At 39.6% G+C, this 57671-nt stretch carries 59 protein-coding genes and 5 pseudogenes (1 of these 64 cut by a window edge); 59 read left to right on the top strand and 5 right to left on the bottom strand.

Annotated features, from left to right (window positions below; translation table 11 throughout):
- From ACESZG_RS00790 to ACESZG_RS00765, 6 genes are all read left to right on the top strand, one after another.
- Window positions 1-640, top strand: the 3' portion of a protein-coding gene (locus tag ACESZG_RS00790) for a pseudouridine synthase (RefSeq protein WP_118575549.1). It extends 128 nt beyond the left edge of the window; only the last 640 of its 768 coding nucleotides appear in the window; the start codon falls outside the window, past its left edge; its stop codon occupies window positions 638-640.
- A 215-nt stretch (window positions 641-855) separates the two neighbouring features.
- Window positions 856-1599 carry a 30S ribosomal protein S2 gene (rpsB, locus tag ACESZG_RS00785; protein WP_055153048.1) on the top strand — a complete coding sequence of 248 codons (744 nt, stop codon included), beginning with the start codon at window positions 856-858 and terminating at the stop codon, window positions 1597-1599.
- A gap of 100 nt (window positions 1600-1699) precedes the next feature.
- Window positions 1700-2638: a translation elongation factor Ts gene (gene tsf / locus ACESZG_RS00780; RefSeq protein WP_008703687.1), complete on the top strand. Its 939-nt coding sequence runs from the start codon at window positions 1700-1702 to the stop codon at window positions 2636-2638.
- A 472-nt stretch (window positions 2639-3110) separates the two neighbouring features.
- A complete protein-coding gene (locus ACESZG_RS00775) occupies window positions 3111-3638 on the top strand; it encodes an O-acetyl-ADP-ribose deacetylase (RefSeq protein ID WP_055054004.1) in 528 nt (175 codons plus the stop codon).
- A 182-nt stretch (window positions 3639-3820) separates the two neighbouring features.
- Window positions 3821-4195, top strand: coding sequence for an SGNH/GDSL hydrolase family protein (locus tag ACESZG_RS00770; RefSeq protein ID WP_243872894.1), 375 nt, complete (start codon window positions 3821-3823; stop codon window positions 4193-4195).
- A 24-nt stretch (window positions 4196-4219) separates the two neighbouring features.
- Window positions 4220-4483: a hypothetical protein gene (locus ACESZG_RS00765; RefSeq protein ID WP_008703683.1), complete on the top strand. Its 264-nt coding sequence runs from the start codon at window positions 4220-4222 to the stop codon at window positions 4481-4483.
- A 273-nt stretch (window positions 4484-4756) separates the two neighbouring features.
- On the opposite strand, the gene ACESZG_RS00760 is transcribed toward ACESZG_RS00765, so the two are convergent.
- The gene (locus ACESZG_RS00760; protein ID WP_373217367.1) at window positions 4757-5605 is read right to left on the bottom strand and encodes a hypothetical protein; all 849 of its coding nucleotides are present in this window, start codon (window positions 5603-5605) and stop codon (window positions 4757-4759) included.
- A 199-nt stretch (window positions 5606-5804) separates the two neighbouring features.
- Between ACESZG_RS00760 and ACESZG_RS00755 the strand changes: the two genes are divergently transcribed.
- The 24 genes and pseudogenes from ACESZG_RS00755 to ACESZG_RS00640 all read left to right on the top strand — a co-directional run bounded on the left by ACESZG_RS00755 (window position 5805) and on the right by ACESZG_RS00640 (window position 27289).
- Window positions 5805-6347, top strand: coding sequence for an RNA polymerase sigma factor (locus ACESZG_RS00755; protein ID WP_173704885.1), 543 nt, complete (start codon window positions 5805-5807; stop codon window positions 6345-6347).
- On the top strand, window positions 6341-7447 hold the full coding sequence (locus tag ACESZG_RS00750) for a DUF4179 domain-containing protein (RefSeq protein ID WP_373217365.1): 1107 nt from the start codon (window positions 6341-6343) through the stop codon (window positions 7445-7447). The genes ACESZG_RS00755 and ACESZG_RS00750 overlap by 7 nt, the downstream gene beginning before the upstream one ends.
- Window positions 7448-7828: 381 nt before the next feature.
- A complete protein-coding gene (locus ACESZG_RS00745) occupies window positions 7829-8212 on the top strand; it encodes a glycoside hydrolase family 95-like protein (RefSeq protein WP_195278046.1) in 384 nt (127 codons plus the stop codon).
- A gap of 275 nt (window positions 8213-8487) precedes the next feature.
- Entirely contained in the window at window positions 8488-9006 is a 519-nt protein-coding gene (locus ACESZG_RS00740; RefSeq protein WP_368211143.1) for an RNA polymerase sigma factor, read from the top strand.
- Window positions 9006-10433, top strand: coding sequence for a DUF4179 domain-containing protein (locus ACESZG_RS00735; RefSeq protein ID WP_368211144.1), 1428 nt, complete (start codon window positions 9006-9008; stop codon window positions 10431-10433). The genes ACESZG_RS00740 and ACESZG_RS00735 overlap by 1 nt, the downstream gene beginning before the upstream one ends.
- Before the next feature lie 27 nt (window positions 10434-10460).
- Window positions 10461-11999, top strand: a complete 1539-nt coding sequence (locus ACESZG_RS00730; protein ID WP_368211145.1) for a L,D-transpeptidase family protein — start codon at window positions 10461-10463, stop codon at window positions 11997-11999.
- Between the two features lie 295 nt (window positions 12000-12294).
- A complete protein-coding gene (locus tag ACESZG_RS00725; RefSeq protein ID WP_118409239.1) occupies window positions 12295-12735 on the top strand; it encodes a hypothetical protein in 441 nt (146 codons plus the stop codon).
- Between the two features lie 284 nt (window positions 12736-13019).
- A complete protein-coding gene (locus tag ACESZG_RS00720) occupies window positions 13020-13511 on the top strand; it encodes a sigma-70 family RNA polymerase sigma factor (protein WP_019162103.1) in 492 nt (163 codons plus the stop codon).
- 6 nt (window positions 13512-13517) lie between these two features.
- A complete protein-coding gene (locus tag ACESZG_RS00715) occupies window positions 13518-15353 on the top strand; it encodes a hypothetical protein (RefSeq protein WP_368211146.1) in 1836 nt (611 codons plus the stop codon).
- 370 nt (window positions 15354-15723) lie between these two features.
- Complete coding sequence (locus tag ACESZG_RS00710) at window positions 15724-16422, top strand: type II CAAX prenyl endopeptidase Rce1 family protein (RefSeq protein ID WP_182448897.1); 699 nt, start codon at window positions 15724-15726, stop codon at window positions 16420-16422.
- The gene (locus ACESZG_RS00705) at window positions 16406-17182 is read left to right on the top strand and encodes a C39 family peptidase (protein WP_368211147.1); all 777 of its coding nucleotides are present in this window, start codon (window positions 16406-16408) and stop codon (window positions 17180-17182) included. The genes ACESZG_RS00710 and ACESZG_RS00705 overlap by 17 nt, the downstream gene beginning before the upstream one ends.
- An 11-nt stretch (window positions 17183-17193) precedes the next feature.
- Entirely contained in the window at window positions 17194-17898 is a 705-nt protein-coding gene (locus ACESZG_RS00700; protein WP_008703658.1) for a response regulator transcription factor, read from the top strand.
- A gap of 70 nt (window positions 17899-17968) precedes the next feature.
- A complete protein-coding gene (locus tag ACESZG_RS00695; protein ID WP_226852753.1) occupies window positions 17969-19219 on the top strand; it encodes a HAMP domain-containing sensor histidine kinase in 1251 nt (416 codons plus the stop codon).
- 307 nt (window positions 19220-19526) lie between these two features.
- Window positions 19527-19841 (top strand): transporter substrate-binding domain-containing protein, encoded by a 315-nt coding sequence (locus ACESZG_RS00690; protein ID WP_271728333.1) that lies wholly within the window; start codon window positions 19527-19529, stop codon window positions 19839-19841.
- Window positions 19828-20229, top strand: coding sequence for a hypothetical protein (locus ACESZG_RS00685; RefSeq protein ID WP_271728332.1), 402 nt, complete (start codon window positions 19828-19830; stop codon window positions 20227-20229). Before ACESZG_RS00690 ends, ACESZG_RS00685 begins: the two co-directional genes overlap by 14 nt.
- 78 nt (window positions 20230-20307) lie before the next feature.
- Complete coding sequence (locus ACESZG_RS00680) at window positions 20308-20640, top strand: hypothetical protein (RefSeq protein ID WP_271728331.1); 333 nt, start codon at window positions 20308-20310, stop codon at window positions 20638-20640.
- Complete coding sequence (locus ACESZG_RS00675; protein ID WP_271728330.1) at window positions 20627-20932, top strand: histidine kinase dimerization/phospho-acceptor domain-containing protein; 306 nt, start codon at window positions 20627-20629, stop codon at window positions 20930-20932. The genes ACESZG_RS00680 and ACESZG_RS00675 overlap by 14 nt, the downstream gene beginning before the upstream one ends.
- Window positions 20933-21036: 104 nt before the next feature.
- Complete coding sequence (locus tag ACESZG_RS00670; protein ID WP_271728329.1) at window positions 21037-21474, top strand: HAMP domain-containing sensor histidine kinase; 438 nt, start codon at window positions 21037-21039, stop codon at window positions 21472-21474.
- Between the two features lie 136 nt (window positions 21475-21610).
- Window positions 21611-22027 (top strand): annotated as a pseudogene (tnpA, locus tag ACESZG_RS00665) (IS200/IS605 family transposase).
- 41 nt (window positions 22028-22068) lie between these two features.
- Complete coding sequence (locus ACESZG_RS00660; RefSeq protein WP_055153433.1) at window positions 22069-23397, top strand: IS200/IS605 family element transposase accessory protein TnpB; 1329 nt, start codon at window positions 22069-22071, stop codon at window positions 23395-23397.
- 170 nt (window positions 23398-23567) lie between these two features.
- The gene (locus tag ACESZG_RS00655; RefSeq protein WP_242860542.1) at window positions 23568-23909 is read left to right on the top strand and encodes a response regulator; all 342 of its coding nucleotides are present in this window, start codon (window positions 23568-23570) and stop codon (window positions 23907-23909) included.
- A 209-nt stretch (window positions 23910-24118) separates the two neighbouring features.
- Window positions 24119-25012: a hypothetical protein gene (locus tag ACESZG_RS00650; protein WP_288837097.1), complete on the top strand. Its 894-nt coding sequence runs from the start codon at window positions 24119-24121 to the stop codon at window positions 25010-25012.
- A 132-nt stretch (window positions 25013-25144) separates the two neighbouring features.
- Window positions 25145-25534 (top strand): BlaI/MecI/CopY family transcriptional regulator, encoded by a 390-nt coding sequence (locus tag ACESZG_RS00645; RefSeq protein ID WP_055153430.1) that lies wholly within the window; start codon window positions 25145-25147, stop codon window positions 25532-25534.
- Window positions 25535-25540: 6 nt separating this feature from the next.
- A complete protein-coding gene (locus ACESZG_RS00640) occupies window positions 25541-27289 on the top strand; it encodes a M56 family metallopeptidase (protein WP_173702405.1) in 1749 nt (582 codons plus the stop codon).
- Between the two features lie 88 nt (window positions 27290-27377).
- On the opposite strand, the gene ACESZG_RS00635 is transcribed toward ACESZG_RS00640, so the two are convergent.
- Both ACESZG_RS00635 and ACESZG_RS00630 read right to left on the bottom strand, forming a co-directional pair.
- The gene (locus tag ACESZG_RS00635; RefSeq protein ID WP_161234050.1) at window positions 27378-28820 is read right to left on the bottom strand and encodes a DUF4367 domain-containing protein; all 1443 of its coding nucleotides are present in this window, start codon (window positions 28818-28820) and stop codon (window positions 27378-27380) included.
- Window positions 28817-29296, bottom strand: coding sequence for a sigma-70 family RNA polymerase sigma factor (locus tag ACESZG_RS00630; protein WP_161234049.1), 480 nt, complete (start codon window positions 29294-29296; stop codon window positions 28817-28819). Before ACESZG_RS00630 ends, ACESZG_RS00635 begins: the two co-directional genes overlap by 4 nt.
- Window positions 29297-29600: 304 nt before the next feature.
- Here ACESZG_RS00630 and ACESZG_RS00625 point away from each other — a divergent pair.
- The 6 genes and pseudogenes from ACESZG_RS00625 to ACESZG_RS00600 form a co-directional block, all read left to right on the top strand.
- Window positions 29601-29819, top strand: a pseudogene (locus ACESZG_RS00625) (abortive phage infection protein); the annotation flags it as partial.
- A 757-nt stretch (window positions 29820-30576) separates the two neighbouring features.
- A complete protein-coding gene (locus ACESZG_RS00620; RefSeq protein ID WP_334296937.1) occupies window positions 30577-30807 on the top strand; it encodes a CPBP family intramembrane glutamic endopeptidase in 231 nt (76 codons plus the stop codon).
- 179 nt (window positions 30808-30986) lie between these two features.
- Window positions 30987-31646, top strand: a complete 660-nt coding sequence (locus ACESZG_RS00615) for a response regulator transcription factor (RefSeq protein WP_161234048.1) — start codon at window positions 30987-30989, stop codon at window positions 31644-31646.
- A 2-nt stretch (window positions 31647-31648) separates the two neighbouring features.
- Window positions 31649-32908, top strand: a complete 1260-nt coding sequence (locus ACESZG_RS00610; protein ID WP_118571116.1) for a cell wall metabolism sensor histidine kinase WalK — start codon at window positions 31649-31651, stop codon at window positions 32906-32908.
- Window positions 32909-33018: 110 nt separating this feature from the next.
- The gene (locus ACESZG_RS00605; RefSeq protein ID WP_161234047.1) at window positions 33019-34401 is read left to right on the top strand and encodes a DUF6034 family protein; all 1383 of its coding nucleotides are present in this window, start codon (window positions 33019-33021) and stop codon (window positions 34399-34401) included.
- Window positions 34402-34524: 123 nt separating this feature from the next.
- On the top strand, window positions 34525-36318 hold the full coding sequence (locus ACESZG_RS00600) for a DUF4209 domain-containing protein (RefSeq protein WP_373217357.1): 1794 nt from the start codon (window positions 34525-34527) through the stop codon (window positions 36316-36318).
- A 246-nt stretch (window positions 36319-36564) separates the two neighbouring features.
- On the opposite strand, the pseudogene ACESZG_RS00595 reads toward ACESZG_RS00600, so the two are convergent.
- Window positions 36565-36969: pseudogene (locus tag ACESZG_RS00595) on the bottom strand (SMI1/KNR4 family protein); the annotation flags it as partial.
- 317 nt (window positions 36970-37286) lie between these two features.
- Between ACESZG_RS00595 and ACESZG_RS00590 the strand changes: the two are divergent.
- The 21 genes and pseudogenes from ACESZG_RS00590 (at window position 37287) to ACESZG_RS00490 (ending at window position 50991) form a co-directional block, all read left to right on the top strand.
- Window positions 37287-38426: a hypothetical protein gene (locus ACESZG_RS00590; RefSeq protein WP_059085802.1), complete on the top strand. Its 1140-nt coding sequence runs from the start codon at window positions 37287-37289 to the stop codon at window positions 38424-38426.
- 248 nt (window positions 38427-38674) lie between these two features.
- Window positions 38675-39091 carry a YjdF family protein gene (locus tag ACESZG_RS00585; RefSeq protein WP_015525019.1) on the top strand — a complete coding sequence of 139 codons (417 nt, stop codon included), beginning with the start codon at window positions 38675-38677 and terminating at the stop codon, window positions 39089-39091.
- Window positions 39092-39215: 124 nt separating this feature from the next.
- On the top strand, window positions 39216-39548 hold the full coding sequence (locus ACESZG_RS00580) for a DUF3784 domain-containing protein (RefSeq protein WP_161275914.1): 333 nt from the start codon (window positions 39216-39218) through the stop codon (window positions 39546-39548).
- A 53-nt stretch (window positions 39549-39601) separates the two neighbouring features.
- Window positions 39602-39982, top strand: a complete 381-nt coding sequence (locus tag ACESZG_RS00575; protein WP_118571112.1) for a mannose-1-phosphate guanylyltransferase — start codon at window positions 39602-39604, stop codon at window positions 39980-39982.
- Window positions 39983-40187: 205 nt separating this feature from the next.
- A complete protein-coding gene (locus ACESZG_RS00570; protein WP_055053976.1) occupies window positions 40188-40865 on the top strand; it encodes a response regulator transcription factor in 678 nt (225 codons plus the stop codon).
- Window positions 40858-41757 carry a sensor histidine kinase KdpD gene (locus tag ACESZG_RS00565; protein ID WP_161275915.1) on the top strand — a complete coding sequence of 300 codons (900 nt, stop codon included), beginning with the start codon at window positions 40858-40860 and terminating at the stop codon, window positions 41755-41757. Before ACESZG_RS00570 ends, ACESZG_RS00565 begins: the two co-directional genes overlap by 8 nt.
- Window positions 41758-41892: 135 nt before the next feature.
- Window positions 41893-42564, top strand: a complete 672-nt coding sequence (locus tag ACESZG_RS00560) for an ABC transporter ATP-binding protein (RefSeq protein ID WP_055053974.1) — start codon at window positions 41893-41895, stop codon at window positions 42562-42564.
- 15 nt (window positions 42565-42579) lie between these two features.
- Entirely contained in the window at window positions 42580-45225 is a 2646-nt protein-coding gene (locus ACESZG_RS00555; protein ID WP_118331581.1) for an ABC transporter permease, read from the top strand.
- 173 nt (window positions 45226-45398) lie between these two features.
- Window positions 45399-45518, top strand: a pseudogene (locus tag ACESZG_RS00550) (hypothetical protein); the annotation flags it as partial.
- Between the two features lie 11 nt (window positions 45519-45529).
- Window positions 45530-45871, top strand: a pseudogene (tnpA, locus tag ACESZG_RS00545) (IS200/IS605 family transposase); the annotation flags it as partial.
- Window positions 45868-46011 (top strand): helix-turn-helix domain-containing protein, encoded by a 144-nt coding sequence (locus tag ACESZG_RS00540; RefSeq protein ID WP_207664659.1) that lies wholly within the window; start codon window positions 45868-45870, stop codon window positions 46009-46011. The pseudogene tnpA (ACESZG_RS00545) and the gene ACESZG_RS00540, both read left to right, overlap by 4 nt.
- A 14-nt stretch (window positions 46012-46025) precedes the next feature.
- A complete protein-coding gene (locus ACESZG_RS00535; RefSeq protein WP_008707455.1) occupies window positions 46026-46970 on the top strand; it encodes an RNA-guided endonuclease TnpB family protein in 945 nt (314 codons plus the stop codon).
- A 186-nt stretch (window positions 46971-47156) separates the two neighbouring features.
- Window positions 47157-47489, top strand: coding sequence for a DUF6054 family protein (locus tag ACESZG_RS00530; protein WP_373217353.1), 333 nt, complete (start codon window positions 47157-47159; stop codon window positions 47487-47489).
- A gap of 415 nt (window positions 47490-47904) precedes the next feature.
- The gene (locus ACESZG_RS00525) at window positions 47905-48156 is read left to right on the top strand and encodes a hypothetical protein (protein WP_306505404.1); all 252 of its coding nucleotides are present in this window, start codon (window positions 47905-47907) and stop codon (window positions 48154-48156) included.
- Between the two features lie 120 nt (window positions 48157-48276).
- On the top strand, window positions 48277-48525 hold the full coding sequence (locus ACESZG_RS00520) for a hypothetical protein (RefSeq protein WP_373217351.1): 249 nt from the start codon (window positions 48277-48279) through the stop codon (window positions 48523-48525).
- Window positions 48526-48581: 56 nt separating this feature from the next.
- Window positions 48582-48869 (top strand): hypothetical protein, encoded by a 288-nt coding sequence (locus ACESZG_RS00515; RefSeq protein WP_128865949.1) that lies wholly within the window; start codon window positions 48582-48584, stop codon window positions 48867-48869.
- Window positions 48870-48965: 96 nt separating this feature from the next.
- Window positions 48966-49511 carry a Uma2 family endonuclease gene (locus tag ACESZG_RS00510; protein ID WP_119253968.1) on the top strand — a complete coding sequence of 182 codons (546 nt, stop codon included), beginning with the start codon at window positions 48966-48968 and terminating at the stop codon, window positions 49509-49511.
- A complete protein-coding gene (locus tag ACESZG_RS00505) occupies window positions 49508-49681 on the top strand; it encodes a hypothetical protein (protein ID WP_173697178.1) in 174 nt (57 codons plus the stop codon). Before ACESZG_RS00510 ends, ACESZG_RS00505 begins: the two co-directional genes overlap by 4 nt.
- Complete coding sequence (locus ACESZG_RS00500) at window positions 49678-49851, top strand: hypothetical protein (protein WP_008703579.1); 174 nt, start codon at window positions 49678-49680, stop codon at window positions 49849-49851. The genes ACESZG_RS00505 and ACESZG_RS00500 overlap by 4 nt, the downstream gene beginning before the upstream one ends.
- A gap of 33 nt (window positions 49852-49884) precedes the next feature.
- The gene (locus ACESZG_RS00495; protein WP_373217348.1) at window positions 49885-50400 is read left to right on the top strand and encodes a Uma2 family endonuclease; all 516 of its coding nucleotides are present in this window, start codon (window positions 49885-49887) and stop codon (window positions 50398-50400) included.
- 33 nt (window positions 50401-50433) lie between these two features.
- Window positions 50434-50991 carry a Uma2 family endonuclease gene (locus ACESZG_RS00490; RefSeq protein WP_118571103.1) on the top strand — a complete coding sequence of 186 codons (558 nt, stop codon included), beginning with the start codon at window positions 50434-50436 and terminating at the stop codon, window positions 50989-50991.
- Between the two features lie 782 nt (window positions 50992-51773).
- On the opposite strand, the gene ACESZG_RS00485 is transcribed toward ACESZG_RS00490, so the two are convergent.
- A complete protein-coding gene (locus tag ACESZG_RS00485) occupies window positions 51774-52637 on the bottom strand; it encodes an AraC family transcriptional regulator (RefSeq protein ID WP_373217346.1) in 864 nt (287 codons plus the stop codon).
- A gap of 200 nt (window positions 52638-52837) precedes the next feature.
- On the opposite strand from ACESZG_RS00485, the gene ACESZG_RS00480 reads away from it, so the two are divergent.
- Both ACESZG_RS00480 and ACESZG_RS00475 read left to right on the top strand, forming a co-directional pair.
- Complete coding sequence (locus ACESZG_RS00480) at window positions 52838-55876, top strand: glycoside hydrolase family 2 TIM barrel-domain containing protein (protein WP_373217344.1); 3039 nt, start codon at window positions 52838-52840, stop codon at window positions 55874-55876.
- A 167-nt stretch (window positions 55877-56043) separates the two neighbouring features.
- Window positions 56044-57441 (top strand): MFS transporter, encoded by a 1398-nt coding sequence (locus ACESZG_RS00475; protein WP_025577106.1) that lies wholly within the window; start codon window positions 56044-56046, stop codon window positions 57439-57441.
- Window positions 57442-57671: the final 230 nt, after the last annotated feature.

Below are 57671 nucleotides of genomic sequence, written 5' to 3'. Positions count from 1 at the left end.
CAAGGTCAGTGAAGAGGATGAAGTAATTCTGGATGGAAACAGAGTTTCCAGGGCACCGGAATTCGTCTATTATCTTCTGCACAAACCTGCAGGTTATGTCAGTGCAACAGAGGATAAGCGTGACAGAACAGTGATGGAACTGGTGCCGTCAGACAGGAAAGATATGTTTCCTGTAGGAAGACTGGATAAAGATACAGAGGGCCTGCTTCTGATCACAGATGACGGAGCACTGGCACATGAACTTCTTTCTCCGAAGAAGCATGTAGACAAAACTTACTATGCTGTCACAGATGGCTGCGTGACAAAAGAGGATGTACAGAGATTTGCTGAGGGTCTGGAGATTGGAGAAAAAAATCCGACTATGCCTGCGAAACTGGAAATCCTCAGAACCAGAAAAGTGGAAGAGGCAGAACTGGAACAGTATCCGTCAGGATGGTCTTCGGAAATTCAGCTTACGATCAAAGAAGGCAAATTCCATCAGGTCAAGCGAATGACAGAAGCAGTAGGAAAGAAAGTGGTCTATCTGAAACGAATTTCCATGGGAGTATTAACATTGCCGGATGACCTGAAAAAAGGAGAATGCCGTCAGTTGACTGCTGAAGAAGAGAAAAAACTGAAAGACAGCATTGGCAGATCCTGAAAAACCTGTAAAAATAATAAAAAATTTGCAAAAAACCCTCTTTACATGGAGGGTTTTTGTATGCTATACTACAGAAGTTGCGAGTCATGCGCATCTATTGTGCATGCAAAAATATACACGTTCGGAGATTCCCGCGGATGGTGCCCTGCGGTGTGAGGCTGGGTCCCCAGGAAAAAGAACCGGGCGGAAGAAATTAACCAAAAAGGAGAACAAACATGAGCGTTATTTCAATGAAACAGCTTTTAGAAGCAGGCGTACATTTCGGACATCAGACAAGAAGATGGAACCCTAAAATGGCTCCATACATCTACACAGAGAGAAACGGTATCTACATCATCGACTTACAGCAGTCTGTAGGTATGGTTGACGATGCTTACAATGCAATCGCTGATATCGTAGCAGACGGTGGAAGCATCTTATTCGTAGGAACAAAGAAACAGGCTCAGGATGCTATCAAAACAGAAGCAGAGCGTTGCGGACAGTTCTATGTAAACGAGAGATGGTTAGGTGGTATGCTTACAAACTTCAAAACTATCCAGAGCCGTATTGCAAGACTGAAAGAAATCGAAGCTATGGAAGCTGATGGAACATTTGACGTTCTTCCTAAGAAAGAAGTTATTGAGCTGAAAAAAGAACTTGCAAAATTACAGAAAAACATCGGCGGTATCAAAGAAATGAAGAGACTTCCGGATGCAATCTTCATCGTAGATCCTAAGAAAGAAAGAATCTGCGTACAGGAAGCTCATACATTAGGAATCCCGCTTATCGGTATCTGCGATACAAACTGCGATCCGGAAGAACTGGATTATGTAATTCCGGGTAACGATGATGCAATCCGTGCAGTAAAATTAATCGTTTCCAAAATGGCAGACGCTGTTATCGAAGCAAAACAGGGTACTGCAGATGTAGACGGTGAAATCGAAGCTGAATCTGAAGAGTTCGCAGCTACAGAAGAATAATTTTTTGAACCAGTACAGGAAAGCCGACAGGCTTTCCTGTCATTGAAAAAGGAAAAGCCCCTCCGGGCGATTTACGAATATTATTCAGGAGGAAAATGAAATGGCTATCACAGCAGCACAGGTAAAAGAATTAAGAGAAATGACCGGCGCCGGAATGATGGATTGTAAGAAAGCTCTTACAGCTACAGAAGGTGATATGGATAAAGCAGTAGAATTCCTTCGCGAAAAAGGTCTTGCTACAGCACAGAAGAAAGCAAGCCGTGTAGCAGCAGAAGGTCTTTGCAAAACTTTAGTTTCCGAAGACGGAAAGAAAGCAGTTGTTGTAGAAGTTAACGCTGAGACAGACTTCGTAGCTAAGAATGAAAAATTCCAGAACTACGTTGCAGATGTAGCAGCTCAGGCTATGAACACAACAGCAGCAGATATCGATGCTTTCCTTGCAGAAGCATGGGCACTTGATACAACTAAGACTGTTAAAGAAGCTCTTGCAGCTCAGATCGCAGTTATCGGCGAGAACATGAACATCAGAAGATTTGCTCAGGTTACAGAAGAGAACGGTTTCGTTGCTTCCTACACACATATGGGCGGTAAGATCGGTGTTCTTGTAGACGTTGAAACAGACGTAGTTAACGATGCTGTTAAAGAAATGGCTAAGAACGTAGCAATGCAGATTGCAGCTCTGAAACCACAGTACACAAGCGACAGCGAAGTAAGTGCAGAATACATTGAGCATGAGAAAGAAATCCTTATGGCTCAGATCCAGAACGATCCGAAAGAATCCCAGAAACCGGCTAAGGTTATCGAAGGAATGATCACAGGACGTATCAAAAAAGAGCTTAAAGAAATCTGCCTTCTTGACCAGACATACGTTAAAGCTGAAGACGGAAAACAGTCTGTAGCTAAATACGTAGAGCAGGTTGCTAAAGAAAACGGTGCTAAGATCACTGTTAAAGGTTTCGTACGTTACGAGACAGGTGATGGTATCGAAAAGAAAGAAGAGAACTTTGCAGAAGAAGTTGCAAAACAGATGGCACAGTAATCTGGTTTTTGCAGAACTTTAAAAAGAGTCTTAAAACCCTTGAAAATCCAGTATTTTCAAGGGTTTTTCTTATATACACCACTTCATATATTGCATTATAAATTCATGTAACTTTTTAAACGGATTTTCGTAAAATGTTCGTCATGGTTTTCGTAAAACCTGCGTACGAACTTCTTAACGAAAACTTCGCATGATTTTTAAGAAAAATGTGGCGATTTCGGTAGCTAACTATAAAGCAATTTATAATACTTGCAGGAATAGAGGTTCAAATTGCAAAAGGATTTGGGCAGTAGTAGGAAGGTTGGAAATGTGGTATGATTGAGAACAGGACATAAGAGAAAACAGGAACTGAATAGAGTGTGAGTAAAGAAGAAATCTTTGAATATGTGCAACAGCAATATGGAACACTCCCAGAATATCTATGGAGCAAATGACATTTTGGAAGAATACAGAAAGTGTGAGTAAAGAAATTATGGAATTGTTGAAAACAATCAGAGGAGACATTACAAAAATTACAGATGTTCAGGCAATCGTAAATGCTGCGAATAATTCACTTCTTGGTGGCGGAGGTGTGGATGGAGCAATTCACAGAGCAGCAGGACCAGAACTTTTGGAAGAATGCAGAACATTACATGGATGTGAGACAGGGAAGGCAAAAATTACAAAAGCATATAAGCTCCCTTGTGAGTATGTTATCCATACAGTAGGACCAATATGGAATGGTGGGAATCAAAATGAAAAAGAATTACTTGCAAGCTGTTATTTATCTTCTATGCAGCTGGCACTGGAACACAAAATCAGAAAAATCGCATTTCCGTCAATTTCTACAGGAGTGTATTCATTTCCGGTTGGACTTGCAGCAAAAATTGCAGTAAATACAGTTGCTGGATTTTTGAAGGAACATCCAGATGATTTTGATCTGGTGGAGTGGGTTTTGTTTGATGAACATACGGAATTGGTTTATGCGATAGAAGTAAATGCGCATAATAAAGGAATATAGAAGATGAGAATATTGATGTTAGGAAACAGTTTTACAACGGCAAATCATATGCCGGACATGTTGGCTGAGTTGACCGGTGCAGAGATTGTGCAACATACCCGTGGAGGGGAACGATTGGCAGATCAGTTAAATCCGAAAACAAAGATGGGAAAGCGTACACAGGAAGCTTTGCAAAATGAAAAATGGGATTTTGTCATTTTACAGGAAATGAGCATGGTCCAATTACATCAAAAGCCAGTTTCCTTGAAAATGCAGAAAAACTCTGTGAGAAGATCAGGGAGAATGGAGCAAAGCCAGTTTTTTATGCGACCTGGGCATATCAACGTGGAGGAAAGAAGTTGGAAACTTTTGGAATGGATTATGATGAGATGTATCAGAAACTGTATGAAACTTATCACCTAGTAGCAGATAGAAACCATACTTTGATTGCAGATGTTGGAAAGAAATTTTATGAACTTTCAGATAAAGTAAATCTTTATGCGGATGATGGGTGCCATCCAAATGAAAAAGGTTCCCAGATAGCAGCAGAGATAATTGCAGAAGTCTTGATGAATTGAATAACGTGATATGAAAAAAGCAGCTTGATTATCGAGTTAGTTACTCTCGGTTCAAACTGCTTTTCTTTTGGGCTTTATCTCTCATACAGGAGTATTGTCATCATCAAGTTGGAAAATATCGGCTATCTGGGATTCTATTTTTATGAAATCGTGGTGCCACAGGCAAAAGAAACTGCTTTGTCCATGGCTGCGGATGGAATGAAAGCTGAAAAAATAGCCCACTATCTTAAAGTAAGTGCTGCGATGGTTCAGAACTGGATCGATGAAAGTATGAGTGTTGTACAATAATTTAATGATATAATGAAGAGAAGTTGCCAGGAGATAAGAAAAATCTCTTGGTGGTTTTTGGGAATTAAACCTATGATTTTTTTGTAAAATAGTTCTATAGAACTACTACTTGATTTGCAGATTCTGTATCTTTCAATTATCCATAGGTATACTAATTTTAGGGATTTTTTTAAAGTTTAAACTATCTTCATTTTGCGGCAAAAAATAAATTTCATCTTTCAATTACTACTGGGGATGTCGAAATGTGGTATTAACCGACATCCTCTTATGATATCATCCTGCATATCTAACTTCCATAAATTGTCTTTCGTTATCAGAAATCGGTGGATTTTCCAGCGCTTTAATCCAGTAGATTTCTCCATCGCATTCTAACTGAATATACATCTTTTCGTTTATGAGTGCGCATTTAATGATTTTTGTTAATGATCCGGTTTTCAGTGTTGTGTTCACCGCAGTAGCGCCTGGTCTGGCATATGCCGGAAGATCACTGTTTACTGTGAAATGTCGGCTGCTTCCATCTGCGGAATATATTTCTTTGTAAGATCCATATCTGCTTGTCGGAACAAATTTTCCATTGACATATTCGTAGGTGAAATTAATTGCATTGATACCAAGAGAATAAGAAACGATGCTCTCTGTAATTACAATCTTATTTCCATTTAAGTTGGTAACTTCACCTATGCGATGGTTTCCGTATCCTGCCATAATTTCAGTGAAATCAAGGGCCTTTCTGAACTTTCCGTTTGTGTATTTTAATAATGCACATACAGGTCCGTCACCATTCTCGGCTGGTGCATAGAGATATAAAAACGGCTGTCCGTTTTTCAATGTATAAATATTTGCTATAACATTATAAAAACGTGTATTTTTTAATCTGTAAGCTGTTTTTCCATTAACCGATACAGTAAGTGACGAATATGCTTCATCGTCGGTTTGATTGGCTGCTCTGATTCTGATTTTATCTTTCGTTCCATCACCGGTAACATCATATGCTGTGTATGTCCGATTTGCTTTTAATTGGACCCCATTTGCCGTTGCTTTTACGGGTATGGAGAAGATAATTGCAAAACCAATTGCCAGAAACATGGTAAGCACAGAAATAAAACTAATTCTTTTTCTCATAAAACATGACCCCTTTCGTGTAGGAATTGCTATAATTTTTATATTTTTATTGTATCATTGTATATGTGCAAATTGTATTTTTTAAGTTACAAAATCCTGAGATAATTTTATGAGAACCAATCCTCTTCCCGATGCATCTAATTAGTGTAAAAGTAAACACGTGTAGTAATCCGGCTGGACAAAAGGAGAAGACAAAGTTATGACAAAAGATGTATTTATTAAGGAGGTTCGGGATGCAGAAGCCATGCTGTATCATATATCAAAGTCCATTCTGAAGAATGATTCTGATTGTGGGGATGCTGTGCAGGAAACAATTCTTAAGGCATATGAGAAACTTCCCACCTTAAAGAAAGAAAAGTATTTTCGAACATGGATCACAAAGATATTGATCAATGAATGCAATGGGATTCTTCGGAAAAGAAAAAATGTTATTCCATATGAAGAATATATGGACAATATGAGGCTGACTGAGGAGGACAGATACAGTCATCTGTATATGGCGATTATGGAACTTCCGGAGGATCTGAGGATTTTGGTAACATTGTATTATTTAGAAGGATTCTCACAGAAAGAGATCAGTGAGGCTCTGGATATTCCGGAAGGAACGATTAAAAGCAGACTTTCCCGTGCAAGAGATTTTTTGAAAGCACAGTTATCCGATGAAGAAGAGAAAAGACCGATGCCTAGGAAAAACAGCAAACTATCAAAGAGAATAACAGGAAAGGGGAAAATGTCATGTTAGAGAACAAATGGAATAATATAGCACCGGAAGTACCACAGGATTTTCATGATAAATTTGAAGAGACACTGAGACATATTGAGCAGGCAGATGCAGTTGATAAAAAATACAAAAGAAAAAGATTCAGTGGCCGATTACTGATTGCAGCAGCAGTGATCTGTACAGGCATGGGAGTAACAGTGGCGGCAAAAGAGTTCTTTAAATGGAATGACCATCTGTTAAAAAGACTGGAACCCTCTGAGGAACAGCAGGAAACGATGCAGGAATCAAACTATATTCAGAATATAGACCAGTCTGTAACACAAAATGGTGTGACGGTTACCCTGACAGATTCTATTCAGGATCAGGGATTCCTGTATGCTTTTTTTGAAGTGAAAACAGAGGACAGTATTTCTATGACTGATCATACTTCTTTTGAGGAGATGACACATTTTAAAATTGATGGAAAAGAAGTATATGCAGAAGATGATGACAGATTTGGAAGCCTGAGTACAGGTGTGAGCCAGGATAATCTGCTGAACTATGATCAGGATTCGGCACATTCTAAATATTTCACAGCAGGGATTTCTTATGACAGTGATTATAATCTGAGTAATAAAACTGTAGAAATCACATTGAAGAATCTTACGGAGGAAGGGGATTATGATAAGACTGTTATTACAGATGGAACATGGGATTTTAAATGGACTCTGGGTGCAGTAAAGCCTCCGACAACTCTGGAAGTGAACCGGAAATGTGATTTTGGAGGTTATGAAATCACAGTGAAAAAAATGGAAGTAACGCCCCTTTTATGGTCATTATATCTTGATTATGATGAAGCTATGAAGGTGTATGAAGATGAGAAAAACAAGTTTGAGTACACAGGTACAGATTATGGCATGGATCTTTATGGCAGAGCTAATATTGACCAGGTGCGTTATAAAGATGGGACAGTTTTAACACTTGACTTAACCATGGGAGGCATCGCTGGCGGTGGAGAAAAACAGGATAAGGAAAATGGTGTCCTGATCATCAGAAACAGCTTCCCGCAACTGGTTGATGTAGATAACCTGCAGGCGGTACATTTTGGGAACATTGACCAGTGGCTTGAAGTGCGGGAATAATAGTTTTTTCGGTGATATAGAAAAATCCTCCCATAATTAGATAATGAGAAAATACAAAAAGAACCGATACAAGGTCTTTGCAAGACTGATATTGGTTCTTTTTGGCTAAGTCTGCCAACTGTAAAATTTTGTTTATATATTAACGCATCCTGTTCATGTACAGGAAACGGATTCTAGCGTATACTGAAATTATTGATTACAAGGTCTACATGAACTGCAAATACAGATTCCGGGTTATATCCGGAAGCCATATTTTGCACTTACCGGTAAAATCTGTAATAGTTGGCATAAAAGTTCATTACATATTCGATATAAGCTTTAAATTTTTTCATTGTCTGTTCCTCCTCTTCTTTACGGGACGGGGAACATGCACTGGGGCTTTTGAAAAACCAGCTCCGTTATACCAGGGAGGAAAATATCTCCTGTGTGGGAGGCGGCATTTATCCCAACATGCTGTGTGCACACCCTCCGTTCCAGATTGATGGGAATTTTGGCTTTGCAGCTGCAGTTGCAGAGATGCTTATCCAGAGCAGGAAAGGGTATATCCTGTTACTTCCGGCACTTCCGGATGAATGGAAGGATGGAAAAGTCCGGGGAATGAAGGCACAGGGTGACATCACAGTTGATTTTGAATGGAGAGAGGGCAGGATACACAGGGTTCGCCTCTGTTCTTCCCATGAGCAGAAAGTAACGCTGGAATGTAATGGAATTTCGAAAACAGTATTTTTAAAACCTGATGGGACAGAGAATATGATTTTTGATTGATCTGTCCTGAGGGGCTGGAATCATTGGAAGCCGTATCATGTAAAAATACATGGTACGGCTGTTTTTAGTACCTGGAATATTTTATAACACCTTGACTGATAATCATGAAAAGCATGAAAGTGTTCAAACTAATCTTTTGGGGATTTTCTGAGATTGTTAAAAAAAAGTGCAACTTTTTTGGGAGTTTGCACGTCTAATAAGTAGAAGCACATAAAGAAAAGCTTTTATACAATATTTCCTGATGACCGGTCTGATATAGGAGAAAGGAGACGACAATGAATGAGATTTTGATACGAAAAGCAAAGAAAGGCGATAAAGATGCTTTTTGTCGGCTTATAGATGAGAATGTACAGAGTATGTACAAGGTTGCAGCGGCATATCTGAAAAGTGATGAAGATGTTGCGGATGCAATACAGGATACGATTCTTTCCTGCTATGAAAATTTGAAAAGTCTGAAACAGAACAGATATTTCAAGACATGGATGATCCGAATTCTGATCAATAAGTGCAAGGACATGATACAGAAGAAAAAGCTGGTTACTTATACGGATCAGATGCCGGAAACGCCTTTTCACGAAGAAAAATATGCAGCAATGGAATGGATCCAGGCCTTAGAGCCATTGGACAGTAAATACCGCTTGGTTGTTCTTCTATACTATATGGAAGGATTTGGTATCCGGGAAATCAGTGACATTCTGGATATGAAGGAAAGCACTGTAAAATCTCGTCTTTATCGTGGCAGAAAACAGATTGCAGAGATGTATGGATATAAGGTTAAGGAGGGACGTGCCTAATGATGACTTTAAATTATAATGAGAAAGACTTCCAGAAAAAACTTCAAAAGGACATAGAAATGCCGGAAATCGTGCATGAACATATTAATCAGGCATATCGTTTGATTGAAAATAACGCTGTTTTACAGAAAAAAGCATCAAAGGATCCATATCATTGGATGAAAAGTGGAGGCAGGATAGCAGGAGGGATGGCAGCGGTACTGGCAGTAGGATTTGTATTCTGTGCAATCAATCCGGTAATGGCAAAAAATATCCCGGTTGTAGGAGGACTCTTTGAAATTTTACAGGATAATGTGAGTTTCTTTGGTGACTTTTCAGATCATGCAACAACTTTGGAAGCTGTTGATGGAACGAAGACAGACAGCAGTGAAACAGATGGAGCCAAGAACGGCAACACCAATAGTGGTGCTGCTTACACTAAAACTGCAGATGGGCTGACAATTACATGCTCTGAGGTGTATGCTAACAGTCAGGCGATTTATGTGACCATGCAGTTTAAAAGTGATACACAATTCCCGGAGACAGAAACTTTGGCGGAAAATGGAACACCGGTCATTGATCTGGATATGACTGGCGGTGTGGACTTTAATTCAGAAGCTAGTCCGGTGATCGACGGCCAGGTGGAAGGACAGTTTCTGGATGACAACACCTATGCATGCATTTTCCGTTATGATCTTGCTCAGGCGGCAAAAGACTATACGGAATATAATGAGAAATACGATGAAATGACACAGCAGGTAATGGATGAGATGGGAATAACTCAGGCGGACTTAGATGATCAGACGGATGAAGGTTATGCGCTGTTGGAAGAGTTTATCAATAAAGTATCTGAGCGTGGTGGAGCATATCAGAAGTACATTAAAGAAATTGATATTCCAGATACCTTTAACCTGCATCTGGATATTACCAAGGTAAGAGGACTGGAAGCAAACTATCAGTGGTCAGAAGAGGATGAGAAAAAATATGGAACGGATGCTGGCTACTACAAATATGAAGGTGACTGGAGCTTCGATATCCCGGTTACGGTAGATGATTCCCAGACAGAAGTATTGGAACTCAATGATACAAACGATGCAGGTATTGGACTTAAATCGGTGATTCGTACTCCATATGAATTGACGGTAAATGAACTTTATAAGGAAGGTTCCAACAGTGATTGCTTTATGGTAGCTCTTGATGCCAATGGAAACACACTTCCGTACAATGAGTCTACTGGAAATTGTAATAACTTCGCAATTCAGGACAGAGATATTTCTACGGTAGATATTTATTTTCTGGATTATGTCCAGTATATGGATGAGCTGAAAGGCCAGCAGAATTTTGATAATCCTACGAAAGAGGATGGACAAAAATGGAAAAAACTTCTGGAGGAGAATGCGAAGTACCATAAGACATTGCATTTTGACAATGACAATGTAAAAAACTAGTTGATGTAAAAGAAAGATGAATAAGATATGAGACAAAAAGAAGTGATGGGGCAATCAATAAGAACTTCAAAATCGGCAAGACCCGGAACAATTACTTATGTGCCGATAGACAAGTCTGAATTCAGATCTACTGTATCTTCAGACAAAAAGAAAAACAAAATTATGAAAATAGTTGTAATGCTTATAGTGACGATTTTGGTTATGAGCTGTTGTGTGTATGCAGGTATATCTTATTATTACTCATATCACTTCTTTTTTGGTACGACCATCAATGGAATTGACAGTTCAAATAAGACAGCTTATGAAGTTGAGCAGGAGATTGCAGGGAAAAAGGATAACTATGTTATTCAGGTAAGTGCAAGGATGCAGGAACCTCAGACTATTACAGGTAAAGACATTGATTATCAATATGTATCCAGCGGGGAAATCCTTCAGCTGCTGAAGACTCAGAAACCATGGGAATGGATCAGAGGTTTTTTTGAAACGAAAAATTATATGGTTCAAGAAGAGACTGTTTTCAGTCGGGAAAAGCTGGAGGAACAGGTAAGTTCATTAAATTGTGCCCAAAAAGAGAATCAGATAGCACCGGAAAATGCATATGTAAGTTTTTCTAATTCAGAATTTACTATTGTTCCAGAGACAGAAGGCAGTGAATTAAATGCCAGGGAAGCTTATCAGATGATAAGCGGAGCAATTGATAATGAGGCGGCAGATGTAGATCTGGGAAGCAATCCAAAGGCTTATAAGGAAGCAGATGTGACGAGAGATAGTTCAGAACTTCAGAATATGGTAAATACGTATAAGAGCCTGGCAAAAGCAAATATCACATATACATTTGGAGATGAAATGGTAACACTTGACGGGAATACCATCAAAAACTGGCTGCAGTTTGACGAGAAAGGGCAGCTGCTTCCGGATGATGGAGCCTTCAGGCAGCATGTAGTGGATTATGTGGCACAGCTTGCAGCAGATCATGATACAGTTGGCACTGAAAGACAATTTGAGACCACAAGCGGAAGGACTGTGTATGTATATGGCTCAGCCTATGGATGGAAGATTGATCAGGACAAGGAAGCAGCACAGCTCATGCAGGAAATTCAATCAGGAACCCAGACAACCAGGGAACCGGTATATTCTATGAGAGCAAATGCACATGGGATTAATGATCTCGGAGATACATATATAGAGGTAGATCTTACAGAGCAGTATATGTGGTATTATCAGAATGGAAATATTATTTTTCAATCAGAAATCGTATCCGGACTGCCAGGTGATCCGGATAGAAAAACACCTCCTGGAATATTCACACTGAATTCAAAGAGCAGTCCGTCTGTGCTGCGAGGTGAAATGACAGCAAATGGAACCTATTCTTATGAACAGCCGGTAACGTACTGGATGCCATTCAATGGAGGAATTGGCTTTCATGATGCAGACTGGCAGCCGTATTTTGGTGGTGACAGATATCTTACAGGTGGTTCTCATGGATGCATCAATCTTCCCCCGGAAAATGCCGGGCAGCTTTACAGCCTTATTCAGTATGATGTCCCGATAATTTGTTTTTACTAATTCTATATTATTCTGCCAGACGGCTTTAATTAATATGTTTTCAATCTGCCGGAGATTTGTTTTGGAAAAGAAGACCTCATTTTTAAAGAATAAAAAAATACCTGTGATGTGGGCAAAACTTTTTCAGGATCTTTTAAAAGATTGTGACCGGGAGATATATTCAAATCCGCAATTTTATACATGGAAGAAAACAAAGTAATAGCAAGTCGAATGGCTGTGTATTAAAATTAGGTAATGTAATTGAAGAAAAGATATGATATCATATGGGTAACAAATTGAACTGTGTGTGGAGGTGATGGCTGTGAAGAAAAAAGTGACAATAGTGTTGGTCATTATTAGTATTGTTGCTATAAGTACAATGATTATGTTTTCAACATATAAGTCTTCAGAAGCCTGTCGAAAAGCAAATGCCGCGATACAGTGGGATTGTTCTGTAACCTGTGCGGAAGAGTCAACGCCTGATTCTTATGTAATTACATATTCTGATGCAAAAATTTTATCCAAAACAGGCGTGTTGACGGTTCAGAACAGAAACGATTTTGATATTATTGTGTATTTGCTCTGCGAAGGAAAACAGGAACTCGTGTCTGGCAGGATTCCTGCAGGTGGCTGCTATTCTTTTCTGAACGTTACAGATGAAGAATACACGGTAGGCATCCATGCTGATGTTGATGAAAATACGGATATAAAAGTATTTGTATATGACGGAAAAGACACCGAACCATATACAAGATAATTGATAAGACAAAGGAATATTGAAAAAAATATTCGCAGATATTTTGGGATATGAAGTTCAGGAATGGATAATGGATTTAGAAGCATTAGGAATTCACTCATATGACTTGGATGATCTGGCACAAACACAGAAAACATTCCACTGCCGATAAAAAAGGCAGCTTTTCCCTATATCTACACGCCATAGGTATCGAAAACCTATGGCGTTTTTTATAAAATTTTTTTCTTGAAAGCAAATGGCTGTTTTTCAAGTCTAATAATTATAAGAAGAAAAGGAGGTACTTTATGGATGCTTTAATAACAGAGGCTAAAAATGGAGATAAAGAAGCATTTGTCAGATTAATCCGGATGAATAAGCAGAGCCTATATAAGACTGCCTGGATTTATCTTCGGGATGAGCAGGACATTGCAGATGCCCTGCAAAATACAATCTTATCCTGCTATGAAAATATACAGAGACTGAGAGAATCGAAGTATTTTAAAACCTGGCTGATGCGGATCCTTATAAATGAGTGCAAGGACATTCTCCGCCAAAAGAACCATGCAGCAGAACTGGATGATTTTGCAGAAGGTGTACATTGTGAAGAACTGAATCTCTGTGAATGGAAACAATTGCTTTTATGCCTGGATGAAGAAAGTAGGAAAATCGTGGAACTCTATTATTTTGATGAGTTTTCAGTTAAGGAAATCAGTGCCCTTCTTGAAATGAACAGCAATACCGTATCAACCAAACTTTCCCGGGCAAGAGCAAAATTAAAAAAGGTGATCAGGAGGTGAGACTATATGAAAGAAATCAGAAGGATTTTAAAAGAAGAAACTGCAATACCGGAAAATATTGATAAAGCCATGGAAGATGTTCTGAGCGGAATTTTAAATTCCCCAGACGAGAAAACAACGGGGGCTTTAAGTAAAAAAACAAATGGAGAAAGAACGAAAAATTCAGGAAATAAGAAAAAAATAATTCGGATTCTTCTTCCGGTAGCTGCTATATTAGGAGTTAGTACTGGCGTACTTGCAACAAACATCGGACGACTGTATAAAGAACTTGAACAACAGGGGGTCGCTGAACAGGAGGCAGCTCAAATGGTTGTCACAGAACCTGAGTCAACTGCAGAAAATGTGGAAAATATTACTTCTTATCCAATAACTCCCGAGACGGTCGATTGGAATCAGTCCATGCTGACTGTTAAAGAAGCGTATTTTGATGGCGGCGGTTTAAGTTTTCTCGGAGAACCTTCCAATGAGGCAAAGAATTATATGATCACTTGCCGTGATCATGCAACGGTGAATGGAAAAGATGCACTGGCTTCTTTAAATAAAATAGAAGGAGAAGATCTTTATTATGGGCATATTACTTTGTATGATGACGCTTTGATTGAGAAAATATTAAAAGAAGATTCTGAAGTAGAACTTTCCATGACTATTCAGGCATATCCTGTTTATGACGGTAAGATTTATTATACCTGGAAAGACACTGAAGCTTACGAAAAGATTTTTAAAATTGGTTCTTTTACAGATTCAGAAGGAAAGGTTTCTTATGCACTTCCTGCGGAGGACGTTTACAGAGGATATACGCCTCAGACTCTTACGTTAACCCTTCCATTAAAGGATGAAGTAAAGGATATCATTGAAAAATATAGAAAAGAAGGGAAATTGCAGGCTGCTGACACCGGAATAGAACCATCTTCGGGCGAGAGTACGCAGAACACAACAGATTTGGAAAGTTCGTCAAATACTACGAGTGTAAATGAAAAATATGATCCGGAGAAAACAATATTGCAGGTAAAGGAAAACCATGTAACAGCTTCTCTGCCGGGAAAATCAGGAACCCTTACGATAGAAGCTGATATTACCGGAAATACTGATGACGTTTCAAAGGGAGTTCTGAAAAAATGCAATATATCAGGGAAAGACATCTGCTCCTGGTTTGGCGGGAAAGATGGATGGGAAAAATCTGTAACAGATGAAACGGTCTGGGAAAATAAAGAAAAAGGACTGCAGTTATTTATTTCGGATGGGATGATAGAGTGTGACGGATTAAGTGAAAAAGATCTGGGATTTTTAGGTGAGAATACGGAAGATGAGAAATTAAATATTATAAATCAACTGTTTTCCAAAGCTGATTTAACTGGAACTTCTGTAAGAAAATCAATTAGCGACATGACGGAAGGATATGATTATTACGACACAGAAATTCTGTTGAATGGAATACCGGCAGGTGGACTTTCCCAGTATCATTACCAGGGAAGCGCAGGATTTGGTCTCAAGCCTGAAGACTGCTATTTCAAAATACCGATCCCGCTTCAGGTGAAAGAGAAAGAAACAGTCACTATGCTTCCCATGGAAGAAATAATGAAATCGGTGGAACAATATGTAAAAGAAGGAAAAATCGGATTTTTTACGGAAGAGGACACGACGGAGAAAACAGAACCAATCACGATTCCAGTTACGAAAATCCGTCTGAAATATTATATTGATGAAACCACAGATGGAATTGCTTACAGGCCTGTATGGAGTTTTTGCTGTCCCTACCAATGGAAGGATTCACCAGAAGAACAGGAATTGTTTTATATAGACGGAGAAACCGGAGCTTTGATCCGGGACGCATTCGGATGGTAGACATGAAAAACAAATTTTATGGGAAACATGACCATGGATGATGCTATAGCTTCTAAGGCAAAGCTTTCGTCATAGGCTTTGCATCTGCTTGAAGATAGTTAAGAATAGTTAAGGTACAGTTAAATGAACAGGTAAGAATTAAATGTTATTGTATAAGTACATTCTAAGAGATAACTCTTAGAAAATAATACATGAGGAGAAAAGTAAAGGAGCATTTATGAAAATAAAATGTACGTTCCATATTGCAATAGCATTCATTCTTATTCAGCTTACGGATGAATTTAGTATAGCATTTGCATATGGGATATGTGAGAAGAATCCATATGTGAGAATTCTATATGTGACATTTGCGATTTTGAGCCTGCTGACCATGATATATTTATATACGAAGTATATTATAAGAATTCAAATGCAGGATTTGTTTTTAGGAATGCCGCTTCCGAAAAAAAAGTGGTGTATAACAGCGGTATTAATGCCGGTATTAATATGCCTTTTTTATATATTTTTTACAAAGGGAACATTTGAAAAAGGAAACCTTACATATAAAGAAATCATAGATGTAGTTACAATTTCTATTTTATCATCAGGTATTAAAGCGGCAGTAACAGAAGAAATTGTCTTTCGTGGTATGATTTTAAGACTGCTTCAGAATACTTTTGGAAAGAAATGTGCAGTGTTTGTTTCAAGTTTTTTATTCGCTGTTTATCATTTTGATGGGATTGATACTTCTGATATAAAAAAAGTAATTATGATGATTATTTCTGTTGAAATTGCAGGAATTGCATTGGCACTTGTTACAGAGCAGACAGGTTCTATATGGTCTTCGGTTATGATTCATTGTCTGTATAATATTCTATCAGGAGAAAGCCAGATTTTTCATATTGATGTGGCACAGAACTTTCCTGCAATATGGATGTATACTGTAAACAGTAAAAATATGTTGCTTACAGGAATTAATGGTTCGGTAGGGTTTACAGCTTCAATTCCAACAATGGCAGGATTTACCGGGATCATATTAATGGTGATTTATGATGAAAAAAAGAAAAAAACATATGGGAAAAAGTTGTAGTAAAATTATTCTTCTGATTTTAATTCTGGCAGCATGGATAGTTGTGACAGTAAGAGCAAAAAAAACTGAAGAGGGTATTATATTGACAGACGCTTACAAAAAACAGATAATGGAAAGTGCAGAGTGGAAGAAGATATTTTTACATACAGAAAATTATCCGGATATTCTTTTAGAGGATTTAAAAAGAAATCCGGAAATGCTGGAATTTGTCGAAGGATACAATGATGTACATAAGAAGTCTTCTAAAGGATTTACATTTGAGGAACGGAAGAAAAAAGTTCCTTTATTTATTCAATGGGATAAAAGATGGGGATATGAACCTTATGGAACAAGTGATATAGGAATTTCCGGATGTGGTCCGACGTGCATGGCAATGGTAATATACAGTTTAACCAGAAATACAGAGGCAACACCACCTGTGCTTGCGCAAAAATCCATGAACGAGGGATATTATGTAGATGGTATTGGAACATCCTGGAAATTCATGAGAGAAGCTGCTTTGGATTACGGTGTAATTGCTTCGCAATTTGATATGCTGGGAGAACAGGAAATGGCCGACAGACTTAAAGATGGAAATCTGATAATCTGTGCTATGGGTCCCGGAGATTTTACAAATTCAGGGCATTTTATTGTTATTTATGATTATTCCAGAAAGAAATTTTCTGTAAACGATCCATTCAGCTATACAAACAGTTCAAAAAAATGGGAATATACGACCCTGATTTCTCAATGTCAGCAAATATGGGTATATGCAGTTTAGAAGACGAAAGGATGAAAATGGATAATCATATTTTGGTTGTAGAAGATGATGCAGCAATTAGAGAAGGAGTGAGGATACTTCTTGAAGGTGAGGGATATATTGTTCAGGAAGCAGAGGATGGATATCAGTGTTTGAAAAAAGTATCAGATGATATTGACCTTGTTATTCTTGATATTATGATGCCGGGAATATCCGGGATAAAAACTTGTGAAGAAATTCGAAAAATCTCACATGTTCCAGTGTTGTTTCTGACAGCCAAAAGTCAGGAATCTGATAAATTACTCGGACTTATGGCAGGAGGTGATGACTATCTCGTGAAACCATTTTCGTATGCGGAACTTCTTGCCCGGGTTAAAGCGTTACTACGAAGATATCATGTATATAGTCAGACATTACAAGGTGAGAAGACAAAAGAACATTGGATTGAATATGGAAAAGTAAAAGTGAATACTCAATGTAATGAGGTATTCCGCAATGAAAAGGAAATCAGTCTCAGAGAAATGGAATACAGAATCTTATTGCTTATGATGGAAAACCCGAAAAAGGTATTCTCGGTAAAAAACCTTTATGAGAGTTTGTGGGAGGAGCCGTTCTTATATTCATCTGGAAATACTGTTATGGTACATATCCGAAGATTACGAATGAAAATCGAAGATGATCCACAAAAGCCAAAGATGATTCAAACCGTATGGGGAAAGGGATATCGCCTTGGATAAAATTTGCGGAAATAGTTTGACAGGCAAGATAATTTGCTATCTTATGCAGGGGTTATTAGCAGGTTTATTAGTGTTAAGCGTGACATATTTCGGGGGAAAGGGGTTACTGCAACGCTTTTTCTTTCGTACAGGATATGTTTATGCTGAAGAGACAGAACGTGCAGAAGAACTTCAGGAATATGTCACACAAAATAAGTTGAGTGCATCTGATTATAAAATGTTGAAAAAATGGGGTACAGAACGAAATATTGATGACTTCACGATTTCAAGGGGAAAATGGCTGTTGTTTGATATTTCCTACAACGGTAAAATTATGTATGGCAGCAGAGAAATACCAAATCTGACATGGAGAATGTACCACAGAATTTCATTTAAGGATGGAACGGCAGATGTATATATATATGAAGGAACAGCGGATAAATATTTTAACATATTGATGGTCTTTTCTGTTGTACTTGGAGTCGCGGCGTGTATTGGAATTGTTGTATCCGGAATGTATGAGAATGTAAAATATATACAATGCCTTATGAAAGAGGTAAATATAATCAGCAGAGGAAATTTGCAGGGGAATGTAACTGTTCAGGGAACAGATGAAATTGCACAGTTAGCCAGTGGACTGGAACATATGAGACAAACATTGGTGAAAAAAGAGCAGATAGAGTATGACCTGAAGAGCGCACAGGAGAAGCTGGTGTTAGGAATGTCACATGATCTGCGTACTCCTCTGACTGGTTTGATGGCATATCTTGAGATTCTAAAAAAGCAGCAAAAAGAAGGTGCGGTTACTCAGGAATATATAAATAAAGCCTTTGATCGTGTACTTCAGATCAGAGATTTGTCGGAGCAGATGTTTGAATATTTTTTTGTAAATTCACGACACCATATAGAACTGGAACCTGCAGAAGATATTATGTGTGCTTTTGGAGATTATCTTTCTGAACTGTGTGCTTTACTGGAATATGAAGGCTTTAAAGTAAATACAGATCGGTTGGAGTGGAGACAGATATCTGTATGTATAAATACAGATTTTATCGGCAGAATTATGAATAATATTATTTCTAATATTGAAAAATATGGAAAACATGAAAATGAGGTATGTATACAGCTTTGTTATGGGAATGAAGAAGTAGGAATCAGTATTCAAAATAGTATTACCAGGTTTGATTCTGAGCATCAAAAAACAGGGATTGGGTTGCAGAATATTTCTATTATGATGGAGCAGATGGATGGGCGAATGGAAGTTAACGCAGACGATTTAACTTATTGTATAGTTTTGTATTTTCCAGAGAAAAAAGAGTATCATAAAATTTCAAAAGTATAGAGAAATCTGTTGGCATAGATGCCTGTTCAGGCAGACAATCATAAACAAGGTATCCGCAGAGTAGAAAATTATTTACACGCCATAGGCATTGGAAAAAACCTATGGCGCTTTTTATGTCCATTTCTGAAGGAATACCGGAAATAAAACTGGCAAAGGTAAAAATGAAGATGGAGTTTCAGAGTGAAAGTGATGGAGCACCACTCTGAGTGAAATTTACATAACATGACCCACTTGAAAAATCACCTGTTCTTTGTAAAAAATATAAAATTTTGTGCATGTTTTGTATTATATCTTTTATGTAAAAGATGTGTATAGCTTAGAAAACCGAAAACTGCTTTTTACCTCTCTTGGAAAAGGTTATGTTGATGCCATAGCAGCTCATGAAACTTCCATACAACAGTATATAAAAGATTACGGGGCAAAGATAAGAATCCTGGACGAAGCTATCCTGACTACAGGAATCGGGGTAGCTTTTCCTGAAAACACGGATAGTGAACTTCCGGAAAAACTCACAAAAGTCTTTGAAGAAATGAGAAAAGATGGAAGTGAAGAGAAAATTCTAAAAAAATATCTTCCCGAAACCAGTGGATATCTGGAGGTGGACAAAATTGAAAATAACTAAACTGTCCAGACGGCAGACTCAAATCATCATTATTACTACAGGACTGATTCTGTTTCTGATAACTATAGTTTATTCTGTAAAAACTGACATAAAAGCAGTTGCCAGGCAAATGGACGAGACTCTGAAATATGTGAAAGAACAATGTTATATTTATAACAGATATAATGAAGCATCCCAAACAAAAGGTTTAATGCGTGCAATTGAAAGTGCCCAGCAGGTTAATCGTAATCTGACGTATACAAAGGATGAAGTTACGAAGGATAAGCTGAAAACATATGCAGAGGAGCAGAAACTTACCGGAATTATTATACTTGATGTAAACGGAAAGGTAAAATGTGAATACAGTACAGACGATCTTAATTCCAGGGCTTTACAGGATAAGATTTAAAAGAAAACAGTACTTGATGTAGCAGCACATCCCCGGAAAACATACGCTGCAAGTATCGTTCTTGAGGATGGGTCACAGGTGGATCTGGCTGCATATGGACGCTCTGACGAAAAAGGCATAATTATCACTTTTTATCATACATCGGCTGAGTATGCCAGAAACTATAATCTTACGATCCAGAGCCTTCTTAGTGGCTATGATACATATTCCAGCGGAATGATCGTTGTAACAGATGGAAAAAATGTGGTTGCTTCAAATGACGAAGATCTGATCGGACAGAGCTCTGGAGGTATTAATATTATCCAACAGGTAAAACAGAAACCAGCTAACAAACTGGTCCGTGTTTCAGACAGAAAATGCAGATATATTGGCAGAATGACTAAGGGACGCGATTACTATGTTTATAGATGAGCAGATGGCGTTTGCTTCTGTTTTCAAAAACCTGTTGGTCGTGTTGCTGTTGTATATATTTGTGGCTGCTTCCGTATTTGCCTTCCGCAGGAGATCAAAAGCACAATTGTTGAAGATTCAGATGATGCAGGAAGAAGCCTATAAGCAGAAACTTTTGCAAGAAGCTCAAAGAGCTGATATGGCAAATAATGCAAAAACAGAATTTCTGCAGCGAATGAGTCATGATATCCGAACTCCTATTAACGGAATCCGTGGCATGATCGAAGTGGCTGATTATTATAAAGATGATTAAAAAAAGCAAGATGAGTGCCGCAGGAAAATATGGGATGCTTCAGGATACCTCTTGGAGCTTATTAATGAAATGCTTGATATGAGCAAATTAGAGTAGAGGAAATCGTGCTGGAAAATAAGGATTTTGATATTAACAGGCTATTGCATGAAATAAGAGAAGTGATAGAAAAACAGGTATATGAACGTGGAATCAGCTTATCTGAAAAAGAATACAATCTGAAATACAGATATTTGAATGGGAGTCCGGTTCATTTAAAAAGAATCCTTATGAATATCATAAGTAATGCTGTCAAGTATAATAAAGAAAAAGGAGAAATACTGCTCAGCTATTATGAAACACAGGTGGATGACAGGCATATACTGTTTGAGTTTCAATGCAAGGATACCGGAGTTGGAATGAGTAAAGAATTTCAGAATCACATTTTTGAACCATTTACTCAGGAAACAGGCGGTGCAAGATCTGTTTATGGAGGAACAGGACTTGGTATGCCAATTACAAAAAAACTAATAGAGAAAATGGGCGGTACGATTAAATTTGAATAACTGTGTGTCGCATTCTCGTTACTTCATAAATATATTGTAGTAGTGATGAGTTAGACGCACTATTTTTTTGAAAAAAGGCAGAACAAATGTTTGCAAAATGCTCTTGCATATGGTATAATAAAAACATGGAGAAAATATGTTTAATATCAATAATAATAAACTTTTATATGGTAGAGGATATGTGTATTCCTGCAGTATCATCTGGTATGGTGTACAAAATACCGGAAAAAGGTTTTAAAAGATGGTATTGATACAGAATGCAAAGAAATGCTCTGTGACCTTGCAGAAGAATATAAATTTCAGATCCTGGCAATGGAGGTTATGCCGGATCATATCCATCTGCTTGTAGACTGCAGACCACAGTTTTATATCTCTGATATGATCAAGATCATGAAGGGGAACAGCCCGGCAGATGTTTCTTGCGCATCCAGAACTGAAGAAGGAGCTTTGGGGAGGGCATCTGTGGAATCCATCTTATTGTGCCGTAACAGTGAGTGACAGGAGCAGAGAACAGGTATGTTCTTATATCGAAGGGCAAAAAGAAAGACAGTAACCTGAAAGAACCCGTATTTATATTTGTAAGAAGGAAAAAAGATGAGGATAGTATCCAGTTATGGCGTAGAATTGCGAAAACAGAATATACCGATCTGCCAGACACTGGATATTTATCGTTCTGCGGTCAGTTGTCTGATTGGGATCTATGCTCAGACATGGGATGAACTGGCAGTAATCACGGAACCTAAAAAACGTTTCAACACGGCAGAACATCTGGTGCATACCACCAAAAAGAACCAGGCAAGGTTTGATTTTGACCTGCGATTTCCAAAGATGCCTTCTTATCTGCGAAGGGCAGCTATCCAGCATGCACTGGGAAGTGTATCCTCATATAAGACAAGGCTGGGACTGTGGAAAAAAACGGATCAGAAAGGCGGCAGGCCGAAGCTGGTGTGTGATAATCATGCCATGCCGGTATTCTACCGTGATGTGATGTACCGTGAGGATACAGAAGAAAAAGATAGAGTGTGCCTGAAACTTTATGACGGCCATGACTGGAAATGGTTCCGGGTCAGCCTCAGCCATACAGATATGGAATATCTCAGAAAGAACTGGGCAGGAAAAAAAGCTGCAGCTCCCGTGCTGGAAAAAAGGCATCGTAAATACTTCCTGCGTTTTTCTTATACGGAAGAAGTGCCGCTTACAAAGACACCTGCAAAAGAACAGATTATCTGCAGTGTGGATTTAGGACTCAATACGGATGCAGTCTGTACCATTATGCGGTCAGATGGAACTGTCCTGGGAAGAAGGTTTATTGATTTTTCCAGTGAAAAAGACCGGATGTACCGTGTACTGGGACGGATAAGCAGATTCCAGCGCGAGCATGGCTCTGCACAGGTGAAAAGCAGGTGGGCTTATGCGAAGCGCCTTAACACAGAACTCGGAAGAAAGATTGCAGGAGCAGTCACAGGATATGCAGAAGAAAACCATGCGGATGTGATCGTGTTTGAGTATCTGGAAACAAAAGGAAAGATATCCGGAAGAAAGAAACAGAAGCTGCACCTGTGGCGAAAAAGGGATATCCAGAAAAGATGTGAACACCAGGCACATAGGAGAGGGATACGGATATCCAGGATCTGTGCATGGAATACCAGCAGGCTTGCCTATGATGGGTCAGGAACAGTTGTCCGTGATCCGGGCAATCACAGCCTCTGTACATTCCAGAATGGAAAAAGATATAACTGTGATCTTTCTGCGTCCTATAATATTGGAGCAAGATATTTTATACGGGAACTTTTAAAACCCCTTCCGGTAACGGAAAGGTCCTTGCTGGAGGCAAAAGTCCCTTCAGTAAAGCGTAGGATCTCATGTGTATATGCGGACTTAAGAGAACTGTTTTCAGAAATGGAAATCTTAAGAGTAGCATAAACACAGGCAGATATACAGCGGACTACCTGTGGTGTGGGGACCTGCCATATCTGGCATGGAAAAAAGCGCATGACTGCGCATATCCTAAGTTACAGGCGTATCCGCCGATATTTAGCCTTGTCGCTTAAAGCGACTGAGGGGCATATGACTTTAGTCATGTGAGATCCACCATGGAAATTGCGGAATTCCTTCTGACAAATGCAGGAGCAGAAATTATAAGGGCTTCAAACGGCAAGGAGGCTGTTGAAGCATTTGCAAAATCAGATGTTGGTGAGGTCAATGTAATTCTGATGGATATTATGATGCCAGTTATGGATGGCATGGAAGCTACCAGAGAAATACGTACAATGAACAGAAGTGATGCATCTGCTGTTGTGATTATAGCTATGACCGCCAATGCTTTTACAGAAGATAAGACTAAAGCACTGAAGTCTGGAATGGACGATTATCTTACCAAACCACTGGAGTCAGAAAAACTGATTCGTGCCTTAAGTAGATATAAACACAATTAACAGTAACATAACAGTAACATTCTTATTAGTCTGATTCAGCCATAGAAACAGGGTGTGGTGCGGAATGATTATACGCAAATTTATTAAAATAAAAGATGATAAAAGAAATAAAAGGATATATAAAAAAAGAATTGACAATTGTATTCTACAGTTGTAGAATACAATTAACTTCTACAGATGTAGAAAATAAAATTCTAGGAGAATCCACGATGAAGACAAAATTTATGACACTTATGACGGTAGCAACACTTGGGATTTTTTCAGCTGCAACAGTTATGGCAGCAGGAAATAACGATTTCTATACACAGCCGCCGGCTGGATCTGAATGGGAAAAAGCAGATACGGAAGGTACCTATGCAAGCTATACGAACGGAAATGATTATGTAAATATCTATAAATACTCACTGGAGGATGTCAAAACAGGGATTGCCAAATGCAATGACACATACGATGCCTGCTATCAGACAATTTATTCAGAGGGAAACAGCCTGTATATGGCAGTGGGATATGCAAAAGATGCAGATGACATCAGTGACGTCAGAAAATTCGTAGAATATATTTCTTATCCTGGGAATCCTTCACTTACCAGACAGGAGAACGAAAACCAGACCGATGATTCTTCTGATAAGGCAACTACAGATACTGACAGTCAGAAGTCAGGAGGAGATTCAGATTCCTCCGATACAGAAGAAAATGCTTCTACAAAATCCTCGGACAGCAATGATGATTCCGATATCCTTACTACTTCACCAATGACATTAGTTGACAGTGATGGAAATACCATTGAGATTAATTACATTCTTCACAAAGATTATTCTTGTGAATATCGTGGAGATGATGGAATGAACTATACCGATAATGGGGATGAAACTTATACCGACGAAAATGGAAATACCTACTCAGCTCTGAATGATGACACTCATCATCTGGGACATACATTGGAGCAGCATGATCTTCAGGATGCAAACGGTAATACTGTAACGGTTACGGAAACTACAAATGGTGATTATTATTTCCAGGACGAAAATGGTACAGGATTTACGGACAACGGAGACGGGACATGGAGTGATGAAAATGGCAACAGTTATACAGAAATAGACTGATAGTGGTTAGTAGCTGCAGGAATGGCAAGGGTATTTGCAAATTGTGCAAAAGCCCTTGCCATTTCCGTGAACCGTGGTAAAATAGAATTATTCCTACATTTGTAGAAAATATGTAACAGGAGGTGTGAAAAAGTGAAAAAAACTTACCAGAGACTTCCGGAATCAGAGCTGGATATTATGCTCGTTCTTTGGAATAATACTCCGCCGATGACCAGACCGGAGATTGAGAAAGTGATCAATATGAAGAAAAATCTTGCATCAACAACAATTTTGTCATTGCTGACCAGATTGGAGAACAAAAATTTCGTGGAAGTGACGAAACAGGGAAAAATGAATCTGTATACACCCTTGGTTTCGCAGTCAGATTATCAGGCACATGAAAGCCAGAGTGTTCTTGAGAAACTTTATGGGAATTCACTAAAAAAGTTTGTAACTTCACTTTATCATGGAAAGAAAATCAGCTCGGAAGAAGTCCAGGATCTCAGTGAATTTCTTAAGAACCTGGAGGACAGGGAGGAATAGCGAATTATGGAGGTTTTCATTCTGCACATTCTGAAACTGAACATTATTGCAGCAGTAGTAATTTTACTGGTAAAAGTGCTTGCGACTCTGTTTAAAGGACGTGTATCAGCGAGATGGAAGTACTTTATCTGGCTGTTGATTACGATAAGCCTTTGTGTTCCGGTGCGCCTTCCGGCGAATCTGGCACTGGTGGATTTCAAAGTACTTAGAAGCAGTCAACAGAATACGCAAAACCCGAAGATAACGGATTACGCAGTCAGACCAGAGGAAAGTCAGAAGATAACAGAAACCGTATCATCTGCGAGCAATGACATGAAAAATCTGACAGAAATCCCGGAACAAAAGAGAACTGTCAGGTATGAATCAGATAAATGGATGGGAATTGTGGCTGTGATTTTTGCTGCCGTCTGGCTGAGCGTAGCGGTACTTAAACTGACAGGAGAATTGCTGGCATATTATTTTTCTATAAGGAATCTGGAACGGATGAGTCTGCAGGTAAGTGATACAGTGAGTATTCAGATGTACCGTGCAGCATGTCAAAAGAAGCACGTACGCAGAAGACCGGAGCTCAGGCAAAACGCAGGTCTTACCACACCGCTTCTTGCGGGACTTTTTCATACAAAATTGTATCTACCAGCAACCGGGTATTCAGCAGAAGAAAGAAAACTTATCTTTTACCATGAACTTACACATTATTGTCATCGGGATCTCTGGTATAAGATGCTCCTTCGAATCTGTGCATCGATATACTGGTTCAATCCCTTTCTTCTTATCATGCTGAAAGAAGCGGATAAGGATATTGAGAATCTGTGTGATACAGCAGTTGTTCGCAGAGTTAATAAAAAAGAACATAAATTATATCGACAGCTGCTTCTCAGGACAGTGGCCATGGAAAATCAGATTCCATATGTGTCAGCAAGTCTTAATGACAGTGAAATGGTGTTTAAAGATCGGATTCTGTATATGGTGAACATTCGGAAGCTTCGCAGAGGAATTCTTCCGGGAATTCTTGTGACGTTGCTGCTTGCAGGCGGTAATCTGGTATTTAATGTTTCTGCCGGGACAGATACAGTTTCAGTAGAGACGGAGAAGTCTGGTATTGAAAAAAATGCAGATCCAGAGAAAAATAATGTACCGGATTACGCACCGTTTTCTGAAATGGTAACTATGCAGAAAGCTGCTGAAACACAGGACGAAGGAGAAGTGACAGAGACTGCAGATACAGAGGATTCTGTAGACGAGGAGGAAAAAGCAGATGCGGAAACAAACGATGAACCTGCCATGGAAAACAGCGGACAGGTAAGTGAAACGACCGATGATGGAATTACCTCTGACAATAACGGGTCTGTTTCATCTTATGAGAGTCTGCCAGCAGGCGTACCATATACCAGTGGATTCAGTACTGCCTCCGGTGTAGCATCAATTGTAGCACCGGGTGGAGGAGATGAAGAATCCAGAGTTCTTTACGATAACGGAGATGGGACCTATTCTGATGATTATGGGAGCCGATACAGTTATCAGGGAGATGGAAACTGGGCAGATGCCAATGGCAATTCATATCGTACCTGGAATGACGAAGATTATTATTCCGGAAACCAACTGGAACAGCATGAACTTCAGGGCAGTAACGGTACCGTTACTGTAAAAGAAACAACAAACGGAGATTATTACTATTGTGACGCAGATGGGGTCGGATACACAGACAATGGTGATGGCACCTGGACGGATGAGAATGGGAACATCTATACAGAATAAAAGAAAGCGTTTTTCGAAACCAAAAGGAATCGAAAAACGCTTTTTTCATATATGACATATAAAAAATGGGATCATAAACGATGACACATTATTGGCGAATATCTACCAGTCCCTTTTTCAGTATATATTCAGAGAACTCATACGAAGCTCCGTCCCCAGTCATATTCAGATACAGATTTTTGAGGTCGCTTTCATTTACGATCCAGGCCATGTTCAGCTGCACACTTTCGCCTGGCTTTATAGAGGAAATGTAGTTTCCACCGTTGCCATAATTTTCAGAGACGCTATAATATACCATTCCCCCTGTCTTTGCCACGCCGGCCCAGCTAATGTAGTCATAGCCATCGCCGGCCTGTTCTGTTGGAATGTAAAGCTGTACTTTTCCATTTTCCTTAGTCAGGGTCAGTAAAGCACCAAGATAAAGCATATGGTCGATTTCCTCATTTGAATGATTGGTATAGGTAACTGTAACATAGACCAGCTTCTGGTTCACTTCCTCCGACTTTACAATTTCATCCAGGGAATCGATTCCGTCGCCAGACTTCACATAATTCAATGTGTTTGTAGATAGCTTTCCATCAGCATCAATGGCTTCCGCCCATTCTTGCGGTATTTTGTCCGGATCGAGAAGCTGAAGATCATCAGAAATTTGAACAGAATCTACCTTTGCGGAAATCGTTTTTTCCAGATATTCACCATTTGTGTTTTCACCAATCACATCCAGATCAAAGGTGTCACCAATTTGGTAAATAGGCAGTTTTTTCTCATTTACAGAAGTACTTATTTCATCATTATCAGCTTCTGTCTTTTCAGATATCATCTCTCCGCTCCATGTAGGCAATCCGGCGGTCTTTACCATAGTCGTGTTTCCCTCGATCACCAGATTCTCTGCAACTTTTATGGCTTCATCCTTTGGCACATCATCTCCGATGTAGATCATAAGCACACGATATAAATCCGGGCAGACAAGATAAATTCTCTGGTTAAGAGCCCCGCTTTCGGTAATGCTATTATATTTGAGATATATCCCCTGGTATTTCCCAAATGTACGCTCTTCACTATCAATAACATTCTGATCCTGTACTACCTGTCCCAGATCATTTTTATCCAACAGGACAAATGAAAAACTGAACCCGCCAGTCAGGTCATGCTCAGGATATTGGAGATGGTACTCGTCAATCCAGCTCATGCCCTCCGGAACATATTTAGCAGACAGATCTACCTCTGGGACCTCATCTGGAAGCGCGGTTTTCTTTACTGCATCACCAGCATCAATTTTGACTGAAACACCATAAGAACCCTGTTTTTCCAAAAACCAGTGATACAGATTTACTCCTGCATATACTGCCGTGGAAACTGCCAGTGCACACACAGCTGCCACTGCAGCAACTTTCGGAGCTGTCCATCGTTTTCTTCTTCGCAGATTCGACACTTTATTATTCGCCAGCTGCTTTGCCACCTCATTTTGAATCATATTATGGATAAAATCCGGTGTTTCGGGAATATCGTTTTTCATATCTTCTAATCTCATATTGACACCTCCTGTAATTCCTGCCTTAATTTTCCTCTTGCCCTTGCAAGTCTCTTTTGAACGGCACCCTCCGATATTTCAAGGATCTGGGCAATTTCTTTTACACTGAAATCTTCTATGTAGTATAGAATAACGGGTAAACGCAGTTCCTCTTTTAAGGACTTTACGGCTGTATACAATTCACTGTAATTCTTTGTTTTTTCTGATTCCGGTTCCTGTCTGTCAGCCAGATTTTCCAATGGGATAAATTTACTGGATTTACGCACAAGGCTGTAACATTCGTTGATTAAGATACGGATTAACCAGGTTCGGGCATAGTTATCGTTTTTTAATGTACCGACGTTGGAAAAAGCCTTCACAATTGTTTCCTGAATAGCATCAGCACAGTCATGGTCATTAAATAAAATTGTTTTTGCAGTTGAGTATAATTGTCTTTCTGAATCCAGGATCAGAGATCCAAGTTGTTCCTTTGTCATTTAAACACCACCTCTTTTTTTGCCAGCCAGCATTTTCTTTACATCTATTAGACGTGCAGAAATCAAAAATATCCCTAATAATTTATTCTTTTTCTTATAAATGGACAAGTTCGTGGTTTTGCACAAAAAAAGATGTCTACTTTCGATAGTATTCCATAACGAAAGAAATAAAACAAGCATTTGCAAAAGGATATTTTTAAAATTAGATTTGTTCATGGGTGTTATTTGTGATTACTTTCATGCTAATGTGTATTATCATATTAGCATGAAAAAATATATGGTTCAGTCTGAAAGATTAGAATAAGCTTCTCATGGTGTGTATGTATTACCGGATACGTGAACAGATGCGATGTACCTTTTGCATTTATGTTGTAGCCAAGCTGTATTTTTTCATGAAACTGCATTGTTTTTTCATGATTTAACAGACAGAGAGCCTTTGAAATATGTCATAATAGTAAGAACTGGATATAATCCAAGTCGCTTGCAGAAAAACGGTTTTCAAGTGTATACAGTAAAAAAAGAAAAGCTCACCAGCGACAAATTCAGTGTTTTTCAAGGGCTTGCAAAGAATTTAGCGTAAGGTCCAGGTAAGTAATAGCATTGGTTATGTGTTGAAAATGTCTGAAAAAATGATGATAATAGCAATATAAATATTAAAATAAAAAATAATATAAAAATTGTTTCACTATAGAGAAAAACATAGTATAATACAATCATAAGAAGTTAGAAAGGGGTGCACTGCCATGCTGAGAAAGTTGAATTGTTTTTTAAACATCGTTATCGGTTCATTCATAGGAGTTTTCATTGGGTTCGGAATTTATAAGTTTTGGCATTTTAAAACCTATCCAAATCTATATGTCATGCAATCTGCACCGTGGTACACAGAGTTACTGTTGGATGGTGCCTTGGTGGCTGTTGTGGTGGTCGTATGTATTATCCTAAAACTGATTATTTGGAGAAAGTTAAAGTTATAAATTTCTATTTACCTGATTCACGAACAGTTTAATAACAAATTTACATAGTATTTTATCCCAATGGTTAATGTGCTATTTTTATACAACAAAAAGAGAAACGAAATGTCACATAAATTAAAAGCTAAAGGGAAAACGGCTTATCCGTTTTCAGAATTGGCGGATCCGTCTGCTAATAAGTGGTTTACAAATCAAAAAACGTGGTAAGAGAACTTTCATAATTCTGTTCAATTTTGTCTATGTTTTCAAGAATCCTGTTCATGTACAAATGCAACTAAATTAGAGTATAATAAGGGAAATCGTTGAAACATTATAAATATTGTTGCCGCTGTTCTTATATCTACTGGATTATTTACATTTGTACATGGTGGTGCTTTTGAGGCAGGAATACTTCCTGTACTAAATGTTATAACAATGAGTCTTTTCGTGACGGCAGTTTTGGAATACACGGAATCCTTAGTTGCTCCGATTGTAATCCATTTTTTATGGAATGGAGTATCGTTAGCAGAAGAATATCCGCTTGACTGTTTGGATTTGTAATGGCAAAAAAAGAAAAGGGATAAAAATCTATAATTTGAGACACACTGTGTCCTGAATTGAGCTGGTCACATTATCGTGTCTTGATGCGTATAAATGATGAAAAGGCAAGAACAAATACAATGTAGACTTGGGATATAAAAAACTATACTATAGAAAAAGCGTTAGAGGTGGCATCAGGAATGAAAAATAAAATTTTGGTGATAGAAGATGACCGCGCAATTTCAGAATTGCTGTGCATGAACCTGGAGGCAGCAGGGTATGAGACTGTGGCAGCGTATGATGGGGAAGAAGCCCAGAGGCTGCTCTTATGGCAGGAGGACGCGGACCTGGCAGTGGTGGATATCATGCTGCCGGGAAAAGACGGGTTTGCACTGATGGAGGATTTTAAAAAGAAGGAGCTTCCGGTGCTCTACCTGACTGCAAAGGATGATGTGGCTTCCAAGGTGAAGGGATTAAAGCTGGGTGCGGAAGATTATATGGTAAAACCTTTTGAGATGCTGGAACTTCTGGTACGCATTGAGAAGGTGCTGGAGAGGACGGGACGGGCCAAGAAAGTCTTAACGGTTCGGAACATCCTGGTGGACATGCAAAGCCATCAGGTCTACAAAGACGGGCTTCCGGTAAGCCTAAAGCCAATGGAATATGACCTCTTTGTGATGCTCCTGCAAAATAAGAACATTGCGCTTGGAAGGGAAGAACTGTTAAAACGGGTCTGGGGAGAAAACTACCTGGGGGAAAGCAGGACGGTGGATGTCCATATCGGACAGCTCAGAAAAAAGCTGGAACTTTATGACGAGATCAGGACGATCCCGAAACTTGGATACCGTCTGGAGGAATAGGGATGAAGCTGTGGAAACGAACGGTACTTCTTATGCTGGTAACGCTATTATGTGCCCTGATCCCAGTGGGAACGCTAAGTCTTTATATCACAGGAAAACGAAGCCTCAATAATGCTGCAGAGACCTACGGAAGACAGCTGGAAAATGGCAAGGTACTCCTGGAACAATTTTGGGATAATAGCAAATATGGGCAGATGTCCGAGACTGGAAAGCGGGCTTATGTGGGCTTTCAGTTCCAGCGATGCTGTGGGGAAGGCATGGCCCTGATCGACCGAAAAAGCAATGCCGTCATTGAAAACCTGACAGATTATAAAGTGGTGGGGCTCGAAAACTTAGGCTTAAAGGATGAAGGAGATCCGTATGCCTACAAGATACAGAAACTGGGACAGAAATACCTCCTTCTCCAACTGGAATCATTATCCAGACCGGAAGGATACGAAGTCCTCTCTGTCCGGGAAGTTACAGGGCTTTTTGCAGAGCTTAGACAGACCGCTGTCTGGTTTTTGGGAATTTATCTGGCTGTGTTCCTGATCGCCGGCCTTTTTATTTATATGATGATGCGAAGAACTGTGGAACAGATGGAGAAGCTACAGGAAGTGGCAGAGAAACAGGAGCTGCTCATGGGGGCACTTTCCCATGAAATGCGTACCCCGTTAACGTCCATTATCGGGTATTCGGATACCCTGCGCCATGTAAAGCTGAAAGACGAACAGAAAGACCGGGCACTGGAACATATCAACAGGGAGGGAAAACGCCTGGAGGCTCTTTCTGGGAAGATGCTGCAGATGCTGGGGCTTTATCAGAACCATGCCATACAGATGGAAATGACCACGGCAGGTGACCTTTTAAACCATGTCATAGACATGGAAAAAGAACAGGCAGAAAAGAAAGCGGTGCACCTCAAGATGGAATGTGAAGCCTTTTCCATGAAAATGGATCCGGCCTTGATGGAAAGCCTTCTGATAAACCTGATCGACAATGCCCTAAAGGCTACGGATGCCAGTGGAAGCATTTGGGTAAAGGCTTATGAGAAAGCTGGAAAAAAGATCTTTGAGGTGTCAGATACCGGAATGGGGATCCCGGAGGAAGAACTGGGAAAGATCACAGATGCATTCTATATGGTGGACAAATCACGAAGCCGAAAAGAAGGCGGATCCGGACTTGGGCTGGCACTCTGTGTGAAGGTGGCTGAAATCCATGGCGGATGCTTGAAAATCGAAAGCAGACAGAGAGAGGGGACCACGGTAAGAGCCATCTTCTGATTTACAATTTGTTTACATCTTGATGAATACATCGGCGAAGCAATATGGTACTCTTTTCTCATAAGAAGAGGGTACCTTTTTTAATACCGAAAGGAAAGGATGGAAAAAGGATGAAGAAAATAAAAATGTTTATGGGAGCCGTTCTGTGTATGAATCTTTTGACATTATCCGGATGTGACCATGTTGTCCAGTCTGCTGTTGTGGAAGAAAAGGATCAGACAGAACAGAAAAAAGAAGAGAAAAAGGAGACAGTTCAGAAAACCGTTGCCGAACAGGTACAGGCACCGGAAACATACCAGACAACGATCCAGGCAGATCTAAGATCAGCGGACCGGGAGGATAAAGAAACCCCGATGAATTTTACCCTGACAGCAGATGCATCGGTAAAAGTGCCGTATGTAGATGCAATCTGTTTAAAAAAAGTAAAAAGAGTGGCGATTCCTGAAGAAGAACAGAATAAAATAAAAGACACATTCGGAAAAGGACAGCCCATGCAGGAAGAGAAGAATGAGAACGAACAGGCGGGGACATATACAGTAGATGGACTGACCTATCGGTATTCTTATACACAGAGTGAGCAGGTATCGGATGTGGAGGAACTTGGATTTCAGATAGCGAAGTTTAGCTTTGACGATTGTGGGGACATGACCCAGGCATCAAGTGAGAAAAAAGAAAGGGAAGAACGCTTTCAAAATTATATAAAGGCAGGAAGCGGGAAAGTGTCTGAAAAGGAAGCGAAGGAGAAGGTTTCAGGTCTTGTGTCCGGAGACTGGGAGATATTTGAAAGTTCCTCAAAAGCACTTACTGAAGGAAGCACTACCCTGGAAAAAGATGACTTCATTTTTGAACGGATGATAGACGGGGTTCCGGTTAATTATGTGAGGGAAACCTCTTTGCCTGTTAATGAGCAGGCTCTTGAATGGGAAAACGAAGATGGAACACTTCATGAAGGACAGTCTGAAGGATGGGAAAATGAAGTATTGACGATGGACTTTTGCAGTGGGACACTTCAGAGTTTTCTGCACAGAAATCCCATAGAAGCATCGAATGCTTCCGATGAGAGGCTGTTCTTACTTCCTTTTGATGAGGTCAAGGATATCTTTGAAAAAACGATCACTTTGCAGGTCATGACAGAAGACAGGAATCGGATGATATCTGTCGATGGAGGAAGCCACTACCGTTATCCGTCCATTGATGCACAGAGTGCGGAGATAACCATAACAAAGGTACAGCTGGGTTATATGTGCATGCCAGACAGTGAAGGCAGCGATACCGAAGCAGTCCTGATCCCGGTGTGGGATTTTTATGGAACCTGGACATCCAAAGAGCCAGAGTATGAGTACGGAAATGGGGAGGATGGACTGGTCATGGGAGATGTGATAATGGATGATGCAGGTGTTCCACTTCTTACGATCGATGCACGGGATGGAAGCGTAATACAAAGGATTCAGGCTGGATGGGCGGCTTCTATGGGCTCCAAGGATATAAAATAGAGTGTGAATTTCAATTTTTAATTAATGATGACAGAAAGACCTGGATTTTCAGGTCTTTCTGCTTTACAGGAAAAAGAAAAATACGTTATACTTTTCCTATAGAAAAAGGTTGGAGGAATATGTATGGCAGAAAAAATGGCAGAGCAGATCGCAGAGATTTTAAAAGAATCTGATTATCATACGGTAGAGAAGGCACTGGCAGATTTCTGCAGACCGATGGATGGGGAATTCAGGAATCTTCTGGTGGATATTATTGTGGAACGATGGATCGATACGCCTAAAGACGTACCGTTTTCCTATGCCCGCAGCATTTGGAATCGGAAAGATATAAATAGAGAAGAGTATCAGGCATTGCTGGAGGAAATCCGAAGCTATCCCATCGCACCGATCAACAAGGCAAAGATATCGGATTTTTTATGGGTTGTGGAAAATGATTTCTCAAATGCTAAAATAGCAGAAACGGCTTATTGCGAACACTTGAAGAACACCGGTGCATTTGCAGATCATATCATGGCTATAAACCGGATCTTGTTTATCTCTAAAAAAATGCGAAGCAAGGAAATCAATGAAGTGGTGCGAAAGAATCTGCTGATAAAAGTATTAGAAGAGTATGATAACAGCAGCCATGCAAAAATTGGATATTTGATAAAAACTGCCATGGAGGAAAAAGTGGATACAGGATATCTGATCCCTTATGTGGAAAATATCTTGAAAACCTACGATGATAATAGCTGCGATGCACCGCTCATTGGTAAGTTTTGTGATCTGTTGGAAGAACTCTATTGCAGAAAAAATAACTGGCAGAAGAAAAAGTGTATTACTGAACCTAAACTGATTGCGATACGAAGACGTAAGATTCAGGCTGTCCGGATGGAGGCTGAATATGCCGGGGGCTCTTCCAAAGGAAATTTAATGAGAAAGATTCACTATTTGAAAGAGGTTATTCAGTTGTTAAAGACCATACAGGGTACGGAAGAAGAAAGAAAGGCACTGTTGCAGGAAATAGCACAGATAGAAGAAGCTTCTCTTTCGGAGATGATGGTATGGAGTGATAAACAGGATGCCAGTGGCATTGTAAAAGAACTGTTCCGTCAACTGGAGGATCTTGATAAGGAAGAAGCACTGTGTTATTTTGCTTCATTTCTTCCGATTCCGGAAAGAGAAAGGGTAAAGGATCAAGTATTAAATAGGACTGGGATCCTGCACACGATATTTCCAGCGGCAATCCTTGGAAAAGGAGGAAAATTAATTGCTAAAAGCAGGCCTGTGAAAAAGCACGATGGAACAATTGATGAAGGAGCTCTTAAGGATAATATGGAGCGGACAGCAGCCATGGAGATGGATTATTTTGCACAGATCCTGGTGAGAAATACGTTTGAATATATTCGTTCCAGATTTGTGATCGAAGAGAGTGATGTAAAAAAGATTGTAGATGTAAGTTGTGCGATTCCGGAGGGGAGAAAAGAATCGTATACCAAGGGTCTTATGTTTGGCTTTTCAGGAGATTTTTTGACGGCGCTAAGTATCCTGATTCCACAGATAGAAAATGCAGTAAGATATCTGGCAGTGGAATGTGGAGAACCTGTTTACAACATGAATGAAGAAGGGATTGAAGAAGTAAAACCAATGCACGCTGTCTTAGAATTGGAAGGAGTAAAAGAAAGCCTGGATGAAGACCTTATATTTGCTTTAAATACGATTTTCTGTTCAAAATTTGGATTTAACATGCGCAACAATGTGGCACATGGAATGCTGGATGATCAGGCATTCCAGAGCTTCAAAGCTTTGTATATCTGGTGGTTTGCACTGAAATTTTGCTATCTATTCTGCGGAAAATTACAGGAGGAGAATAGAAGTAAAATAAATAAAAAGCTGAAACAGCTGATGGAGAAGAAAGATAATATGGATGAGAATTAATATAAAATGGTTGGACGGATGGTATGGTTTCCTTAAAAAGTGTTCGGAAGTACCTGGCAAGCATAGCGTTTGGATATCAAAACGCACTTTGGGGACGGCCTCAACCCCCGGAATGTGTAGCACTGAGAGTAAATCTATAAATATAATATGAATTATAAAAATACTCCAACTTATTAGTAGTCAGAGTGTTTTTCATAAGCATATATTTTTTCTATAAAAAAAAGTAGAGAGAAAGTATTTTGGTAGTTACGGATTTAAGAAAAACCAAAATTCATGTCCCTGGCATACAATATATCGCTCCAGCCATTCATTAAAAGGAAGGTTAAAACGATCGGTGTCAGGAGCGGGATAACATAAATAATCGTCTCTACCTTCTGATACAGCCTGCAAATTCATGGTTATATCACCTATATCTTGCAGACAAAGAATGGGGAGATGATATGTGAATTCTGGATCAGATAAAATAGGTGTATTATTCCAAAATTCTTTTTGATTAAGAGCTTCTTTTAAAGAGTAGATGGTACAGCTGACTAGAGAACTACCCTCTTCTCCACAAAATAGCTCCATTCCATTTGAACAAGATAAAAAGGCTTTATACGAAGCGGGAAGTTTCATGTTAGGGAAATATTCTTCAAATAACTGAAATTCTTCAGAGGATACAGGTGAGTAAAATTTACGAGTATCTCTATTTTGAAGTTTTCAGTATAAAATTATATAAATATATAATAAAATTTATTTATAAGCCCCCAAAAAGGACAATAAGAATCTTCAGACAGAAATACTACGTAATTGTCGAAAAAAATATTCAAATTGAGTATCTATATTTTTCAGTAAGAAGAGTTCAATAGTAAGTTCAAATATCCTTGCAGATAGCAATATCATCAGAAAAAGTGTATAATTACAAGGAAAGAATTGATGAAAAAATTTATCTATGCAGAAAAATGTTGATGGATTGAGAGGTGATAAGTGTGAGAATTGATAAGATTTGTAAAACGTGTGGATTTGACTCCAATGGTGTGTGTGGCATGTATACCACATGCAAGGAAGGCGAAGAGTGCGATGACTGGGAAGCTTCTTTGGAGTATTATACCGAGATTACGAAAAAAGCACCTTGGTATATTAAGAAACCTTATGATCAATGTAAAATAAGTTATGAAAAATTTCTGGATCTTTTACAACAGGATGAACAGGGAGTCGGTGTAGAAATAAATATTTATGATGCGATTGAAAAAGTATATGAATTAAATTCGGTAGAACTAGCAGGGGTGTTAGATGTATCTATGGGAGTGTTGGGATATGCCAGCACTCAAAGAACGATACCAAAGAGAAAAAGACAATTTTCAAGCAGGCTACATATTCCGGAAAGCTTCTTTGATGAGTTTTTATCTACACAACTGGATGCATTAAAGAAATGTAGAGAAGAATTTCGTGATTGTTATGGGGACGAGCTGATAGAAAAATTTAAGCAAAATGGTTATGCTGCAATGGAAGCAAAGATAGAAAAACAAAATGCAGTCGATAAAATAAAAAATGAAAAGTATAGGGAAGAAAACCAGAACAGATATCAGTATAAGGAGAAGACAAAAATGTACCATGATCTATCTGATGATTACAAATCCAGGGACTATGTGATTGCGATAACCTTAAAAGAAGGCGATTATTATGGAAATATATTCTATGAATACAGCTCTGGAGGATATGGCTTGTCTGTGGACATAATGGAAGATATTTTGCAATTTATTGAAAATCTGGATTGTGAAGAAATCAATGAGTTAAACGAGGAAGGTCTCTTAAATAATAATATAGCCTTGCAAGCAGACATAAATGGCAAGGATATTCATTTTGAACTGAGAAATGATGCAGGAGAAAAGCTCGAAAAGACAATCCCGGAAGATGAATTGCAAAAATACATTGTTGGTTATGAAATGATCCGGTGCGATGGACGTGGAATGAAAAAGGAACGCAGAAAATGTGGTTCCTGCGAAAATTTTACACCGATAGAAGGCTGTGCAAAAGGAAACTGTTCTGTTAGAGGTGATATCATTCAGAGAAGCAGAATTATATGTTCCCATGATTATGTGTTGAAAGCAGATAAAGTATTATGTTAAAATCGTCTCGTACTATCAATGGAAAAGATGATTGTATAGATTTACTATAGGAATTAGAATATATAAATTGTAAGGATATATTGTGTGATATTGCACTTTATATGATAAAAACAAGATAAAAACGCAATGCATATTTTTAAGATATGCTAGAGCTGGTAGGTAGCCCAGCCGTCCTATGTAAATAGGGTAAGTAACCTGCCCCTCCGGGTTGTCCATTCTTTGTTCAATTCATTTTAGGAGGGATTTTTATGGACAAAACAAATGGAAAACTGACGGTATATTTTGAAGAACCATTTTGGGTAGGCGTATTCGAGCGTATTGAGGATGGTAAATTATCTGTAGCGAAGGTAATATTTGGTGCAGAACCAAAAGATTACGAAGTGCAGGAATATATTCAACAATACTATTTCAGTTTGAAATTCAGTCCGGCTGTTGAAACTGTTGTAAAGGATATAAAAAGAAATCCGAAACGGATGCATCGAGAAGTAAAAAAGCAGACAATAGGGACAGGTATTGGCACAAAATCGCAGCAAGCATTGAAGTTACAGCAGGAACATAACAAACAGGAGCGTAAAGAGAGAAATCGCAAGAAAAAAGAGGCAAAAGAACAGCGAATGTTTGAGTTGAAACAGCAAAAGAAAAGAGAAAAGCATAAGGGGCATTAAAAGCCTCTTGGGCTTTAACTCAAATCGGAATTGACCGAGCGCATTGGGCGAGAGATACTTCTTGTTTGAATGGCAAGAAGATGGAATTGAGAGTTTAGAAAATTGGAATTCAAGGAGCATATAGATGAAATTAGCAGATTTAGCAACAGGTTCTGATTGGATAGCGTGGATTGTCTTTGTAATATTTGCTGCACTTTCTATAACTTTACTTTCTGGACACGGAAGCTGGTTTATTTCTGGATATAATACAGCTACAAAAGAAGAAAAGGAAAAATATGATGAAAAGAAGTTATGCAGAACAATGGGAATTGGAATGTCTATTATAGCAATTCTTGCATTAATTATGGGCGTGCTTGAAAATATTTTGTCTGCATTTTTTGTATATATTGCATTGGGAATTATTTTGATTGATGTCGCGGTAATTATCATTTTGGGAAACACGCTATGCAGAAAGTAATAACTTCCAGTTAGTTGAGATGTTGCAAAATTTGGAATCAGGAGAGAATAAGAATGATTAACAATTTGATGTACATTGAATTAAAAACGGGATATTCTGATGATGGTCCGGCATGGATTGGATATGTCAAAACTTCAAAAAGTAAGAAAACAATCTATTTTAATGACCATGCCTTTCAGAAAAATATCGGTAACTATGCAAATTATATAGATATTGAGAATGGTGATAAATATTGGATTTCCGGACTGAAAAAGGAAGAGAGCAATCGTCATTGGGCAGGACATGGAAAGATTATGATTGATCGTAGAGCTGTTAATGAATACCTTTTCCTGATTGGTGAAAAGGAATTGCCATTAAATCTGTTTGAAGTAGTTGATATTGAAGATAGATTTCCGGTTAAAAGAGTAAAAGAATTATTGAATGAAAAGAAATAGCAATGCCAGCAGTCTTGCAATATTGAGAATAAAAAAATGTGACATTCTTACATATGCGTGCTAATATGAATATAGAAAAAGAGTACTACTGATAGACGGTTAGTCCACATACTTATTGAAAATAACCGTTCACGCTGGGGCGGTTATTTTTGTGTCTTGTTATTAACTTTGCCGAATACCTTTGAGGAACGAGGGAGTGAGATATATGGAGCAATTATTGATTGTTGAAGATGATATTGGTTTGAATCAAGGTTTATGCAAAGCACTGAAAGTAGATGATCGGAAGGTTATTTCCTGCAAAGACCTGAAAACGGCGAAGGAGCAGCTGCTTTGCGGCGGTGTATCCCTGATCCTGTTAGATATCAATCTGCCGGATGGCAGTGGGCTTGAATTGCTACGGGAGGTCAAGGAAACCACACCCGGGATTCCTGTTATTCTGCTGACTGCCAATGATACCGATCTGGACATCGTGGACGGACTGGAGAGGGGCGCTGATGATTACATTACCAAGCCCTTTTCTCTTTCGGTTTTGCGGGCAAGGGTGAATACCCAACTGCGAAAGCAAACGTCAAGCCATAAAAATGCACCGATCCATATTGATCTTTTTCACTTTGACTTTGAAGCAATGACCTTTTATGTGGGAGATTCAAAAGTGGAATTGAGTAAAACAGAACAAAAATTACTGCGTCTGCTTGTTGAAAATCGTGGTCGAACCATGACCCGTGGAGACCTTGTAGACAGGATCTGGACAGATGGTGCTGAATATGTGGATGAAAATGCTTTGTCTGTTACGATCAAGCGTCTGAGGGATAAGCTTGGGGCACAGAAATACATTAAAACCGTCTATGGAATCGGTTATAGCTGGGTGACAAAAGATGAATAAAACCGGCATTGTGATCATACTGCTGTGTTCTCTGGCGGCGGCAGCTGTTGTATTATGGGAGCGGAGAAAGGCCAGAAAAACGATGGAAGAAATCGAAAGGATGCTGGACGCTGCCATGACCGGTTCTTTTTCTGAAATCACTTTTGATGAAAGCCAGCTGTCTGCTTTGGAAACAAAGTTTGCACACTATCTTTCTGCCGCAGAAGCATCTTCTCGAAATATGGCACAGGAAAAAGACAAAATCAAATCCTTGATTGCGGACATTTCGCACCAGACGAAAACGCCGATTGCAAACCTGCTGTTATACAGCGAGCTTTTGATGGAGGAAACTCTTCCTGCATCGGCAAAGGAAAACGTGGAGGCACTGTACAAACAATCGGAAAAGCTACGATTTCTGATTGATTCTCTCGTAAAACTTTCCAGACTGGAAAATGGGATCATTTCACTTTCCCCTCAGCAAGCATCACTTCAGCCGCTGCTTGAAAGCGTAGTAGAACAATATGCCGCCAAGGCTTCTGGAAAAGGATTATCCATATATCTGTACGATACAGATATTTCCGCTACATTTGACTTCAAATGGACAGCGGAAGCACTGGCTAATATTGTAGACAATGCCATCAAATATACGGAGCATGGAACAATCACGATTTCTACCGTAAATTACGAAATGTTTACAAGGATCGATATATCGGATACCGGTTCAGGTATCCCGGAAAACGAGCAGGCAAAGATATTTTCCCGTTTTTATCGTTCAAATGCTGTTCAGGAACAAGAAGGGGTTGGCATCGGCTTATACCTTGCCCGACAGATTATATCCGGTGAGAGCGGTTATATCAAGGTTGCTTCCGTTCCGGGAAAAGGAAGTACGTTTTCCATATTTCTGCCGAAATAACAACAATTCTATCAAAACTGTTAGATTTCATTTTCTGCCGGAAAGAATGTGGAAAGAATCCTATGCGATAATCTGTATGTATCAAAGGATCATTTCCTTTCATACATACAGATTTTTTCATGGAGGTACTCGTTTATGGAGGTTTTACAGGCAAAAGACCTGAAAAAGATTTATGGCTCCGGTAATAACGCAGTTCATGCGTTGGATGGAGTTGATTTAAGTGTGAAGAAGGGAGAGTTTGTTGCAATTGTCGGCACATCCGGATCCGGAAAATCCACGCTGTTGCATATGCTGGGCGGGCTGGATCGCCCTACAAGCGGCACGGTCATAGTGGACGGACAGGATATTTTCTCCCTGAAGGAGGAAGCGCTGACCATCTTTCGCCGCAGGAAAATCGGCTTTGTATTTCAGAGCTACAATCTTGTTCCGGTGCTGAATGTATATGAAAATATCATTCTACCCACTGAACTGGATGGCGGAAAGGTAAACAAGGCTTTTGTGCAGCAGATCGTGCAGACGCTTGGACTGAGCGACCGTCTGGATGCCCTGCCCAATCAGCTCTCAGGCGGTCAACAGCAGCGAGTAGCCATTGCCCGTGCGCTGGCGGCAGCACCCGCTATCATTCTGGCAGATGAACCCACCGGCAATCTGGATTCCAAAACCAGCCAGGATGTATTGAGCCTTTTGAAAGTCACCAGTCAAAAGTTCGCCCAGACAATCGTAATGATCACTCACAACGAAGAAATTGCGCAGATGGCAGACCGCATTATCCGTATCGAAGATGGTCGGATCGTCTCCCAGAACTAACGGGAGGTGGCTACGATGAATGTCAAAAATCGAAAATGTATTCGAAAACTCAGCTTAAAATCTCTTTATGCGAACCGTCGTCGCAATCTGATCGCCATTTTTGCCATTGCGCTGACAACGCTGCTATTTACGTCCATGTTCACCATTGTCTTGTCGTTGAACGCCAGTTATGAAACCTACCAGTTTCGGCAGGTAGGCGGCTATGCGCATGGCACCTTTAAGGATGTTTCCCCCGAGCAGGCGGAACGCATCGCTGCCCACCCAAAGGTAAAGGCTACGGGGGCACGGAAGGTAATCGGTATCACTGCGGAGGGGGTCTTTGCCAAAATACCGGCAGAGATCAGCTACATGGATGCCAACTGCACTAAATGGAGCTATGCCACCCCTACTACCGGACGGATGCCCGAAAGCGGCAAAGAGGTAGCCATGGATACGGCAGCGTTGCAGCTGCTTGGCGTAACGCCGGAGCTGGGCGCCGAGGTCACGGTTTCCTATTCCATTACGGACAAGGATCAAACCGCCTTTACTGTAACAGATACCTTTACGCTGGTGGGCTATTGGGACTATGATGAACTAATGCCTGTTCATTACATCAACATCAGCCGTGATTACGCAGATGACATCGAAGCGCAGGCAGTGAAAACAGGTTTACAGCCTTTCCGCACCGATTTGAATGTCATGCTGACCTCCGGCACAAACATTCAAGGGCAGATGGAGCAGGTGGATACCGATCTTGGCTACACATGGGACAGCTATACTGATCCCAACAGCGTCCGGATCGGCGTCAACTGGGGATATACCTCATCCCAGCTGGAGTCGCAGCTCGATCCAGAGCTGATGATCGCCATAGCAGCTTTTTTGCTGCTGGTGATTTTCACGGGGTATCTTATCATCTATAACATTTTTCAGATCTCTGTTGCAGGGGACATCCGGTTTTACGGACTTCTGAAAACCATTGGCACAACGCCCCGGCAGCTCAAACGCATCATTCGCCAGCAGGCACTTCTGCTTTGTCTGATCGGCATTCCGGCGGGGCTGCTGCTGGGCTACGGCATCGGCGCTGTTTTGGTGCCTGTTGTCTTGCACTCCATCCAGTTGAATACAGGCATCACCACCATCAGCACTTCGCCTGTGATCTTCCTTGGTTCTATGCTGTTCGCCTTGTTGACGGTGCTTTTGTCCTGTTCCAAGCCCGGAAAAATGGCAGCCAAGGTCTCTCCGGTGGAGGCTACCAAATATACGGATGTGATGCAGACCAAGAAAAAACGGCGCAGCATCCGAGGAGCAAAGCTCCATCAGATGGCCTTTGCCAATCTGGGACGAAACAAGAAAAAGACGGTACTGGTGGTGTTGTCTCTGGCACTGTCGGTGACACTGTTCAATGCGCTGTGTGCCTTTGTGGGCGGCTTCAGCATGGAGAAGTATGTATCCTCCATGACCTGCGCCGATTTTATCGTCAGCACTCCCGACTATTTTCGTTATAACCCAGCAGATGAATTCATCACGCCAGAACAGATCGGAGAGATCGCAGCAAACACAAAGGCCAGTCTTTCCGGCACGGGATATGCTGTGCGAAAACCCGCATATCTGTGGATGACGGAGGATGCTCTGCGGCAGGACTATGCAAGGTACGAAAGCGCCGAGCAGTTGGACAGCCATATGAGCCGCATGGAGCACCGGGGCAATATGGTGATGGGAGATACCAGAATCGAGGCTCTGGATAACAGTCTGTTTGACAAGCTGCAAGTGCTCGACGGAGATATTTCTCCTATGCTGGAGCCGGACAATAACGCCATTGCCATTGCGGTTTCCTTAGATGACTACGGTAATCTGCTCAATCCTGAATACTACCCCAAGGTGGGAGACACGATCACGGCTACCTATGCGGATGATGTGAAATATATCGACAGCCGCACTGGAGAACTCCGCACCGAAGATACACCGGAGGAGTACCGTCAGAAAAAACTGTATGGAGCCAGAGATGTAGAGTACACGGTCTGCGCCTTGGTAGAACTTCCGAATTCCATGAGTTATCGTTATAGCGGCGTTGGCTATGATGCAGTTTTGTCTGTGGACACCGCACAGAGGGACAGCGGTGGTGCAGCCATTCCGATGCTCTACCTGTTCGACACAGCGGACGAAGTTGACGAGGCCGAAGCAGAGCAATATCTGTCAAAGCTCACGGCCGGTGAGTTTTCGCCCTTGATGTATGAAAGCAAAGCCACGGTTCGCTCTGAGTTTGCTCAGTTCCGGCAGATGTTCCTTCTGATCGGTGGTATCCTTTGTGCTATCATTGGGCTGGTGGGACTCTTAAATTTCTTCAACGCCATGATGACCGGTATTCTTTCCCGCCGCCGGGAATTTGCTGTGCTTCAGGCTGTAGGAATGACGCCCCGACAGCTCAAAACCATGCTGATCTACGAGGGGTTGTTTTACGCAATGTCTTCCGTATCGGTGGCCTTTGTGCTTTCACTGGCGGTGGGACCTCTTGCGGGGAAAATGCTGGGCAGTATGTTCTGGTTCTTTGAGTATCGGTTCACCGTTCTGCCTGTCCTGCTGACAATTCCGGTATTTCTTCTGCTTGGGTGGCTGATTCCTTGCATGATGTATGATAACGCAGCGAAATGCAGCATTGTAGATCAGTTAAGGGATGCTCAATAATTGTTAAGCCCCAAATAGCCCTCTGTCAATGAAAAGGCTGAGGGCTGGAATTCAAATAATAATCAAAGTGACCATTACACTGGCCAGCGGCAAGAAACAGGTCATTTCCGTTACTGTGCAAAAAACAACAGTAAGAACAACAAAGATCACCGGACTGAAATCAAGCGTGACTGTTGCAAAGAATAAAAAAACTTACGCTGAAACCGGTCATCAGCCCGATCACTTCCCAGGAGAAAGTTACCTACAGTTCTTCAAATAAGAAGATCGCAACGGTAAGTTCCAGTGGTGTGATCACCGGAAAGAAAAAGGGAACAGAAAAGTTATCAATGATCCAATTTCAGAAAGAGCAAAAGAAATATGGGAATATATTGCACCCCGATATGGAATTGTTTTGGAGGAATGGAATCATGATATTGACCATGTGCATGTAATGTTTCGTGCACAGCCTAAAACGGAACTCAGTAAATTTATCAATGCATATAAAAGTGCCAGCAGCAGGCTGCTGAAAAAAGAGTATCCGGAAATCCGGGAAAAACTTTGGAAAGAAGCATTCTGGAGTCAGAGTTTCTGCCTTTTGACGGCAGGAGGCGCACCAGTTGAAGTGATCCGTCAATACATCGAAACCCAGGGAGAGAAAAAGCATTGAACATAGCATATCGTTTCCGGATCTATCCAACAGAAGAACAGAAGATACTTCTGGGAAAAACATTTGGCTGCTGCCGTTTTCTGTATAACCAGATGCTTAATGACAAGATCCGGGAGTATAAAAAGACGAAAAACTGTTAAAAAATACACCAGCCATGTATAAAAAGGAGTATTCATTTCTGAAAGAAGTAGATTCGCTGGCACTGGCAAATGTTCAGCTTCATCTGGAGAAAGCATATAAGAATTTTTTCCGTGATCCCAAGGTTGGATTTCCACGTTTCAAGTCAAAACATCACTCCAAAAACAGCTACACAACAAATGTAGTCAACGGAAATATTCTGGTAGAAGATAAGCGGATCCGGCTTCCCAAATTAAAATGGATCTCCATGAAAAAACACAGGGAGCCTGCAGAAAACTGCTGTCTGAAATCAGTGACAGTCAGTATGGAGCCGTCCGGAAAGTATTTTGCAAGTCTGCTGTATGAAGGATACAGCTGCGAAAACCAAGCAGCAGATGAAGATTACAGCAATGCCAAAATACTGGGGATTGATTATGCGATGCAGGGGATGGCAGTGTTTTCAGAAGAGATTGAACTTGAAAAAGCAGGATTCTTCAGAAGAAATGAAAAAAGGCTGGCAAGGGAGCAGCGTAAACTGTCGAGATGTGTAAAAGAAAGCCGCAATTATGTGCGGCAGAAAAAGAAAGTTGCCAGGTGCCATGAAAAAATACGAAACCAGAGAAAGGATTATCTGCATAAACTGAGCCGCAGGATCACAGACCAGTACGATATAGTCGCGGTAGAAGATATTGATATGAAAGCAATGGGCCAGTGCCTGCACTTTGGGAAAAGTGTACAGGATAATGGATACGGGATGTTCCGGAATATGCTGGATTATAAGCTTGCCTGGAAGGGAAAGAAATTAGTAAAGATAGACCGCTTTTTCCCTTCAAGCAAAAAATGCAGTAAATGCGGAAAGATAAAAAAAGAGCTGGGATTATCCGAAAGAGTATACCGCTGCACGTGTGGAAATGAGATGGACAGAGATCGAAATGCAGCGATCAATATCCGTGAAGAGGCAAGAAGGATGCTGGCAGTATAAACTGTCCGTATCCGGACAATAAGTAAGAAAATGCGCCCGTGTCCGGGCAAAAGAATCGCGGGGCACGCGAGGATAGCTTGTAGATACTTGGCTCAGTAGAGTCATTGAGCAAGAAGCCCCCACTTCAAAATCTGGGATTTAAGTGGTGGGAGCATGTCACACAGTTGAGAAAAGGAAGGTTTGTGTATGGCAAAAATAGAAAGAAGCATAAATGAAGATTTCGATCAGTTACTTTCAAATATCGAAAACGGAATATTAAATAGCAGTATATCAGCAACTTTAGAAGGTGCCAGTGATTTTCAAAGTGGGACTGCGCGTTGCAGTGTTCGTATTTTTGAACGTTACAGCTATGCTGGAGGAAACAGAGTGAGTCTCAATATTACACTTTTTCAAAACGGTGAAGATCCTGTTCAACTTTCTGCAATTACGGCAGGAGGAAGCCAGGCTGTGTTTTTCAAAATTAATACATTAGAAGAGGAGGCATTTCTTGATAAGTTGATTGAGCTGCTGGATGTGTAACTTTCTTTTGAAGATAATAAATGCACTGGATTGATTGCAGTATTTTATGGAATCGATATAAATATCAGCAGCCCATCACAGCAGTATATAAGCAGTAAATCTTGAAAAAGGTTTGCTGCTTTTTTGCGCTAATTCCCTTATGAGCTTATTTGCTTAAAGGGGAATCTGATCCATATACTTCCAGCATAGACTTGTAATTACCTGGGTCTGTTTGGGTAAAGTTGATTTTATATAGTGAACATTTAACTTCGTTTGGAAAAGTTGTGTTTTAACAGGAATTGTAGAAGAAATGAAAATTGCAGAACAAAAAATATGAGAGCCAGACGCGTAAGACACAGAGCCGTTAATCCTGATAGTTAAGAAATATTCAGGATTATCGGTTTTTGTTTACAATCATTCGAAAGGAGACTAAAAAATGGGAAAAAGTAATATTATGATTCGTTTAGAGAAAAAGGAAGAACATCAGAAAGTAGAAAATCTGATAAGAGAAAGTTTTTGGAATGTATATCGTCCAGGATGCCTTGAGCATTATGTATTGCATCAGCTCCGAAATGATCCGGCATTTGTTCCAGAACTGGATCAGAGCAATGGTAAGTGCAGCTATGAAACAGATAAGAATCTTTTGGACGATTATCTGAAGTGGTTTTGTGAGGAAAATGCCATATGATAAAGAAAAAGAATTTATCGAATTATTGCGGTAAGTGACCTTAGTGCATCGAATGCACCATCGCATCAGTTATGGAATCAGCTAAGCAGTCTGTACAATGTATGTACTCTGGTGTGTGCAATGATGGTATGTATAGGCATTCAGGGTAAGAAAAACAGACTCCTGCAGGTAGGCATTAAGATGCATATTTTTTCGACAGTGATAGTTGTTTTATTGTCCATAGTATCTCTGGTTTTGATTATTATTGCCGGAGCAAAGGATAAAAGCTCTCGTTCTTATGGCATTTTTGCAGCAATCTCTCTTGGTATGAATTGCTTGCGTCAGCAGGCGGAGATATGTCTGGATATCCCTAGAGTGATTCACCGGTAGAAACTATTGAAGCAATTATTGATGTTGTGCAGCTTCCGGAAAATGAAGAAAATATAGTGGAAGACCAACCAACAGAAGCGGTTGACTCGGATGCAGATGACAATGAAAACCAAGAGGATTTTTCAGAAGAAATTGAAGACGAGGATACTGAATCCAGTTTAGAAAATGAAGATTATCCCGGAGAGGATGTAGTTGAAATTATAAATCTGCGGGGAGAAACAACTACTGTTTATAAGTTAGTGGATGGTCGTTACATGGATTGTACTAATACTGTCTATATTTATGATGGAAAAGACACATGGACAGATACAAATGGTGTGGAGTGGAACCAGGAAGTGATATAGTTTTGTCAGTTTTGTCAGAATCAAAAAACAGGTTGCTGAATAGGCATAATCTATATTATAATATATTTATAGCTAAGCTCACTTGGAGGTGATAACATGCCATTATTGAAAGAAGAAACCTATACTATAGATGATATATATGCTTTACCAGATGGAGAAAGAGCAGAACTGATTGATGGTCATATGTATATGATGGCACCACCAAGCCGAAAGCATCAGCGTATCTCAACAAGACTTGTCAGTATTATTGATCGTTATATTGAAGAACATAAAGGAAAATGCGAGGTCTATGCTGCACCATTTGCTGTTTACTTGGATGAAAGAAGTAATACCTATGTAGAGCCAGATATTTCTGTAATTTGTGATCCAGATAAGCTTGATGATAGAGGATGTAAGGGCGCACCTGATTGGATTATTGAGATTGTGTCACCTGCAAGTAAGAAAATGGACTACCTGTTGAAGCTTCTGAAATATCGTTTCGCAGGTGTTAAGGAATATTGGATTGTTGATCCTGAGAAGAATCGTGTTATAGTATATAATTTTACCGGTGATGAAAGTGTTAATGATTATACCTTACAGGATTTTGTTAAAGTGGGAATCTATGAAGATTTTGTGATTGATTTCGGAAGTATGGAATTATGAGTGATAATATGACAAAACGTGCAAAAGAATATATGAATGCAGATTTCGTATACGAGGATTATAAAAATCTGGCAGAAGCACAGAAAATAGCAGACGTAGAAGATGTGACAGCAATTTCGGAACGATTAATTAAACAGAATATGGAAGCATATAAGGAGCTTACTAAATGATAATTTTGAATAAAGAACATAGGGAGATTTATTCAAGAGAAGTTACCAGAGAAATACCAAACAGTGAGACTATATCTGCAATTAATGAAGTACAACAGATGAAACAGAATCCTTCTCTAGGAAAATCGTATACAGATATAGACAAAATGATGATAGACTTGACAATATAAAAAGCTTTATTTTCATCGAAGGGAGCATATAGAATGGATTGGAATTTAAAGATTACAGATATGGCAGGTGCTACACCAGAACATTCATCAGTTATTGTCAATTTTGTGGCTGCGGTCAGATATCAGTTAAAAAACAGCACTTGTTATGTTTATTCCGATAATGTACAGTACCGTTTTAAAGATGCTGAGGGAAATAATAAGATAGTCATTCCTGATGCCTCTATAAACTGTCGTACTAAATCCAGGAGAGGGAATACATTTATAGATGCCCCACGCTTTGTTATGGAAGTTTTATCTCCATCAACCGAAAAATATGATCGTACAGAAAAGATGGAATTATATGCGCAACAGGAGATAGAGGAATATTGGATTGTTGATTGGCGTACAAAAACAATAGAGATTTATGAACTGGACTATGATGAGAATGATATTCCCAAATATTATCTCTGGAAAACTATTAGCGAAGAAAACAAGGATGAATTAAGATTGGTTCATTTTCCCAATATTAAGATAACCTTTGAAGATCTGTTTGATGAGATTGACTACTAAGATATAGTATGGAATTGTAGGAGGTGAGTGAATATGCCATTACTTGAAGAGGAATATAGAAAAGAAGAGAAGATCAATGGTGTGATTTATGATATGTCACCGTCACCAAATTATCAGCATGGGATTGTAGATGGTAATATTTATTCCATTATAAAAAGTGGATTAAAAGGAACATTGTGCTTGGCTTTCATGGAGAATCTGGATTATAAATATCATGCACAGGAGAATAATGATTATGTGATACCAGATGTGATGATTATATGTGACCGTAAGCACTTGAAAGGTGGTTCCTATACTGGTACACCCAGATTTATTGTGGAAACTCTTAGTCCTGCGACTGCATTGAGAGATAAGACTGTCAAAAAGGATCTTTACCAGAATGCAGGAGTTGAGGAATACTGGATCATTTCACCAAGAGAGCGGGCTGTAGAAATCTACTATCTGGAAAATGGTAAATATGATTTGAAATACAGTTACATTCTTCAGGATGATTCAGAAGAAGAACATTATAATGCAGATACAGTGGTGACATTGAAAGACTTTCCGAAAATCTCCATGACATTAGCGGAGATGTTTGAGAACGTAGAATGATCACAATTTAATATGAGCAGTATGAAAGCCCTCGGGAGTTAATCCAAACGAAAAGGAAAATAGTTCTTTTGATAATTAAGTGTTATAAAGATAATATTTTAATTGGGATAAAATTAGATAAAGATGGGGACTATTTATATGTTGCAACCATGCATGAAGTACAAGAATCAAAAATAGTAAGACGTTTGCATAGTGGAAGGATTAAGGAAGTTATTACTGAGTGTGAAAGTTACTGTTCACACACCACTGTCCCGCGAGGTGTTTTGGCATGAATATGCCAAAATCCCGAGACATACAAGCCAAAATTCCATTGCCGCAGGCAATCTGGAATGAATTTTGGCTACGTTACTGTGAACGGAGTGAACAGTAACGTGTGAAAAAAACAGCACTGAAAACAGAAAAAATAATCCTGACAAAGAAGAAATTAAATAGTATTTCTTTTTATAGAAAGTGAATATGATAATAACGAGCATAATTATTTTTGAGGTCAGAAAAGGTTCCTGACGCACTCTGAAAAGAGTACCTGAGATGATGGATACACCGCCCATCCAAAAATAATTATGCTTTTATTAAGGATGTAAGAGACTATCGTAATAGGTAGTCTCTTTTCTTATGCAATTTTTTAAAATAACATCATAATATAATAATACAGAAGGAGGTTTTACATGTCAGATTTTAAAATAAAAGTGACGGCAGATCTTGATACGTCACAAGTAGAAGCGAAACTAATGGCTTTGCAAAATAGAAAAATAACGATACAAGCCAATGCGATATTGTGGATTTTAGAACTTGTTTCTTATCTTTCGGTACTCTCTTGGGGAATATCCTTTCAGCTTGTGGAAAAGCCGGCTGAAATAAAGCTGATTATCATACCCGACGATTTTAGAAATTTCATTGATGGAATAGGTTGTTGTTTCAAGTAACATCTGGGCATTGTTAATTCGGATTCCCACAATAAACTGCATTGGTGTAGAACCTGTGTATTTTTTGAAGTTTCGGATAAACCAGCTGACACTCATTCCACGTGAGGCAGCATAATCATCTATGCTAATATTCTGGTTATAATTTTCACTGAAAAAGGTAACTGCGTTATCCATCTCGTGATCCAGGTATTCATTTTTCGAGATATGTTCCCTGGTCAGTTCCCGATGAAAGATGATAAGAAGATGACGGAGCAGAAGGACAAGCATTTCCTCATAATTATCTTGGCAACGCTGAAGCTCGATGATAATACGCTTGAAAATCTGTTCGTATTCCATAGAGGTTCCGACCTGAAATACACGCTCTTTATCCGGGAATCCATATTGCCGTAGGATATTTTTTACATTGTTGCCTGTAAAATGAATCCAGTATACTTCTGTCTTATCTTTTCCATAATATTCATATTTCTGAAGTTCCTTCGGTCTGTACAGTACAATATTACCGGCGGGGACAATCGTTTCGTTATCCACATTGTCAAAATGAAAATGCCCACAACCAGCAGTGATATAGATAATCTGATAATCCAGGCGTCCCCTTGGACGGTAGGTTGGTAACTTTGGATGGCCGGAAAGGCGGTAAGTACCGCAACTTCCTACAACCAGTGGGCGACTTTTGTCTTTGAAATCCATATGGGAGTGGTTTAAATAACCGGTATTCATATACATATGGTAGCACCTCTTTTCCTTTTTTATTATTGTATCATTTAGTGCATATTTTGTCTAATCCAATTCATAGACATGTTTTGTAGATTAGGATAAGATATATATAGCAAAACAGAGAAGCGTAAACATAAAAGTAAAAGACAAGGTTTGCTGTGGAAAAACAAAGTGTAAAAAAATGTATATGTATTAAAGGAGAGTTATTTATGATTGTACCACGTTATTATGAGGATTTAAGCGTACTGCATGAAAATACAATGCCAGCCAGAGCTTATTTTATTCCGGCATCCAAAAGAATGGATAACCTGGTGAAGCACAGGGAAGAGTCAGACCGAATGCAGTTATTGAACGGAACTTGGAAGTTCCAGTATTTTAACAGTATCTATGATGTTCAGGAACCCTTCTTTGAGAAAGATTATGATACAGAAAATTTTGATGAGATTCAGGTTCCGAGTGTATGGCAGATGGCAGGATATGACACACATCAGTATACAAACATCAGGTATCCGTTCCCATTTGATCCACCGTATGTACCACAGGATATTCCATGTGGAACATATGCACATACCTTTGTTTATCACAAAGATGAAAATGCACCAAAAGCTTTCTTGAATTTTGAAGGAGTAGACAGTTGCTTTTATGTATGGATCAATGGCTCTTATGTAGGGTATAGCCAGGTTTCTCATATGACCAGTGAGTTTGATATCACCGACCTCCTTCGGGACGGAGAGAACAGCATAGCGGTTCTGGTCATGAAGTGGTGTGATGGTTCCTATTTGGAAGATCAGGACAAATTCCGTATGAGTGGTATTTTCCGGGATGTGTACATTTTGAAACGCCCAAAACAGGCAATCAGTGATTATCATATTAAAACAAGAATTGAGGATATGCTTGCGAAAGTAGAAATTGAAATGAAATTCTACTCTCCGTTAAATGTAAAAATTTCGATTGAAGATAGAAACGGAGCAGTTGTAGCACTAGGAAGTATTGCTGAAGAAGGAACAGCTGTATTAGAAATTGCAAGTCCGGAACTTTGGAATACAGAAAATCCATATCTATATAAACTGATTCTTGAAACAGAGAATGAAGTAATTGTAGATCACATTGCATTAAGAAAGATAGAGATTAAAGACCAGGTCATTTACCTAAATGGACAGAAGATTAAATTCCGTGGTGTCAATCGACATGATTCCGATCCGGTTACTGGATTTACAATCAGTCTGGAACAGCTCACAACCGATCTTACGTTAATGAAGCAGCATAATTTTAATGCGATCCGTTCCAGCCACTATCCGAACGCACCATTTTTCTATGAAATGTGTGACAAGTATGGATTCATGGTAATAGATGAAGCAGATATTGAAGCTCATGGTCCATGTATGATCTACAGAAAAGAAGACACTGATTACAATCGGTTCAAACGATGGAATGAGATGATTGCAGATGATCCGGTATGGGAAGAGGCAATCGTTGATCGCGTAAAACTCATGGTGGAACGTGACAAAAACCGTTTCTGTATTGTTATGTGGTCAATGGGAAATGAGAGTGCTTATGGCTGCAACTTTGAAAAAGCACTGGAATGGACAAAGAATTTTGATCCAGACCGTATCACACAATATGAGAGTGCAAGATACCGTAATTATGATGAAACATATGATTACAGCAATCTGGATGTGTACAGCCGGATGTACCCAGCGCTTTCCGAAATTCAGGAATATCTGGATAAAGATGGAAGCAAACCCTTCCTTTTGGTAGAGTACTGTCACAGTATGGGAAACGGACCTGGAGATTTTGAAGATTACTTCCAGATGATTCAGGATAATGATAAAATGTGCGGCGGCTTTGTCTGGGAATGGTGTGACCATGCAATTGCTCATGGAACTGCTGAGAATGGAAAGACTATATATGCTTATGGGGGCGACCATGGCGAAGAAATTCATGATGGCAACTTCTGTATGGATGGATTAGTATATCCGGACAGAACGGTACATACAGGACTTTTGGAATACAAGAATGTTTATCGCCCGGCAAGGGTTATTTCCTATGACAAAGAAAGCGGAGAACTGGTGCTTCATAACTACATGGATTTTGATGACTTGAAAGATTATGTGAAGATCAGTTATGAACTGACGCAGGACGGGCTTGTAATCAGCAAAGGTAAACTCCCAGAAGTTTCAGCAGCACCACACAGTGAAGGAAAAATAAACCTTAAAATCAATGTGCCAGAGAGTGGAAAATGTTATTTAAAATTTATTTATCATCTGAAAAAGGAATTGCCACTGTTGGATGAAGACCATATCCTTGGATTTGATGAGATCGAAGTAAGCCAGAAGGATGCCAAATGCCAGTTAGCAGAAAAATGGGTTGAAAAAACAGTGACGGATTCTGAATTACAGGTGAGTGAAGATGATACACAGATTCATATCAAAGGTCGTGAATTCGCATATACAATCGACCGACGGACTGCACTTTTTACAGAGATGAAATTTGCAGGTCGGGAATATCTGAACCACCCGATGGAATTAAATATCTGGAGGGCACCAACAGATAATGATATGTACATCAAGTCTGAATGGAAGAAAGCCCATTATGATAAAGCTTATACAAGAGTTTACACGACAGAGGTCGTGCAGGGAAAGCATGGTGTGAAAATTACAAGCCATGCATCCGTTGTGGCAGAGACAGTACAGAAGATTCTTGATGTGACGATCACATGGAAAATAGAAGCTGCTGGAAAGATTGATGCAGATATTGCAGTAACAAAAGATGATGAATTTCCGGACCTGCCAAGATTTGGTGTGAGGATGTTCCTGGATAAAAAACTTTCAGCTGCACGATACTTTGGAATGGGACCACAGGAAAGCTATTGTGACAAACATCAGGCTGCGAGCCACGGTTTGTATCAGGCAAATGTAGATGATTTGCATGAGGATTATATTCGCCCACAGGAAAATGGAAGCCATTATGATTGTGAATATGTAGAGCTTAACAACAGCCGATATGGAATTGTGGTATCTGCGGAAAATGCCTTCTCATTCAATGCTTCTTATTATACGCAGGAAGAACTTGAGAAGAAAACGCATAATTATGAACTGACAGAATCAGATAGTGTAGTATTTTGCGTTGACTACGCATTAAATGGCATTGGTTCTAATAGTTGTGGTCCAGTTGTATTGGAGCAGTACCGATTTGATGATGTATTATTCCGGTTCCAGTTTACGCTGATACCGTATGTAAAGGGATAATAAAGTTTCATGTAACTCGTAAACAAAGAAGGATAGTCTGATTGCAATGTAAAGTCCGGATATACAGAGCAATCAGACAAAAACAGAGAAAAAAATATAATTAGACATCATACGGTTAGAAATATTGAGATTCTAAGTGCGATGAAGATGAGGAGCAAAGAAATTCGATGGAAGAAAAAAAGTATTTGAAATGGTATAACAAAATTGGATATGGATCAGGTGATATTGCAGGTAATGTAGTCTATGCCTTCCTGACATCTTTCATGATGGTCTATCTGACGGACTCAGTAGGACTTGCTGCAGGTGTCGTAGGTACCCTGATTGCCGTATCAAAACTATTTGATGGTTTTACGGATATATTTTTTGGATCAATGATTGACAAAACACACAGTAAAATGGGAAAAGCGAAGCCATGGATGCTATACGGATACATTGGTTGTGCCATTACGCTGGTCTGCTGCTTTGCAATACCAGTCAGCTTTGGAACAACGGCTAAATACGCATGGTTCTTTATCTCTTATACACTGTTAAATGGTGTGTTTTATACAGCAAACAATATTGCTTACTCAGCACTTACGTCACTGATTACAAAGAACAGCAAAGAGCGTGTGCAGATGGGATCTTACCGTTTTATTTTTGCATTTTCAACAAGTCTTCTGATTCAGGCGATTACGGTTGGATTTGTAGATAAATGTGGTGGAGATGCTGCGGCATGGAGAACGGTTGCTATTATCTATGCAATCATTGGTCTTGTCATAAATACGATTTCAGCACTTTCTGTTAAGGAACTTCCTGAGGAAGAACTTAACGAAGGAGAAGTAAAGGATGATAATGAAAAGTACGGAATGGTACAGGCCTTCAAGCTTCTTGTTAAAAACAAATATTACATGATGATTTGTGGAACATATATTTTACAGCAGTTATATGGTGCCATGATTGGAGCTGGCATTTATTACATGACATGGGTACTGAAAAATAAGAATTTGTTTGGACAATTTGCATGGGCAGTTAATATTCCACTGATCATTGCCTTAATTTTTACACCAACCTTAGTTGGTAAGTGGAAAGGTATGTACAAACTGAACTTAAGAGGTTATGTTTTAGCAGTCATTGGTAGAGCACTTGTTGTTATTGCCGGATATATGGGCAGTGTTCCGCTGATGATGGCGTTTACAGCTCTTGCAGCCTTAGGTCAGGGACCATGGCAGGGAGATATGAATGCAGTTATCGCATCCTGCTCTGAATACACTTATCTTACACAGGGAAAGAGAATTGACGGAACGATGTACTCTTGTACTTCTCTTGGCGTAAAAATCGGTGGAGGTATTGGAACCGCTGTTGTTGGATGGATGCTTGAGTTCAGTGGATATGTCGGAACAAATGTAACTCAGCCGCAGTCTGCACTTGATATGATGCAGTTTATGTATCTTTGGCTTCCGTTAATCTTTGATGTATTGATTATGTTTGTACTTTCAAGAATGAATGTAGAAGATGCAAATAAAAAACTGAAAGCAGAAAAAGAAATTGCTGCAGATGAAGTAACAGATGCATCGGACATAAATTAGAATTGACAGGAGAAAGCGTTGTCTGGTCATTGCTCGATGAGACAGTGCTTTTTTCTATATATAAAGTGATTGAACTGTATTTTGAAAATAAAAAAGGACCACTTCATTTTTGTGAAATGGCCTTAAGAAAATATTCAGTTTTCACAAAATAGTCCTTTTAGTATTTATACATGGTAAGGATGCTCAAAATATTCAGTGTAGAATACTAAAAGGTCATTCAGATATTTTTT

Source organism: Blautia sp. Marseille-P2398, from assembly GCF_964240315.1.
In the GTDB taxonomy this organism is placed as follows: Bacteria; Bacillota; Clostridia; order Lachnospirales; family Lachnospiraceae; genus Blautia_A; species Blautia_A wexlerae.
The sequence above is the reverse complement of the archived record's forward strand: the minus strand, read 5'-3'. Positions and strand labels throughout refer to the sequence as shown.

Excerpts from the sequence above, each read along its gene's own strand:
- ACESZG_RS00710 (WP_182448897.1), top strand. The coding sequence starts at position 15,724 with ATGATATATTTATATACGAAGTATATTATAAGAATTCAAATGCAGGAT.
- tsf (WP_008703687.1), top strand. The coding sequence starts at position 1,700 with ATGGCTATCACAGCAGCACAGGTAAAAGAATTAAGAGAAATGACCGGC.
- ACESZG_RS00525 (WP_306505404.1), top strand. The coding sequence starts at position 47,905 with ATGGGAAAAAGTAATATTATGATTCGTTTAGAGAAAAAGGAAGAACAT.
- ACESZG_RS00520 (WP_373217351.1), top strand. The coding sequence starts at position 48,277 with ATGATGGTATGTATAGGCATTCAGGGTAAGAAAAACAGACTCCTGCAG.
- ACESZG_RS00605 (WP_161234047.1), top strand. The coding sequence starts at position 33,019 with ATGAAGAAAATAAAAATGTTTATGGGAGCCGTTCTGTGTATGAATCTT.
- ACESZG_RS00655 (WP_242860542.1), top strand. The coding sequence starts at position 23,568 with ATGGAAATTGCGGAATTCCTTCTGACAAATGCAGGAGCAGAAATTATA.
- ACESZG_RS00650 (WP_288837097.1), top strand. The coding sequence starts at position 24,119 with ATGAAGACAAAATTTATGACACTTATGACGGTAGCAACACTTGGGATT.
- ACESZG_RS00510 (WP_119253968.1), top strand. The coding sequence starts at position 48,966 with ATGCCATTATTGAAAGAAGAAACCTATACTATAGATGATATATATGCT.
- ACESZG_RS00675 (WP_271728330.1), top strand. The coding sequence starts at position 20,627 with ATGTTTATAGATGAGCAGATGGCGTTTGCTTCTGTTTTCAAAAACCTG.
- ACESZG_RS00775 (WP_055054004.1), top strand. The coding sequence starts at position 3,111 with ATGGAATTGTTGAAAACAATCAGAGGAGACATTACAAAAATTACAGAT.
- ACESZG_RS00725 (WP_118409239.1), top strand. The coding sequence starts at position 12,295 with ATGGCTGTGAAGAAAAAAGTGACAATAGTGTTGGTCATTATTAGTATT.
- ACESZG_RS00490 (WP_118571103.1), top strand. The coding sequence starts at position 50,434 with ATGCCATTACTTGAAGAGGAATATAGAAAAGAAGAGAAGATCAATGGT.
- ACESZG_RS00615 (WP_161234048.1), top strand. The coding sequence starts at position 30,987 with ATGAAAAATAAAATTTTGGTGATAGAAGATGACCGCGCAATTTCAGAA.
- ACESZG_RS00480 (WP_373217344.1), top strand. The coding sequence starts at position 52,838 with ATGATTGTACCACGTTATTATGAGGATTTAAGCGTACTGCATGAAAAT.
- ACESZG_RS00560 (WP_055053974.1), top strand. The coding sequence starts at position 41,893 with ATGGAGGTTTTACAGGCAAAAGACCTGAAAAAGATTTATGGCTCCGGT.
- ACESZG_RS00505 (WP_173697178.1), top strand. The coding sequence starts at position 49,508 with ATGAGTGATAATATGACAAAACGTGCAAAAGAATATATGAATGCAGAT.
- ACESZG_RS00730 (WP_368211145.1), top strand. The coding sequence starts at position 10,461 with ATGAGACAAAAAGAAGTGATGGGGCAATCAATAAGAACTTCAAAATCG.
- ACESZG_RS00740 (WP_368211143.1), top strand. The coding sequence starts at position 8,488 with ATGAATGAGATTTTGATACGAAAAGCAAAGAAAGGCGATAAAGATGCT.
- ACESZG_RS00755 (WP_173704885.1), top strand. The coding sequence starts at position 5,805 with ATGACAAAAGATGTATTTATTAAGGAGGTTCGGGATGCAGAAGCCATG.
- ACESZG_RS00535 (WP_008707455.1), top strand. The coding sequence starts at position 46,026 with ATGTATAAAAAGGAGTATTCATTTCTGAAAGAAGTAGATTCGCTGGCA.
- ACESZG_RS00475 (WP_025577106.1), top strand. The coding sequence starts at position 56,044 with ATGGAAGAAAAAAAGTATTTGAAATGGTATAACAAAATTGGATATGGA.
- ACESZG_RS00575 (WP_118571112.1), top strand. The coding sequence starts at position 39,602 with ATGATTAACAATTTGATGTACATTGAATTAAAAACGGGATATTCTGAT.
- ACESZG_RS00720 (WP_019162103.1), top strand. The coding sequence starts at position 13,020 with ATGGATGCTTTAATAACAGAGGCTAAAAATGGAGATAAAGAAGCATTT.
- ACESZG_RS00770 (WP_243872894.1), top strand. The coding sequence starts at position 3,821 with ATGGGATTTTGTCATTTTACAGGAAATGAGCATGGTCCAATTACATCA.
- ACESZG_RS00485 (WP_373217346.1), bottom strand. The coding sequence starts at position 52,637 with ATGTATATGAATACCGGTTATTTAAACCACTCCCATATGGATTTCAAA.
- ACESZG_RS00635 (WP_161234050.1), bottom strand. The coding sequence starts at position 28,820 with ATGAGATTAGAAGATATGAAAAACGATATTCCCGAAACACCGGATTTT.
- ACESZG_RS00495 (WP_373217348.1), top strand. The coding sequence starts at position 49,885 with ATGGATTGGAATTTAAAGATTACAGATATGGCAGGTGCTACACCAGAA.
- ACESZG_RS00705 (WP_368211147.1), top strand. The coding sequence starts at position 16,406 with ATGGGAAAAAGTTGTAGTAAAATTATTCTTCTGATTTTAATTCTGGCA.
- ACESZG_RS00735 (WP_368211144.1), top strand. The coding sequence starts at position 9,006 with ATGATGACTTTAAATTATAATGAGAAAGACTTCCAGAAAAAACTTCAA.
- ACESZG_RS00760 (WP_373217367.1), bottom strand. The coding sequence starts at position 5,605 with ATGAGAAAAAGAATTAGTTTTATTTCTGTGCTTACCATGTTTCTGGCA.
- ACESZG_RS00750 (WP_373217365.1), top strand. The coding sequence starts at position 6,341 with ATGTTAGAGAACAAATGGAATAATATAGCACCGGAAGTACCACAGGAT.
- ACESZG_RS00700 (WP_008703658.1), top strand. The coding sequence starts at position 17,194 with ATGAAAATGGATAATCATATTTTGGTTGTAGAAGATGATGCAGCAATT.
- ACESZG_RS00660 (WP_055153433.1), top strand. The coding sequence starts at position 22,069 with ATGAGGATAGTATCCAGTTATGGCGTAGAATTGCGAAAACAGAATATA.
- ACESZG_RS00555 (WP_118331581.1), top strand. The coding sequence starts at position 42,580 with ATGAATGTCAAAAATCGAAAATGTATTCGAAAACTCAGCTTAAAATCT.
- rpsB (WP_055153048.1), top strand. The coding sequence starts at position 856 with ATGAGCGTTATTTCAATGAAACAGCTTTTAGAAGCAGGCGTACATTTC.
- ACESZG_RS00610 (WP_118571116.1), top strand. The coding sequence starts at position 31,649 with ATGAAGCTGTGGAAACGAACGGTACTTCTTATGCTGGTAACGCTATTA.
- ACESZG_RS00585 (WP_015525019.1), top strand. The coding sequence starts at position 38,675 with ATGGACAAAACAAATGGAAAACTGACGGTATATTTTGAAGAACCATTT.
- ACESZG_RS00580 (WP_161275914.1), top strand. The coding sequence starts at position 39,216 with ATGAAATTAGCAGATTTAGCAACAGGTTCTGATTGGATAGCGTGGATT.
- ACESZG_RS00500 (WP_008703579.1), top strand. The coding sequence starts at position 49,678 with ATGATAATTTTGAATAAAGAACATAGGGAGATTTATTCAAGAGAAGTT.
- ACESZG_RS00565 (WP_161275915.1), top strand. The coding sequence starts at position 40,858 with ATGAATAAAACCGGCATTGTGATCATACTGCTGTGTTCTCTGGCGGCG.
- ACESZG_RS00570 (WP_055053976.1), top strand. The coding sequence starts at position 40,188 with ATGGAGCAATTATTGATTGTTGAAGATGATATTGGTTTGAATCAAGGT.
- ACESZG_RS00640 (WP_173702405.1), top strand. The coding sequence starts at position 25,541 with ATGGAGGTTTTCATTCTGCACATTCTGAAACTGAACATTATTGCAGCA.
- ACESZG_RS00630 (WP_161234049.1), bottom strand. The coding sequence starts at position 29,296 with ATGACAAAGGAACAACTTGGATCTCTGATCCTGGATTCAGAAAGACAA.
- ACESZG_RS00715 (WP_368211146.1), top strand. The coding sequence starts at position 13,518 with ATGAAAGAAATCAGAAGGATTTTAAAAGAAGAAACTGCAATACCGGAA.
- ACESZG_RS00530 (WP_373217353.1), top strand. The coding sequence starts at position 47,157 with ATGGCAAAAATAGAAAGAAGCATAAATGAAGATTTCGATCAGTTACTT.
- ACESZG_RS00600 (WP_373217357.1), top strand. The coding sequence starts at position 34,525 with ATGGCAGAAAAAATGGCAGAGCAGATCGCAGAGATTTTAAAAGAATCT.